At 70.7% G+C, this 56,528-nt stretch carries 49 protein-coding genes and 1 pseudogene (1 of these 50 running past the window's edge); 29 read left to right on the forward strand and 21 right to left on the reverse strand.

The features are described 5' to 3' along the window. Nucleotides 1–93 precede the first annotated feature (93 nt). The 4 genes from ACFUPX_RS29575 to ACFUPX_RS29590 form a co-directional block, all read right to left on the reverse strand. Nucleotides 94–1,572 (reverse strand): FG-GAP repeat protein, encoded by a 1,479-nt coding sequence (locus tag ACFUPX_RS29575; protein WP_383329264.1) that lies wholly within the window; start codon nt 1,570–1,572, stop codon nt 94–96. Nucleotides 1,573–1,630: 58 nt separating this feature from the next. Continuing rightward, on the reverse strand, nt 1,631–3,004 hold the full coding sequence (locus tag ACFUPX_RS29580) for a hypothetical protein (RefSeq protein ID WP_383329267.1): 1,374 nt from the start codon (nt 3,002–3,004) through the stop codon (nt 1,631–1,633). Nucleotides 3,005–3,132: 128 nt separating this feature from the next. Then, nucleotides 3,133–4,458 (reverse strand): FG-GAP repeat domain-containing protein, encoded by a 1,326-nt coding sequence (locus ACFUPX_RS29585; RefSeq protein ID WP_383329270.1) that lies wholly within the window; start codon nt 4,456–4,458, stop codon nt 3,133–3,135. Between the two features lie 221 nt (nt 4,459–4,679). Further along, nucleotides 4,680–6,947 carry a (Fe-S)-binding protein gene (locus ACFUPX_RS29590; RefSeq protein WP_383329273.1) on the reverse strand — a complete coding sequence of 756 codons (2,268 nt, stop codon included), beginning with the start codon at nt 6,945–6,947 and terminating at the stop codon, nt 4,680–4,682. A gap of 285 nt (nt 6,948–7,232) precedes the next feature. On the opposite strand from ACFUPX_RS29590, the gene dnaK reads away from it, so the two are divergent. The 5 genes from dnaK to ACFUPX_RS29615 all read left to right on the forward strand — a co-directional run bounded on the left by dnaK (nt 7,233) and on the right by ACFUPX_RS29615 (nt 12,131). Then, a complete protein-coding gene (gene dnaK / locus ACFUPX_RS29595; RefSeq protein ID WP_383329276.1) occupies nt 7,233–9,107 on the forward strand; it encodes a molecular chaperone DnaK in 1,875 nt (624 codons plus the stop codon). Further along, the gene (grpE, locus tag ACFUPX_RS29600; RefSeq protein ID WP_383329279.1) at nt 9,104–9,829 is read left to right on the forward strand and encodes a nucleotide exchange factor GrpE; all 726 of its coding nucleotides are present in this window, start codon (nt 9,104–9,106) and stop codon (nt 9,827–9,829) included. The genes dnaK and grpE overlap by 4 nt, the downstream gene beginning before the upstream one ends. A 41-nt stretch (nt 9,830–9,870) precedes the next feature. Then, a complete protein-coding gene (gene dnaJ / locus ACFUPX_RS29605; protein ID WP_383329282.1) occupies nt 9,871–11,085 on the forward strand; it encodes a molecular chaperone DnaJ in 1,215 nt (404 codons plus the stop codon). Between the two features lies 1 nt (nt 11,086). Beyond that, a complete protein-coding gene (locus tag ACFUPX_RS29610) occupies nt 11,087–11,536 on the forward strand; it encodes a heat shock protein transcriptional repressor HspR (RefSeq protein WP_383329285.1) in 450 nt (149 codons plus the stop codon). An 82-nt stretch (nt 11,537–11,618) separates the two neighbouring features. Next, complete coding sequence (locus ACFUPX_RS29615) at nt 11,619–12,131, forward strand: hypothetical protein (RefSeq protein WP_383329288.1); 513 nt, start codon at nt 11,619–11,621, stop codon at nt 12,129–12,131. 57 nt (nt 12,132–12,188) lie between these two features. Here the strand turns inward: ACFUPX_RS29615 and ACFUPX_RS29620 are convergent, their stop codons facing one another. Beyond that, complete coding sequence (locus tag ACFUPX_RS29620) at nt 12,189–12,893, reverse strand: LuxR C-terminal-related transcriptional regulator (RefSeq protein ID WP_383329290.1); 705 nt, start codon at nt 12,891–12,893, stop codon at nt 12,189–12,191. A gap of 27 nt (nt 12,894–12,920) precedes the next feature. Then, a complete protein-coding gene (locus tag ACFUPX_RS29625; protein WP_383329293.1) occupies nt 12,921–13,904 on the reverse strand; it encodes a helix-turn-helix transcriptional regulator in 984 nt (327 codons plus the stop codon). Nucleotides 13,905–14,265: 361 nt separating this feature from the next. Between ACFUPX_RS29625 and ACFUPX_RS29630 the strand changes: the two genes are divergently transcribed. Beyond that, the gene (locus ACFUPX_RS29630) at nt 14,266–14,646 is read left to right on the forward strand and encodes a hypothetical protein (protein WP_383329296.1); all 381 of its coding nucleotides are present in this window, start codon (nt 14,266–14,268) and stop codon (nt 14,644–14,646) included. Between the two features lie 138 nt (nt 14,647–14,784). On the opposite strand, the gene ACFUPX_RS29635 is transcribed toward ACFUPX_RS29630, so the two are convergent. Beyond that, a complete protein-coding gene (locus ACFUPX_RS29635) occupies nt 14,785–15,216 on the reverse strand; it encodes a pyridoxamine 5'-phosphate oxidase family protein (RefSeq protein ID WP_383329299.1) in 432 nt (143 codons plus the stop codon). Between the two features lie 177 nt (nt 15,217–15,393). On the opposite strand from ACFUPX_RS29635, the gene clpB reads away from it, so the two are divergent. Beyond that, nucleotides 15,394–17,991, forward strand: a complete 2,598-nt coding sequence (clpB, locus tag ACFUPX_RS29640) for an ATP-dependent chaperone ClpB (protein WP_383329302.1) — start codon at nt 15,394–15,396, stop codon at nt 17,989–17,991. Between the two features lie 83 nt (nt 17,992–18,074). Then, nucleotides 18,075–18,614 (forward strand): YbjN domain-containing protein, encoded by a 540-nt coding sequence (locus ACFUPX_RS29645; protein ID WP_383329305.1) that lies wholly within the window; start codon nt 18,075–18,077, stop codon nt 18,612–18,614. Between the two features lie 70 nt (nt 18,615–18,684). Here ACFUPX_RS29645 and ACFUPX_RS29650 read toward each other — a convergent pair whose 3' ends face one another. Further along, nucleotides 18,685–19,893, reverse strand: a complete 1,209-nt coding sequence (locus ACFUPX_RS29650) for a pyridoxal phosphate-dependent aminotransferase (protein WP_383329307.1) — start codon at nt 19,891–19,893, stop codon at nt 18,685–18,687. A 708-nt stretch (nt 19,894–20,601) separates the two neighbouring features. On the opposite strand from ACFUPX_RS29650, the gene ACFUPX_RS29655 reads away from it, so the two are divergent. From ACFUPX_RS29655 to ACFUPX_RS29700, 10 genes are all read left to right on the forward strand, one after another. Continuing rightward, nucleotides 20,602–21,120: a DUF2617 family protein gene (locus ACFUPX_RS29655; protein ID WP_383329310.1), complete on the forward strand. Its 519-nt coding sequence runs from the start codon at nt 20,602–20,604 to the stop codon at nt 21,118–21,120. A gap of 152 nt (nt 21,121–21,272) precedes the next feature. Continuing rightward, on the forward strand, nt 21,273–22,841 hold the full coding sequence (locus ACFUPX_RS29660; RefSeq protein WP_383329313.1) for a polyamine aminopropyltransferase: 1,569 nt from the start codon (nt 21,273–21,275) through the stop codon (nt 22,839–22,841). A gap of 46 nt (nt 22,842–22,887) precedes the next feature. Beyond that, nucleotides 22,888–23,679 (forward strand): SRPBCC domain-containing protein, encoded by a 792-nt coding sequence (locus ACFUPX_RS29665; protein ID WP_383329316.1) that lies wholly within the window; start codon nt 22,888–22,890, stop codon nt 23,677–23,679. 177 nt (nt 23,680–23,856) lie between these two features. Beyond that, nucleotides 23,857–24,660: an aldose 1-epimerase gene (locus tag ACFUPX_RS29670; protein ID WP_383329319.1), complete on the forward strand. Its 804-nt coding sequence runs from the start codon at nt 23,857–23,859 to the stop codon at nt 24,658–24,660. Between the two features lie 10 nt (nt 24,661–24,670). Further along, nucleotides 24,671–25,222 (forward strand): orotate phosphoribosyltransferase, encoded by a 552-nt coding sequence (gene pyrE, locus ACFUPX_RS29675; RefSeq protein WP_383329322.1) that lies wholly within the window; start codon nt 24,671–24,673, stop codon nt 25,220–25,222. 155 nt (nt 25,223–25,377) lie between these two features. Beyond that, on the forward strand, nt 25,378–26,409 hold the full coding sequence (fbaA, locus tag ACFUPX_RS29680) for a class II fructose-bisphosphate aldolase (RefSeq protein WP_383329325.1): 1,032 nt from the start codon (nt 25,378–25,380) through the stop codon (nt 26,407–26,409). Between the two features lie 92 nt (nt 26,410–26,501). After that, nucleotides 26,502–26,915, forward strand: coding sequence for a DUF3151 domain-containing protein (locus tag ACFUPX_RS29685; protein WP_383329328.1), 414 nt, complete (start codon nt 26,502–26,504; stop codon nt 26,913–26,915). A gap of 157 nt (nt 26,916–27,072) precedes the next feature. Then, a complete protein-coding gene (locus tag ACFUPX_RS29690; protein ID WP_383329331.1) occupies nt 27,073–27,894 on the forward strand; it encodes a tryptophan 2,3-dioxygenase family protein in 822 nt (273 codons plus the stop codon). After that, a complete protein-coding gene (gene kynU / locus ACFUPX_RS29695; RefSeq protein ID WP_383329334.1) occupies nt 27,887–29,101 on the forward strand; it encodes a kynureninase in 1,215 nt (404 codons plus the stop codon). Before ACFUPX_RS29690 ends, kynU begins: the two co-directional genes overlap by 8 nt. 144 nt (nt 29,102–29,245) lie before the next feature. Next, entirely contained in the window at nt 29,246–30,124 is an 879-nt protein-coding gene (locus tag ACFUPX_RS29700; protein ID WP_383329337.1) for an alpha/beta hydrolase, read from the forward strand. Nucleotides 30,125–30,161: 37 nt separating this feature from the next. On the opposite strand, the gene ACFUPX_RS29705 is transcribed toward ACFUPX_RS29700, so the two are convergent. The 5 genes from ACFUPX_RS29705 to ACFUPX_RS29725 form a co-directional block, all read right to left on the reverse strand. Further along, a complete protein-coding gene (locus ACFUPX_RS29705) occupies nt 30,162–31,376 on the reverse strand; it encodes a cytochrome P450 (protein WP_383329340.1) in 1,215 nt (404 codons plus the stop codon). A 215-nt stretch (nt 31,377–31,591) separates the two neighbouring features. Further along, a complete protein-coding gene (locus ACFUPX_RS29710; protein ID WP_383329343.1) occupies nt 31,592–32,260 on the reverse strand; it encodes a response regulator in 669 nt (222 codons plus the stop codon). After that, nucleotides 32,257–33,582, reverse strand: coding sequence for a sensor histidine kinase (locus tag ACFUPX_RS29715; protein ID WP_383329346.1), 1,326 nt, complete (start codon nt 33,580–33,582; stop codon nt 32,257–32,259). The genes ACFUPX_RS29710 and ACFUPX_RS29715 overlap by 4 nt, the downstream gene beginning before the upstream one ends. A gap of 146 nt (nt 33,583–33,728) precedes the next feature. Then, nucleotides 33,729–35,345: an ABC transporter permease gene (locus ACFUPX_RS29720; protein WP_383329349.1), complete on the reverse strand. Its 1,617-nt coding sequence runs from the start codon at nt 35,343–35,345 to the stop codon at nt 33,729–33,731. Continuing rightward, nucleotides 35,342–36,250, reverse strand: a complete 909-nt coding sequence (locus ACFUPX_RS29725) for an ATP-binding cassette domain-containing protein (protein ID WP_383329352.1) — start codon at nt 36,248–36,250, stop codon at nt 35,342–35,344. Before ACFUPX_RS29725 ends, ACFUPX_RS29720 begins: the two co-directional genes overlap by 4 nt. A 92-nt stretch (nt 36,251–36,342) precedes the next feature. Between ACFUPX_RS29725 and ACFUPX_RS29730 the strand changes: the two genes are divergently transcribed. Beyond that, complete coding sequence (locus tag ACFUPX_RS29730) at nt 36,343–36,846, forward strand: GbsR/MarR family transcriptional regulator (protein ID WP_383329355.1); 504 nt, start codon at nt 36,343–36,345, stop codon at nt 36,844–36,846. A gap of 48 nt (nt 36,847–36,894) precedes the next feature. Here ACFUPX_RS29730 and ACFUPX_RS29735 read toward each other — a convergent pair whose 3' ends face one another. After that, a complete protein-coding gene (locus ACFUPX_RS29735; protein ID WP_383329358.1) occupies nt 36,895–37,743 on the reverse strand; it encodes a diacylglycerol kinase family protein in 849 nt (282 codons plus the stop codon). Nucleotides 37,744–37,906: 163 nt separating this feature from the next. On the opposite strand from ACFUPX_RS29735, the gene ACFUPX_RS29740 reads away from it, so the two are divergent. Next, on the forward strand, nt 37,907–39,190 hold the full coding sequence (locus ACFUPX_RS29740) for an adenylosuccinate synthase (protein WP_383329361.1): 1,284 nt from the start codon (nt 37,907–37,909) through the stop codon (nt 39,188–39,190). A gap of 68 nt (nt 39,191–39,258) precedes the next feature. Here the strand turns inward: ACFUPX_RS29740 and ACFUPX_RS29745 are convergent, their stop codons facing one another. The 4 genes from ACFUPX_RS29745 to ACFUPX_RS29760 form a co-directional block, all read right to left on the reverse strand. Continuing rightward, nucleotides 39,259–40,815: a substrate-binding domain-containing protein gene (locus tag ACFUPX_RS29745; RefSeq protein ID WP_383329364.1), complete on the reverse strand. Its 1,557-nt coding sequence runs from the start codon at nt 40,813–40,815 to the stop codon at nt 39,259–39,261. Nucleotides 40,816–40,949: 134 nt separating this feature from the next. Further along, nucleotides 40,950–42,899 carry a serine/threonine-protein kinase gene (locus ACFUPX_RS29750; RefSeq protein WP_383329368.1) on the reverse strand — a complete coding sequence of 650 codons (1,950 nt, stop codon included), beginning with the start codon at nt 42,897–42,899 and terminating at the stop codon, nt 40,950–40,952. Nucleotides 42,900–42,978: 79 nt separating this feature from the next. Continuing rightward, on the reverse strand, nt 42,979–43,473 hold the full coding sequence (locus ACFUPX_RS29755) for a MarR family winged helix-turn-helix transcriptional regulator (protein WP_383329371.1): 495 nt from the start codon (nt 43,471–43,473) through the stop codon (nt 42,979–42,981). Next, nucleotides 43,470–44,078 carry a DJ-1/PfpI family protein gene (locus tag ACFUPX_RS29760; RefSeq protein WP_383329373.1) on the reverse strand — a complete coding sequence of 203 codons (609 nt, stop codon included), beginning with the start codon at nt 44,076–44,078 and terminating at the stop codon, nt 43,470–43,472. The genes ACFUPX_RS29755 and ACFUPX_RS29760 overlap by 4 nt, the downstream gene beginning before the upstream one ends. A 147-nt stretch (nt 44,079–44,225) precedes the next feature. On the opposite strand from ACFUPX_RS29760, the gene ACFUPX_RS29765 reads away from it, so the two are divergent. Then, nucleotides 44,226–44,891, forward strand: coding sequence for a DUF4956 domain-containing protein (locus ACFUPX_RS29765; protein ID WP_383329376.1), 666 nt, complete (start codon nt 44,226–44,228; stop codon nt 44,889–44,891). Further along, complete coding sequence (locus ACFUPX_RS29770; protein ID WP_383329379.1) at nt 44,888–45,700, forward strand: VTC domain-containing protein; 813 nt, start codon at nt 44,888–44,890, stop codon at nt 45,698–45,700. The genes ACFUPX_RS29765 and ACFUPX_RS29770 overlap by 4 nt, the downstream gene beginning before the upstream one ends. Here ACFUPX_RS29770 and ACFUPX_RS29775 read toward each other — a convergent pair. Together ACFUPX_RS29775 and ACFUPX_RS29780 are read right to left on the reverse strand one after the other, a co-directional pair. After that, nucleotides 45,633–47,033, reverse strand: a complete 1,401-nt coding sequence (locus ACFUPX_RS29775; RefSeq protein WP_383329382.1) for a sensor histidine kinase — start codon at nt 47,031–47,033, stop codon at nt 45,633–45,635. The genes ACFUPX_RS29770 and ACFUPX_RS29775 overlap by 68 nt on opposite strands. 229 nt (nt 47,034–47,262) lie before the next feature. Further along, nucleotides 47,263–47,941, reverse strand: a pseudogene (locus ACFUPX_RS29780) (response regulator transcription factor); the annotation flags it as partial. 72 nt (nt 47,942–48,013) lie between these two features. Here ACFUPX_RS29780 and ACFUPX_RS29785 point away from each other — a divergent pair. The 5 genes from ACFUPX_RS29785 to ACFUPX_RS29805 all read left to right on the forward strand — a co-directional run bounded on the left by ACFUPX_RS29785 (nt 48,014) and on the right by ACFUPX_RS29805 (nt 54,350). Further along, nucleotides 48,014–48,517: a hypothetical protein gene (locus tag ACFUPX_RS29785; protein ID WP_383329385.1), complete on the forward strand. Its 504-nt coding sequence runs from the start codon at nt 48,014–48,016 to the stop codon at nt 48,515–48,517. A 300-nt stretch (nt 48,518–48,817) separates the two neighbouring features. Continuing rightward, complete coding sequence (locus tag ACFUPX_RS29790; protein ID WP_383329388.1) at nt 48,818–50,179, forward strand: aspartate aminotransferase family protein; 1,362 nt, start codon at nt 48,818–48,820, stop codon at nt 50,177–50,179. A gap of 253 nt (nt 50,180–50,432) precedes the next feature. Continuing rightward, on the forward strand, nt 50,433–51,155 hold the full coding sequence (locus tag ACFUPX_RS29795; protein ID WP_383329391.1) for a GntR family transcriptional regulator: 723 nt from the start codon (nt 50,433–50,435) through the stop codon (nt 51,153–51,155). After that, a complete protein-coding gene (locus ACFUPX_RS29800; RefSeq protein ID WP_383329394.1) occupies nt 51,152–53,599 on the forward strand; it encodes a glycosyltransferase in 2,448 nt (815 codons plus the stop codon). The genes ACFUPX_RS29795 and ACFUPX_RS29800 overlap by 4 nt, the downstream gene beginning before the upstream one ends. 100 nt (nt 53,600–53,699) lie before the next feature. Next, nucleotides 53,700–54,350 carry a hypothetical protein gene (locus tag ACFUPX_RS29805; protein WP_383329397.1) on the forward strand — a complete coding sequence of 217 codons (651 nt, stop codon included), beginning with the start codon at nt 53,700–53,702 and terminating at the stop codon, nt 54,348–54,350. A 71-nt stretch (nt 54,351–54,421) separates the two neighbouring features. Here ACFUPX_RS29805 and ACFUPX_RS29810 read toward each other — a convergent pair whose 3' ends face one another. Beyond that, complete coding sequence (locus ACFUPX_RS29810) at nt 54,422–55,216, reverse strand: SLATT domain-containing protein (RefSeq protein ID WP_383329400.1); 795 nt, start codon at nt 55,214–55,216, stop codon at nt 54,422–54,424. A 328-nt stretch (nt 55,217–55,544) separates the two neighbouring features. Between ACFUPX_RS29810 and ACFUPX_RS29815 the strand changes: the two genes are divergently transcribed. After that, complete coding sequence (locus ACFUPX_RS29815; protein WP_383329403.1) at nt 55,545–55,886, forward strand: YbaB/EbfC family nucleoid-associated protein; 342 nt, start codon at nt 55,545–55,547, stop codon at nt 55,884–55,886. Between the two features lie 72 nt (nt 55,887–55,958). Then, nucleotides 55,959–56,528: the 5' portion of a recombination mediator RecR gene (recR, locus tag ACFUPX_RS29820; protein ID WP_383329406.1), read on the forward strand. 30 nt of this gene lie beyond the right edge of the window; only the first 570 of its 600 coding nucleotides appear in the window; its start codon is at nt 55,959–55,961; the stop codon falls past the right edge of the window.

The following is a 56,528-nucleotide window of genomic DNA, read 5'->3' on the forward strand; positions in this document are numbered from 1 at the left end:
GGGCCCCCCCCGGGGGGGGGGGGGGGGACGCCCACCCCCCCCCCCCCCGCCCGGGAAAAATCGGTCAGCCGACTCAACGCTGACGGCGTGCCGCTAGCGGCTCAGCACCGACCCGTATCCACTGGCACCCGAAAGCCCCAGCTTCCCGGGAGTCACCGACGTCACCGCCGGGCTCGGGCCGTCCGTGGGCGTACGGGCGTACCAGACGCCGCCCGACTTCGCGTCCTCGCCGGGCGCGCCCACGGCGACGTCCGGGAGGCCGTCGCCGTTGTAGTCGCCGAGGGTGACCGCCGCTCCGAAGCGGTCGCCCGCCTCCGCCGTGCCGGCCACTCCCGCGGAGTTCTGGCTGATGGCGGGGCCCGTGAGGCCCGTGCCCGTGCCGGTCGCGGTGAGGAACCAGTACGAGCCCGCGTTCTTGGCGCTGCCGACCGCCTCCGCCTCGGCGCCCGCGATCAGCTCGTCGCGGCCGTCCTGGTCGGTGTCGACGGCCGTGAGACTCGACCCGAAGTCGTCCCCGGCCTCCGGGCTGCCGCCGACCTGCTCGCCGCTCTGCGTGGTGCAGGAGGCCGGGCCGCCCAGCGTGGTGCCCTTCTTGCCGTACAGGGTGAGGATCGCGCCGCCGAGGCGGTCCTCGCAGTGCGTGCTCTCCGACTCCGGGTTGGCCTGGACGTTGCCGATCGCCAGGTCCGTCGTGTCGTCCCCGTCGAAGTCACCCGCGGCGAGCGCGGTGGCGGTGCTGTCGCCCGTGGACCACGTCTCGTTCCACTCGCCCGTGGCGGCGTCGCGGCTCTTCACCGTCGTACCGCTGACCTCCGTGCCGTCGTACGAGAACGCGAGATCGTCCCCGCCGTCCCCGTCGAAGTCACCGGCGGCGAGGGCGACCGGTCCGGCGAAGTGCCAGCCCTCGACGCGGGACAGCTTGGCGGGGGAGCCCGCCTTGAAGGGGCCAGGACGCATCTCGACCGCGCTGGTCTCGTCGAAGTGGGAGTTGAGGGCGATGTCCTTGTCGCCGTCCTCGTCGAAGTCGCCGGTCGCCAGGAGCGCGCCGTAACTTCCGTCGCTGTAAGCGCCGTTGGCCGCGGTGAAGCCGCCCTTGAAGCCGCTCTTCGCGCCCCACACGACGGCGACGGTGCCCGCGGAGAGGCCCGCGTCGTTGTCCTCGTCGGGTGCGCCGACGACCAGGTCGCTGTAGCCGTCGCCGTTCATGTCGTCCGAGGCGACGGCCGTGCCGAAGCCGTCCCCGGCCTCCACCGTGCCGGGCACGCCCGCGGTGGCCTGGCTGACGGTGGTCGAGCCGTGCTTGCCCAGGCCCGACGTGCCGCCCCAGACGACGTTGACGTAACCGGCCTTGGCCTTGCCGCCGACCGTCGCGCCGGGCACGCCGACCGCGAGGTCCGCGTAGCCGTCGCCGTTGTAGTCGGCGGTCGGCTGCGCGGGCTGCGAGGGCTGGGCCGCGGAGGCGCTGCCCGCGGTCAGGCCCGCGACGCCGAGGACGGTGGCGGCGCAGAGCGCGGTGGCCGAGAGGATCTTGTTCCGGGCGGGTTTCCGCGTGGGCCGGGGCAGTGCGTGCACGAGGTGTCTCCAAATCGCTGAATCACTTGCAAGTGGCGGGAGTTGCTGGGGCGGGCGGTCAGCGCAACGTGGTGCCGAAGCTCGATCCGCCGAGCCCGAAGTCGGTCCCGTTGAAGGAGGCGGCGTACGACGACGTCAGACCCGTGGACGTGCCGCGCAGCACCCACACGGCGCCGACGTCCACCTTCGCGGCGATGTCCTCGCCGGCCGCGCCCGCGGCCAGGTCCGCCTTGCCGTTCTTGTTGATGTCCTTGAGGCGCACGGACGTACCGAAGCTGTCGCCCGCCTCGGCGACGCCGGGCACACCCGCGGTGTCCTGGTGCCAGGCCTTGCCCGAAGTGAACCTGCCCGCACTGGACTTGAGGAGCGTCACGCTGCCCGCGCCGTCCACCGCGGCGACCTCCTCGCCGGGCGCGCCCACCGCGAGGTCCGCGAGGCCGTCGCCGGTGACGTCGCCCGCGGCCACGGACGCGCCGAAGCCGTCGTACGCCTCGTCGGCGCCGGGGATGCCGGTGCTGGCCTGGTCGTACGTCACGGGGGCGCCGAACTTCCGGTCGCCGCCCTTCCGCACGGTGACCGAACCGCCCTTGGTGGCGCCCGAGTTACCGGTGATCAGGTCGTCGTAGCCGTCGCCGTCGACATCACCGGCGGTGGCCGCGTCGCGCGTGGCCGTCCGGTCGCCGCCCTCGGCGAGGACCTCGGCCTGGTAGCCGTAGTCGCCGGCGCCGCCGCTCATGTACGCGGTGTAGGCGCCGCCGTCCGCGCGCTCGCCGTACAGGACGTAGCCGAAGACGTCCTTGTACTTGAAGTTGCCCGCGACCATGCCGTCCAGGTGGGCGCCCTCGGGGATGAAGTCGACCTCGAGGCCGTACGCCCGGCCTTCCGCCCCGGAGTAGTACCACCAGTTGTCGCCGCTGATCACCGCGAGCTGGGGCGCTCCGTCGGTGTCCAGGTCGTTCCAGGTGGTGGCCTCGCCGAAGCGGCCCGCGGTGTCCTCGGGGGCGTTCAGGACGTGGGCGCCGGACGTGAAGCCGTTCTTGCCGCCCTTGATGACGGTGACGGAGCCGGAGGGCTTGCCCTCGACCTGCTCGCCGGGTGCTCCGACGATCAGGTCGGCGTAGCCGTCGCCGTTCGTGTCGCCGCTGGTGATGTTCTCGCCGAACTCGTCCTCGGCCTCGGTGACTCCGGGCACCCCGGCCGTGTTCTGGGTGACGGTGACGGAGCGGCCCTCGGAGACCCCGGAGGCCGAACCGAACGTCACCGTGACGGAGTTGGACTTGGGCGTGCCGATCGCCAGGTCGCGGTAGCCGTCACCGTTGTAGTCGTCCTTGAGTGTTGACGCGGCGCTCGCCGTGCCCGCGAGGGGAAGCGTCAGACCGGCGGCCGCGAGGGCGGCGACGCTCGCGGCGATGGCCAGATTTCGTACGCGCACGTGGGACTCCCGAAAGTGGGGCGATGCTTCCGGGGGTGTGACTGGTGGGGCGTACGAATGGTTGTGCGAGGGGAGAGGTGAGGTGTCAGGCGGGTGAACGAGGAGTCCGTCCGCACGCCGGGCCGCGCCTAGTCCACGTCCCCCAGAGCCGCGAACTCCGCCGTGGAGAACGTGACGAGCGGCTTGTGTGCGACCAGGTCGAGCTTCACCCCCGGGTACACCCCCACCGTGTCCTGCCCGTCTCCCTTGTACGTACGAAGGACCAGATCGGCCCGCTTGTCGCCGTTGAAGTCCGCGACGGCGAGGACCTGGGTGGTGCCCTTGGCCGAGGGGATCACGTTCGACGACGCGTTCATGTCGAGCTTGCCGGTACCTCCCCTGAAGACCCGCACCTCACCGGTGCCGCCCCCGTTCCCGCTGCTGCCGCCGCTCAGGATCAGCTCGCTGCGGCCGTCGCCGTCGAGGTCGCCGGTGTCCACGGCCACGTTCTTCGACTCCATGGTGGCGCGCAGGGTGCCGGGCACGTCGTAGCGCAGGGCGACTCCGGAGGGGCCCGCGATCGCCGCGTCCATGGCCTTGCCCGCGCCGAAGCGGCCGAACGCGATGTCCGTGCCCGCGGGGAAGAGCACGCCGGTCTCGGCGGGGCCCTTCGGGCCGCCCAGGACGAGGGCGCCCGCCGCCGCGCCGGACGCGTTCGCGGCCTTGCGGACCAAGAGGTCGTCGTAGCCGTCGCGGTCGACGTCCGTGGCCCTGCCGGTGACGAGGTCGTTGCCGGGGGCGGCAAGGGGCTTGCCCGCGGCGCGCGGGGCGCCGGTGCGCTTGAACGGGCCGCGCAGGAAGGTGAGCCGGGCGCCGCTCGCGTGCAGGACGAGGTCGGCCGCGCCGTCCCCGTCGAAGTCCCCGCACACCGGCTGGTCGGACCAGTCGTTGCCGAAGCGGGACTGCGCGGGCACCTGCACCTTCACGGCCTTGCCGGTCAGGCCCTTGGGCGAGCCGAAGAGGATCTGCAGCGGCACGGGCGGCCGGCCGATGCCGTCGTAGGGCGGGTCGGTGGAGACCAGCAGATCGGTGAAGCCGTCCTTGTCGAGGTCGCAGGACGCCTCCGACTCGAAGGACGCGGGCAACTCGCCCTTGGTGCGCGCCCCGTTGGTCCGCGCGCTCAGCAACTGCCGTGCCCCGGGCCGCAGCCCGGCCTTGCTGCCGTAGACGACGCCGATGCCCGGGTCGTCGCCGTGGCCGCTGTGCACGAGGTCGTCGAGTACGAGGTCGGGGGCGCCGTCACCGTTGAAGTCGTCGTCGACCTTGCTGCCCTTGCCCTGGGGCACGGGCAGCTGGGCCGCCCCCTTGCCCGCCATGCTGACGGGCCGGTGCCGGGCGTCGGGCTTGTCCGCGTCGTCGTTGCCGCCGCAGCCCGCGAGCAGCAGGGCGCAGCTGACGACGGCTGCCGTGCCCATGACACCCCCGCGTCTCGCGGCACCCCCGCGTCTGACGCCACGTATGCCATGTGTCCCGGCACTCCGCATGCCCATCACCCACCCACCCCGACAGCCCCAACCGACAACAACCAGCACATGATGCCCCCCGCACGCACGACAAGAAAGGCCGGTCCCGCCCCGGAGGGCGGAACCGGCCTCAACCACGTCGAGCGCCGTTACTTCACCGGCTACTTCACCGGCTACTTCACGGGCTCGGGCTCCGGCTCGTCCGCGGTCTCTGACTCACCGGCGGGATCCACCGGGGTCTTCACGGAGTCGAGCAGCAGCTGCGCGACGTCCACGACCGTCAGGGACTCCTTCGCGGCGCCATCGTTCTTCTTGCCGTTGACGGAGTCGGTGAGCATCACCAGACAGAACGGGCAGGCGGTCGACACGATGTCGGGGTTGAGGCTGAGCGCCTCGTCGACCCGCTCCGTGTTGATGCGCTTGCCGATCCGCTCCTCCATCCACATCCGCGCGCCACCGGCACCGCAGCAGAAGCCGCGCTCCTTGTGGCGGTGCATCTCCTGCTGGCGCAGGCCCGGGACGGCGGACATGATCTCGCGCGGCGGCGTGTAGATCTTGTTGTGCCGACCCAGGTAGCACGGGTCGTGGTAGGTGATGAGGCCCTCGACGGGCGTCACCGGGATGAGCTTGCCCTCGTCGATGAGGTGCTGGAGCAGCTGCGTGTGGTGGATGACCTCGTAGTCACCGCCGAGCTGCGGGTACTCGTTGCCGAGCGTGTTGAGGCAGTGCGGGCAGGTCGCGACGATCTTCTTGGCGGACTTCGGCTTCTTGGTCGCCGGGTCCTCGTCGTCCTCGCCGTACGCCATGTTCAGCATGGCCACGTTCTCCTGGCCGAGCTGCTGGAACAGCGGCTCGTTGCCCAGGCGGCGTGCGGAGTCACCGGTGCACTTCTCGTCGCCGCCCATGATCGCGAACTTGACGCCCGCCATGTTGAGCAGCTCCGCGAAGGCCTTGGTGGTCTTCTTCGCCCGGTCTTCCAGGGAGCCCGCGCAGCCGACCCAGTAGAGGTACTCGACCTCGGTGAGGTCCTCGATGTCCTTGCCGACGACCGGCACCTCGAAGTCGAGCTCCTTGAGCCACTCAAGGCGCTGCTTCTTCGCCAGGCCCCAGGGGTTGCCCTTCTTCTCCAGGTTCTTGAGCATCGTCCCGGCCTCGGAGGGGAACGCGCTCTCGATCATCACCTGGTAGCGGCGCATGTCGACGATGTGGTCGATGTGCTCGATGTCCACCGGGCACTGCTCGACGCAGGCACCGCAGCTGGTGCAGGACCACAGGACGTCGGGGTCGATGACGCCGTTCTCCTCGGCGGTGCCGATGAGGGGGCGCTCGGCCTCGGCGAGAGCCGCCGCGGGAACGTCCTTGAGCTGCTCCTCCGTCGCCTTCTCGTTGCCCTCCATGTCCTTGCCGCCACCGGCGAGCAGGTAGGGGGCCTTGGCGTGCGCGTGGTCGCGCAGCGACATGATCAGGAGCTTGGGGGAGAGCGGCTTTCCGGTGTTCCAGGCGGGGCACTGCGACTGGCAGCGGCCGCACTCGGTGCACGTACTGAAGTCGAGGAGGCCCTTCCAGGAGAACTGCTCGACCTGGCTGACGCCGAAGACGTCGTCCTCGCCCGGGTCCTCCCAGTCGATCGGCTTGCCGCCGGACGTCATGGGCTGGAGCTCGCCGAGGGTCGTGGAGCCGTCCGCGTCGCGCTTGAACCAGATGTTCGGGAAGGCGAGGAAGCGGTGCCAGGCGACGCCCATGTTGGTGTTGAGCGCGACGGTGATCATCCAGATGAAGGACGTCGCGATCTTGACCATGGCGAAGAAGTACGTGAGGTTCTGCAGCGTGGAGAGGTCCATGCCGCCGAACCACGAGACGAACGGGTACGAGATGAAGAACGACGCCTCGTAGCTGTCCACGTGGTGCTGGGCACCCTCAAGGGCGTGCAGCGTGAAGATGCAGACGCCGACGATGAGGATGACGGCCTCGACGAAGTACGCCTGGCCCTTCTTGGAGCCCGCGAAGCGGGACTTGCGGCCCGGCTTGTCGGGGTTGCTCAGCTGGCGGATGACGATCAGCGTCAGGATGCCGACGACGGTCATCGTGCCGATGAACTCGACGAACATGTTGTACGGCGCCCACTCGCCGATGATCGGCAGCATCCAGTCGGCCTTGAAGAGCTGGCCGATGGCGTTGACGATGGTCAGGAGCAGCGAGAAGAAGCCCACCGCCACGAACCAGTGCGCGACGCCGACGACGCCCCAGCGGTTCATGCGGGTATGGCCGAGGAACTCCTTGGCCACGGTGACGGTGCGCTGCACGGGCTGATCGGTGCGGGTGCCTGCCGGGACGGACTGGCCGAGCCGCATGTACTGGACGATCTGCACGATGGCACGGCCGAACAGCGCGACGCCGACCGCGATTAGGACCAGCGACACGATGATCGCGGCGAGTTGCATTTAGGGGCTCCTCGGGCCTGCGAGGCGAACTATTACTAAGCGGTAACTTATGCAGTCCGTCTGAGACTACCCACTTACTCAGCCGCACTGTAGCCAGCGCGGCGGTGATCTGCGTCGCTCAGGCAACCCTTGCCGCGCGGCGGCCGTCGAAGCCCAGCTCAGGCCCTGGTTGCGCGTAAGGGCGGGATAAGAGTTGAGTGCCCCCGACTCAGCTCTGTTGACGCCGGCGAAGCGCTCATGCATCCTTGAGTCAGATCCACTCAAGAAACATCTGGAGGAATCGAAATGGCACGTGCGGTCGGCATCGACCTGGGCACGACTAACTCTGTCGTCAGCGTTCTTGAAGGCGGCGAGCCCACCGTCATCACCAACGCCGAGGGCGCCAGGACCACGCCGTCCGTCGTCGCCTTCGCGAAGAACGGCGAGGTGCTGGTCGGCGAGGTGGCCAAGCGCCAGGCGGTCACGAACGTCGACAGGACCATCCGTTCGGTCAAGCGCCACATGGGCACTGACTGGAAGGTGGACATCGACGACAAGGGGTTCAACCCCCAGCAGATCTCGGCGTTCATCCTGCAGAAGCTGAAGCGCGACGCGGAGTCCTACCTGGGCGAGAAGGTGGCCGACGCGGTCATCACCGTCCCGGCGTACTTCAACGACTCGGAGCGCCAGGCGACGAAGGAGGCCGGCGAGATCGCGGGCCTGAACGTCCTGCGCATCGTCAACGAGCCGACGGCCGCCGCCCTGGCGTACGGCCTCGACAAGGACGACCAGACGATCCTCGTCTTCGACCTCGGTGGCGGCACCTTCGACGTGTCCCTCCTGGAGATCGGCGACGGCGTCGTCGAGGTGAAGGCCACGAACGGCGACAACCACCTCGGTGGTGACGACTGGGACCAGCGCGTCGTCGACTACCTGGTCAAGCAGTTCAACAACGGCCACGGCGTGGACCTCTCCAAGGACAAGATGGCGCTCCAGCGCCTGCGCGAGGCGGCCGAGAAGGCCAAGATCGAGCTGTCCTCCTCCACGGAGACCTCGATCAACCTGCCGTACATCACGGCGTCCGCCGAGGGCCCGCTGCACCTGGACGAGAAGCTCACGCGCGCCCAGTTCCAGCAGCTCACGTCCGACCTGCTTGAGCGGTGCAAGAACCCGTTCAACAACGTCATCAAGGACGCGGGCATCCAGCTCTCCGAGATCGACCACGTCGTTCTCGTCGGTGGCTCCACCCGTATGCCCGCCGTCGCGGAGCTCGTCAAGGAGCTGACCGGCGGCCAGGACGCGAACAAGGGCGTGAACCCGGACGAGGTCGTCGCCATCGGCGCCGCGCTCCAGGCCGGTGTCCTCAAGGGTGAGGTCAAGGATGTCCTCCTCCTCGACGTGACCCCGCTGTCCCTCGGCATCGAGACCAAGGGAGGGATCATGACCAAGCTCATCGAGCGCAACACCACGATCCCGACCAAGCGCTCCGAGATCTTCACGACGGCCGAGGACAACCAGCCGTCCGTCCAGATCCAGGTCTACCAGGGCGAGCGAGAGATCGCGGCGTACAACAAGAAGCTCGGAATGTTCGAGCTCACCGGTCTGCCGCCCGCCCCGCGCGGTGTCCCGCAGATCGAGGTCGCCTTCGACATCGACGCCAACGGCATCATGCACGTGACGGCCAAGGACCTCGGCACCGGCAAGGAGCAGAAGATGACCGTCACCGGCGGCTCTTCGCTGCCGAAGGACGAGGTCGACCGCATGCGCCAGGAGGCCGAGCAGTACGCGGACGAGGACCACAAGCGCCGCGAGGCCGCCGAGTCCCGCAACCAGGGCGAGCAGCTCGTCTACCAGACGGAGAAGTTCCTCACCGACAACGCGGACAAGGTCCCCGGTGACGTGAAGACCGAGGTCGAGTCCGCCGTCGAAGAGCTGAAGGAAAAGCTCAAGGGCGAGGACACGGCGGAGATCCGCACGGCCACCGAGAAGGTCGCGGCCGTCTCCCAGAAGCTGGGCCAGGCCATGTACGCGGACGCGCAGGCCGCAGGTGCCGAGGGCGCTGCCCCCGGTGCCGAGGGCGGCGAGGCCCCGAACATGTCCAAGGACAAGGACGACGACGTGGTCGACGCCGAGATCGTCGACGACGAGAAGCCCGGTGACGCGAAGGGCGGCGCCGCATGACCGAGGAGACCCCGGGTTTCGGCGACAGCGCCGAGAAGCCCGACGTCCCCTCCGGCGCCACCCCTGATGACGCGGCGCCGCAGGCCGCCGAGCCCTCCACCGAGGAGGGCCCGGCGGCCCCGGCCGGGGACGCAGCAGACAATTCATCGGCTCAGGCCCAGGCCCAGCAGTCGCAGTCGGCCCAGGACGTGGGTCTGATCGCGCAGCTGGACCAGGTGCGTACGGCGCTCGGCGAGCGCACGGCGGACCTCCAGCGGCTCCAGGCGGAGTACCAGAACTACCGCCGTCGTGTGGAGCGGGACAAGGTGACGGTCAAGGAGATCGCCGCGGCGAACCTCCTGTCCGAGCTCCTGCCGAGCCTCGACGACATCGGCCGCGCGCGTGAGCACGGCGAGCTGGTGGGCGGGTTCAAGTCCGTGGCGGAGGCCCTTGAGACGGTCGTCGCCAAGATGGGCCTGCAGCAGTTCGGCAAGGAGGGCGAGCCCTTCGACCCGACGATCCACGAGGCCCTGATGCACTCGTACGCACCCGACGTCACCGAGACGACGTGCGTCGCGATCCTCCAGCCGGGGTATCGCATCGGCGAGCGCACCATCCGCCCCGCGCGGGTGGCCGTGGCCGAGCCGCAGCCGGGCGCGCAGACGGTCAAGGGCGAGGAATCGGCCGAGGACTCCGCCGAAGCGGCGGGGGACAAGGAGACCGGTGGCCCGGACGAGGGCTGACGTAACGGAGCAGTTGTGAAGCGAGAGGAGGGACGTCGGGGATGAGCACCAAGGACTTCATCGAGAAGGACTACTACAAGGTTCTCGGCGTCCCCAAGGACGCCACCGAGGCCGAGATCAAGAAGGCGTACCGGAAGCTCGCCCGCGAGAACCACCCGGACGCCAACAAGGGCAACGCGAAGGCGGAAGAGCGCTTCAAGGAGATCTCCGAGGCGAACGACGTCCTCGGGGACCCCAAGAAGCGCAAGGAGTACGACGAAGCGCGTGCTCTCTTCGGCAACGGCGGCTTCCGGGCAGGTCCCGGAGGCGGCGGCGCACCCGGCTCCTTCAACTTCGACCTGGGCGACCTCTTCGGAGGCGGCGCCCCGGGCGGTGGAGGAGCGGGCGGCGCAGGCGGTGCCGGCGGCTTCGGCGGCGGTCTGGGTGACGTCTTCGGGGGCCTGTTCAACCGAGGCGGCACGGGGGCGGGCGGCGCGGGCACGCGTACGCAGCCCCGGCGCGGCCAGGACATCGAGTCCGAGGTCACGCTGAGCTTCACGGAGGCGGTGGACGGGGCCACGGTCCCGCTCCGGATGTCCTCCCAGGCGGCCTGCAAGGCCTGTTCCGGCACCGGCGACAAGAACGGCACACCGCGCGTCTGCCCGACCTGCGTCGGCACGGGCCAGGTCACGCGCGGAGGCGGCGGCGGATTCTCGCTGACCGACCCCTGCGTGGACTGCAAGGGCCGCGGGCTCATCGCCCAGGACCCCTGCGAGGTCTGCAAGGGCTCGGGCAGGGCGAAGTCGTCCCGCACGATGCAGGTGCGGATTCCGGCGGGCGTCAGCGACGGCCAGCGCATCCGCCTGCGAGGCAAGGGCGGCCCCGGTGAACGGGGCGGTCCGGCAGGCGACTTGTACGTGGTCGTGCACGTCGACACCCACCCGGTCTTCGGCCGCAAGGGCGACAACCTGACGGTGACGGTGCCGGTGACGTTCACGGAGGCGGCACTGGGCGGCGAGGTGAAGGTCCCCACTCTGGGCGGCCCGCCGGTCACCCTGAAGCTCCCTCCGGGCACGCCCAACGGCCGTACGATGCGGGCGCGGGGCAAGGGCGCGGTCCGCAAGGACGGTTCACGGGGCGACCTGCTCGTGACGGTGGAGGTGGCGGTTCCGACCGACCTCTCCGACACGGCGAAGGAAGCCCTGGAGGCTTACCGCAAGGCGACTGCGGACGACGATCCGCGGGCAGAACTGTTCCAGGCCGCGAAGGGAGCATGAGATGGACGGCCGTCGTCGAAATCCGTACCAACTGACCGACGAGACGCCGGTCTACGTCATCTCGGTGGCCGCCCAGCTGAGCGGCCTCCACCCGCAGACCCTGCGCCAGTACGACCGCCTCGGCCTGGTCTCCCCGGACCGCACGCCGGGCCGTGGCCGCCGCTATTCGGCCCGCGACATCGACCTGCTCCGTACGGTGCAGCAGCTGTCGCAGGAAGAAGGCATCAACCTCGCCGGCATCAAGCGCATCATCGAGCTGGAGAACCAGGTCGCGGCGCTGCAGGCGAGGGTGGCCGAACTGTCCTCCGCGGTGGAGGGCGCGGCCACGGCGATGCAGCAGCGCGAGGCGGCGGTACATGCCTCGTACCGCCGCGACCTGGTCCCGTACCAGGACGTGCAGCAGGCGAGCGCGCTGGTGGTGTGGCGCCCCAAGAGGTCGTCGGAGCAGTAGCTCTTAGTAATGTGACGCGTAGGGGCCGGGAGGTGGCAACCTCCCGGCCCCTACGTTCTGTTGGGGAGAGTGGGGGGCTGCCATGGCCATGGTGGGACTGTTCTGGATCGCCGAGGGCGACGTGTACGTGGGCGCGAAGCCGTCGGGCCTAGCGGCAGGGGTCCGCCTGACCCCGGAAGGCATCGTGGCCCTGGGCGACAGGCAGTCGGCGTTCTACCCTTGGGACGAGATCCACGCCCTGACGGTCGAGGACGCCCCCGTGAAGACGCTGAAGCGGCAGATGGGCGTCCTGGTCGACATGGCCCTGACGGTGGGCCTGGGCGGCTCGGACGACGCCCCGGCGATGACGGTCCGCGTAACGGATGCGAACGCCGAGGAGCGGGAACTGACGGCGTACGTGGCAGCGGCCACGGGCTACTCCCAACCGGAGCACGACCTGTCGCTGGCCCTCCTGGCCCGCATGACGGAGGGCGAGGCGACCTTGCGTACGACGCTGGCGGCGATGGCGCAGTGGGGCCGCGCGCGGGAGGGCGGGTCGCCTCGGGGGGCGGAGCGGGAGGCGTTGTTGCGGGAGTGGGGGGACGCCGGTTTCTGAACCGGCCGCCCCCCGGCGGACGCGTTCTGCCCCCCGGGGGTAATCGCCGCTGCAAATTTACGGCTGGTCGTTGAGGATGCCTGATCCGCCGATGAGGTAGCCGAGTTGGGCCCGGCTCTTGCTGCCGAGCGTGGTGGCGAGTTTGGCGATGTGGACCCGGGCGGTGCGGACGTTCATGCCCAGGCGCGCGGCGATCTCCGCATCGGTCAGCCCTTCGATCAGCAGGCCCGCAACGGCCCGCTGCCGGGTGGTGATGCCGTTGTCCGGCGGTTGCGGGGCGGCCAGCGGGAACATGGGCGTGGCCAGGTGCCATTGGCGCTCGAAGGTCGTCACGAGGTACTCGATCAGGGCGGGGTGACGGACTTCGAGGGCCTGGGTGTTGCCCCGGTGCGCGGGGATGAACGCCACGGTGCGGTCGAAGACGACCAGGCGGTCGGTGATCTCGTCGAGGGTGCGGACCTCGACGTCGCCGGTCAGTTGCTCGAAATGGGCGAGGACGGGCAGCGAGTGACGCGATGTGTGCTGGTAGAGGGTGCGCATCCGGCAGCCTCGGGACAGCATGCCCTGCTCGCGGGGCAGGGCGTCGGCCAGGATCTCGGGGGGCCGGCTCCCGCCGGGCTGCACCGTCAGAAGTTCCTCGGTGGCGCCCGTCGCGGCAAGGGCGATGGCCTCGTTGATGCGGACGAGACCGTCGAGCAGGGTGATCGCCGGATGCGCGGCCGCGGGTGTATCGGCTTCGTTCGCATGGGGCAGATCTGTCATCACATTCCGCTCGCTCTCCGACCGAGGTCAGTGATCCTTGTCCAGGATCCCGGACTGGGCGATCAAGAAGCCGAGTTGCGCGCGGCTTCCGCTGCCCAGTGCGGCGGCGATCTTAGCGATGTGGGCGCGGCAGGTGCGGACGTTCATGCCGAGGCGCCGGGCGATGGCCTCGTCGACGTGGCCCTCGATGAGGAGCCTGGCGATGGTGCGTTGGACGCCGGTGATGCCGTCCGTGGAGGGCGCGTAGGGGACCTCGTCCAGGAGGGGTATCGCTCGTGTCCACTGCTGCTCGAAGACCTTGGCCAGATACTCGACGAGGCCGGGGTGGCGCAGTTCCAGGGCGACCTGGCGATCGGCGCGGGCAGGTATGAGTGCGACCGTGCGATCGAAGATCATCATTCGATCGATCACCTCTTCCAGCGTCCGGACCTCCACGTTGCCCTGAGCCATGCGTGCCGCGTAGGCGAGCGTCCCCTGGCTGTGCCTTGCGGTGTGCTGGTAGAGGGTGCGCATCCTGATGCCGCGGTCGAGGACGGCCTGCCCGCGTTGCATCGCCACCGTGAGGGAGTTCTCGCTGCGGCCGCCCCCCGGCTGGACGGTGAGGATCTCGAAACGGCAGTCCGATGTCGCTCGCTCGATCGCCGCGTCGATGCGGGCGCCGCCCTCCAGCACCGTGATGGCGTGGGTCGTGGGCTCCACGCGGGCGGTTATCGCCATGAACGGCTCAAAAATGTCGGTTAGTTGAAGAGCGAGCCTTCGCCGGTCCTGGATCTCCCGCTCGATCGGCGTGAGGCGCTGCGCGAGCGCGGCGAACGGCGGGATCGGGCGCAGCCAGTCCGCGTCGTCCGGGTCCGGGTGCAGGAGAGCGGACTCGAGCAGACACGGAGTGGCCTCGACTTCGGTTCTTGCCAATCGGCCACTGCTCAATGCGCTGGCGTACAGCCTTGAGCCCTCATCACAAAGTGGGGTCGAGGGGTGCGGATGTGTCGGTTTGGTGCTGTCTGTAAGCAAATCTCCACCCCCCAGGGTCCTGTACGTGCAGGAACATGATGCATCCACCCTGTGGCTTTGACGTGCTCAATTGAGACATCGTCTTGTGGAGCCGGGGGAGAAGAATCTACCAAGTGAGGACGAAGCCGACCATGTTTAAGAGCATGCTTCGCTCGGTGCTTGTCGCCACCTTCTCCGCAGGGCTGGTTCTGGGCACTGTGAGCACACTTGATCTCTCCTGGAACACGGCTCCTGGAGGCAAGGGTGCCGTGTCCGCATTGCCCCCGGACCTTTCTTGGAATACGGCTCCCGGAGGCAAGGACGCTGCTGCGGCCGTGCCGCCGGATCTTTCCTGGCACGTCGCCCCGGCGGGAGCAGGCGCATGAGTACTCCCCCCGACGACCGCACCTTCCGCCGAGAAATGGCCACCGCCTACCGCTCCGGTTGGCACTTCATCGATCTCGCCACCGCGATACCCCACGCAGGCGACTCGCTGATGGTCACGCTTCTCGGTGAGCCGGTGGTCGTCACCCGTGACGACGAGGAGGAGATCCGGGCCTACCGGTGCCTCCGCAAGCCGCGCGGCGCCCCGCAGCCGGTGCGGTGTGCCATTCGGTACGGGATGGTCTTCGTCAATCTCGACCGGCGTGACCACCAGCTGGTCGGTGACGCGGGCCGGCCCGGCGAGCAGCAGGACCAGCAGAGCCCGAGCACCACAGCCGGCACTACAAGAGCCATCACAGCCACCCCCCGCAGCGCCTGACGCGATCCCCCGTCGTTGTACATCGCGCAGGTGCTTCCCCCAGCAGCGGCGCCACCGTGGACCTGAACACGGTGGCGCCGCTGTGGTGTGTGCCGCTGTGGTGTTTCCGGGCGGCCCGCGAGGCGGTGCGAGCCGCAGTCACGCCTCGTTCAGCACCCGCGCGCCCATCGCCCGTGTCAGCCTGATCTCGATCACCACGCGGTGCGGATTCAGCCTCGGAGCCCGCTCGTACCGCTCCTCGTAGCGCCGCTCGCCCTCCGCGATCTCCGCGTCCTCCGTGCGCACGCACGCGTACCCCTCCAGCGTCGCCCAGCGCCGCCCGTCGACCTGGCACACCGCCACCCGCGCTCCGGGCCCCTCGGTGCCCCCCGCCGCCGCCAGGACGTGGCGGACCTTCGCGCTCGACCTGCTGGCCAGCACGCGGGCCACGCCCGCCTCCGGGTCGTACGTCACGCCGACCGGGACGACGTGCGGGGTGCCGTTCGCGCGCAGCGTCGTCAGCGTGCAGAGATGCCGTTCACGCCAGAAGCTGAGGTAGGCGGGGGTCGGGTGGTGCGGGTCCATGGCCATGGGGTGAACCTAACCGTCGGCCCACGGCAGCTGCCTCCGCCTCCCTTGAGTGGAATAGACTCAACTTTATGTACGCTGTTTAAGTCAGGTGGGTACGGGTGACCCGCCAGGACACATGACGTACGGCGCACGACTTCGTGGCGCAGGCATGCAGGACGCAAGGAGGAGACGACTCACGTGGACGCCGAGCTGACCAACAGGAGCAGGGACGCGATCAACGCGGCCAGCAACCTGGCCGTGAAGGACGGGCACGCCGACCTGACCCCCGGCCATCTGCTGCTCGCGCTGCTCGAGGGGCAGGACAACGAGAACATCACCGACCTGCTCGCCGCGGTCGACGCCGACCAGGCGGCCGTCCGCGCCGACGCCGAGCGCGCGCTGAGCGGCCTGCCCAGCGTCACGGGGTCCACCGTCGCGCCCCCGCAGCCCAACCGCGACCTGCTCGCGGTCATCGCCGACGCCTCGCAGCGGGCGAAGGAGCTGGGCGATGATTACCTCTCCACCGAGCATCTGCTGATCGGCATCGCCGCCAAGGGCGGCCCCGCCTCAGAGGTCCTGAGCAAGCACGGGGCCACCGCCAAGAAGCTGCTCGACGCGTTCGAGAAGGCAAGGGGAGGACGCCGGGTGACCACTCAGGACCCGGAGGGCCAGTACAAGGCCCTGGAGAAGTTCGGCACCGACTTCACCGCCGCCGCCAGGGAGGGAAAGCTCGACCCCGTCATCGGCCGTGATCAGGAGATCCGCCGCGTGGTGCAGGTCCTGTCCCGGCGCACCAAGAACAACCCCGTCCTCATCGGCGAACCCGGCGTCGGTAAGACCGCCGTCGTCGAGGGCCTCGCCCAACGCATCGTGAAGGGCGATGTCCCGGAGTCCCTGAAGAACAAGCGGCTCGTCTCGCTCGACCTGGGGGCCATGGTCGCGGGCGCGAAGTACCGCGGTGAGTTCGAGGAGCGCCTCAAGACCGTCCTCTCCGAGATCAAGGAGAGCGACGGGCAGATCATCACGTTCATCGACGAGCTGCACACCGTCGTCGGGGCCGGGGCGGGCGGCGACTCCGCCATGGACGCCGGCAACATGCTCAAGCCCATGCTCGCCCGCGGCGAGCTGCGGATGGTCGGCGCGACCACCCTCGACGAGTACCGCGAGCGGATCGAGAAGGACCCGGCCCTGGAGCGCCGCTTCCAGCAGGTCCTCGTGGACGAGCCCAGCGTCGAGGACTCCATCGCGATCCTCCGCGGGCTCAAGGGGCGCTACGAAGCCCACCACAAGGTCCAGATCGCCGACTCCGCGCTCGTCGCGGCCGCCGCGCTCTCCGACCGGTACATCACCTCGCGCTTCCTGCCCGACAAGGCCATCGACCTCGTCGACGAGGCCGCGTCCCGGCTGCGCATGGAGATCGACTCCTCTCCCCTGGAGATCGACGAGCTCCAGCGCTCCGTCGACCGCCTGAAGATGGAGGAGCTCGCCCTCAGCAAGGAGACCGACCCCGCGAGCAAGGAGCGCCTCGAACGGCTGCGGCGCGACCTCGCCGACAAGGAGGAGGAGCTGCGGGGGCTCAACGCCCGCTGGGAGAAGGAGAAGCAGTCCCTCAACCGCGTCGGTGAGCTGAAGGAGAAGCTCGACGAGCTGCGCGGAACGGCCGAACGCGCCCAGCGCGACGGCGACTTCGACACCGCGAGCAAGCTGCTCTACGGCGAGATCCCCGCCCTCGAACACGACCTGGAGGTCGCTTCCGAGGCCGAGGAGGAGGTCTCCAAGGACACCATGGTCAAGGAGGAGGTCGGCCCCGACGACATCGCCGATGTGGTCGGAGCCTGGACCGGCATTCCCGCCGGGCGCCTCCTGGAGGGCGAGACGCAGAAGCTCCTGCGCATGGAGGACGAGCTCGGCAAGCGGCTGATCGGCCAGACCGAGGCCGTGCGCGCGGTGTCCGACGCCGTGCGCCGCACGCGCGCCGGGATCGCCGACCCCGACCGCCCCACCGGCTCCTTCCTCTTCCTCGGGCCGACCGGCGTCGGCAAGACCGAGCTGGCGAAGGCCCTCGCGGACTTCCTCTTCGACGACGAGCGCGCCATGGTCCGCATCGACATGAGCGAGTACGGCGAGAAGCACAGCGTGGCCAGGCTGGTCGGCGCCCCGCCCGGGTACGTCGGCTACGAGGAGGGCGGCCAGCTCACCGAGGCCGTACGCAGGCGCCCGTACAGCGTCGTGCTGCTCGACGAGGTCGAGAAGGCGCACCCGGAGGTCTTCGACGTACTGCTCCAGGTCCTCGACGACGGACGCCTCACCGACGGCCAGGGGCGGACGGTGGACTTCCGCAACACCATCCTCGTCCTGACCTCGAACCTCGGCAGTCAGTACCTGGTCGAGCCGCTGACCTCCGAGGAGGAGAAGAAGCAGCAGGTCCTGGAAGTCGTACGCACCTCTTTCAAGCCGGAGTTCCTGAACCGGCTCGACGACCTCGTGGTCTTCTCCGCCCTGAGCAAGGACGAGCTCGCGCACATCGCGGAGCTGCAGATCGGCCGCCTCGCGAAGCGGCTCGCCGAGCGGCGGCTCACGCTGGAGGTCTCCGCGGACGCGCTGGCCTGGCTCGCGGACAAGGGCAACGATCCGGCGTACGGCGCCCGGCCGCTGCGGCGCCTCATCCAGACGTCCATCGGCGACCGGCTCGCCAAGGAGATCCTCTCGGGCGAGGTGAAGGACGGCGACACGGTGCGCGTGGACACCTTCGAGGACGGCCTGATCGTCGGTCCGGCGGCAGCGGAGAAGGCATAAGCCGGTCACATCTGGGGCGGGGGTTGCGGGCCCCCGCCCGACATGGGGCAGGATGGCGGAATCCGTACGAAGGGACTAAGCACGTGAGCATCGACCCGTCCTCGATTCCGAATTTCGGGGGACAGCCCGAACCGCAGCAGGGCGATGGACCGGCGGGCCCCGTTGTCCCCGACCAGGACCTGGTCAAGCAGCTCCTGGACCAGATGGAGCTCAAGCACGTCGTCGACGACGAGGGTGACCTCGCGGCGCCGTGGGAGGAGTTCCGCACGTACTTCATGTTCCGTGGCGAGGGTGACCAGCAGGTCTTCTCGGTGCGGACGTTCTACGACCGCGCGCACGGCATCGAAGAGAAGTCCCAGCTTCTCGAGGCGATCGACGACTGGAACCGCCGCACCCTGTGGCCGAAGGTCTACACGCACACCCACGACGACGGCACCGTCCGCCTCATCGGCGAGGCGCAGATGCTGATCGGCACCGGAGTCTCGCTGGAGCACTTCGTGTCGTCGACGGTCAGCTGGGTGCGGGCAGCGATCGAGTTCGACAAGTGGCTCGTCGAGCAGCTCGGCCTGGAGGCCGAGGTCGACGGCACCGAGGGTGAAGAGAAGCCCGAGGGCGAGGCCTAGGCCACGTCGACACGAAAGCCCGGCAGGGACGCCCACCACCAGGTGGACGCCTCCCTGCCGGGCTTTCGTGTCACAGCGACTTGAGCCGCGAGACAGCCTCCGCCAGGACCTCGTCCTTCTTGCAGAACGCGAACCGCACGAACGGCGCGCCCGCCTCCCGGTGGTCGTAGAAGACCGCGTTCGGTACGGCGACGACGCCGACGCGCTCGGGCAGGGCCCGGCAGAAGGCGAAGCCGTCGGACTCCCCCAGGGGGCGGATGTCGGTCGTGACGAAGTAGGTGCCCGCCGGCCGGTAGACGTCGAAGCCCGCCGCGGTGAGGCCCTCGCTCAGGAGGTCCCGCTTGGCCCGCATGCTCTCGCGGAAGGACGCGAAGTACGCGTCGGGCAGGGCAAGCGCCTCGGCGATCGCGTACTGGAACGGGCCCGAGGACACATAGGTGAGGAACTGCTTCGCCGAGCGGACCGCCGTCACCAGCTCGGGCGTGGACGTGATCCAGCCGACCTTCCAGCCGGTGTACGAGAACGTCTTGCCCGCGGAGCCGATCGTCACCGTGCGCTCGCGCATGCCGGGGAAGGAGGCGAGGGGGATGTGCGTCGTGCCGTCCCCGTCGTCGAAGACGAGGTGCTCGTAGACCTCGTCCGTGACCACGAGGAGATCGCGCTCGACCGCGAGCTTCGCGATCTCGGTGAGCTCCGCGCGGGTCAGGACCGTGCCGGTCGGGTTGTGCGGGGTGTTGAGGAGCAGCAGCCGGGTGTGCGGCGTGATCGCGTCGCGCAGCTCGTCCAGGTCGAGGCGGAAGCGTCCCGCGGCGGCGTCCGGCCGCAGCGTCACGGGGACGCGCTTGCCGCCCGCCAGGGCGATCGAGGCCGCGTACGAGTCGTAGTACGGCTCCAGGGCGATGACCTCGTCACCGGGCTCCACCAGGGCGAGCAGCGACGCCGCGATCGCCTCGGTCGCGCCCGCGGTGACCAGGACCTCGCGGTCGGGGTCGTACGAGAGCCCGTAGTGATGGCGCTGGTGCCCGGCGACGGCGGCGCGCAGCTCGGGGACGCCCGGACCCGGCGGGTACTGGTTGCCGCGCCCGTCACGCAGGGCACGCACCGCGGCCTCGCGGATCTCCTCGGGACCATCCGTGTCGGGAAAGCCCTGACCGAGGTTGATGGCCCCCGTTTTCACCGCCAAGGCAGACATCTCGGCGAAAATCGTGGTACCGAACTCGGCAAGGCGGCGATTGAGCAGCGGGCGCCCGCTCCCGGATGTGGAGGTCATGGCCGCCATCCTGCGCCGAACCTCTGGAGTTCCTCAACTCTGCTTTGGGTCGGCATGCGCGGGGGCATTCCCCTTTCACACGAGCACAACGTGCGAAAAGAACGCGGACCCACGGGGGGCCTGCTTCGGGGGAACGGAAGGAGCGTCAAGGTCATGATCTTGGTCTTCGTGTTGGTTGCGGTGGTTCTGGTCGTCGGACTCGCGGTGTACGCCGGCAGGGGAAGCAGTCATGGGACGCACTCGGGAGCGGCCGGTGCGTCGGGTGCTTCCGGTGGCTGGTGGGTGGGTGGCGGGGACGGTGGCGGCCATCACCATGGCGGCGGCTCCTGTGGTGGGGGTTCGTCCTGTGGCGGCAGCTCTTCCTGTGGCGGCGGCGGTGGCGGTTGTGGCGGTGGCGGAGGCAGCTGACACGGGGCAGCTGGTCCGTCCATCTGTTGAAGTGCCCGCCGGGAGGCAACTCCTGGCGGGCACTTTGTCGTTGAGGCATTGAACAGTTGAACTGTGCAGCCCCCGCGGGGGTGGAAACCCTCCGAAGTTGGGTAAAAGCGCAGTGGCAGTGCAGCAGTCCATGATTCCCTCTAAACCGTCAGCACCGCCCTCGGACAGACGACTTGGACACCAAGAGCGTCCTCGTGGGCACGAGCCGGCATACCGACCTCCCGGTCTCCGACCGGGTGCGCCGGCACCACCTCCATTGCGTGTTAGCGGAGCCGACCCATGCTCACGACCCTGAAGACTGTCTACACCGACACGTGCGCCGCGGACCTTGCCTGGACCCTCGGGCGCGAGCCGCTGCCCGCGCTCGCCACGCTCGAAGTCGAACTCGCCGACGCGAGATTGGAGTTGAGACTCCTGGGGGCATCGCACCAGGTCCTCCTCGAAGAGGAGCAGGGCACCTGCTCCGAGACCGTCGCCTGCATCCCCGGCAGCAGTACGCCCCTTCCGCTCGGCGTGTCCAAGCGCCTGGGCGAGTGGGAGTACGAATTCGCGGCGCGCGTCGAGACCCTCTCGCGCGGCCAGTTCGCGGGCCGCGCCCAGGAGCTGCTCGCCCTGGTGGCCGAGCATCCGCACGGCCTCGCCGGGGTCTTCCCCGGCAGCCCGCACGCGTTCACGGCGATGCTGGCGCAGCGGCACGAGGGCTCGGTGCAGTGGCGCACCTGGCACGCCTACCCGCAGGACGGTCAACTCGTCGCGACGCGCACCCGCGTGGGAGTCCGGATGCCGGCGATCATCTGACCGGTGGTTCCCGGCCGCTCCCGGCACTCCGGCCAAGGGCCGGACCGCGCGTCCCCAAGTGCCCCTTGCCACGCCCCGTCTACACCTCTGACGTCGAGATGCACCCTTGTGGGTGACGGGACGTGAGAGTTCGGTGACGTAGCGTTCCCAAGGTGATCGAGCCGTCAACGCAGTTACCCGTGTCGCCCAGGACGGGGCGGTTCCTCGTCCTGGCGGGCGTCTTCATCTGCGCGGCCTGCGGTCTGGTGTACGAACTCGAACTCGTCGCCCTCGCGACGTACTTGATCGGCGACTCGGTCACGCAGGCCTCGGTGGTCCTCTCGGTGATGGTCTTCGCCATGGGCATCGGCTCCCTGCTCGCCAAGCGCCTGCGCTGCCGGGCCGCCGCCGGGTTCGGCCTCGTCGAGTCGGCGCTCGCGCTGGTCGGCGGGCTGAGCGCCATGGCGTTGTACGCGGCGTTCGCCTGGACCGGCGACCGGGGCGAGGTCTGGGCGGGCGGCTCGCGGTATCTGCTGGTCGCCTTCTCGCTCGCCATCGGTCTGCTCATCGGCGCCGAGGTGCCGCTCCTGATGGTGCTCATCCAGCGGGTGCGGCGGCAGGACCCCAGCGGCGCGGTGTCCGACCTGTTCGCCGCCGACTACGTGGGCGCGCTGGTGGGCGGCCTCGCCTTCCCCTTCCTGCTGCTCCCGCTGCTCGGCCAGCTGTCCGGGGCGCTGATCACCGGCGCGGTCAACGCGCTCGCGGGCGGCGCCCTCGTCTTCGGCCTGTTCCGGCACGACTTGAGCGCGCGCGGCCGCTGGGCGCTGGTCGTCGCCAACGTCACCGTCCTCGGTCTGCTCGCGGCCGCCGCCGTGCTCGTCGGCGACTTCGAGGCGGCGGCGCGGCGGGCGGTCTACGGCAAGGACGTCCGGGTCGCCGTCCAGACCGACGTCCAGGAAGTGGTCCTCACCGGCGGCCGGCACGATTCGCTCGACCTCTACCTGGACGGGCGCCTGCGGGTCAGCGGCCGTGACGAGCACCGCTACCACCGGGCGCTGGTCGGCCCCGCGATGAACGGCAGCCGGGCGCGCGTGCTGATCCTGGGCGGCGGCGACGGGCTCGCGGCGCGCGAGGTGCTGCGGCACACGGGGGTGCGGCGGGTGGACGTCGTCGAACTCGACCCGGAGGTCGTGCGGCTGGCCCGCCGCGACCCGGCGCTGAGCGAGCTGAACGAGCAGGTGTACCGCGATCCCCGGGTGCGGGTGGTGCAGGCCGACGCGTTCCGCTGGCTGCGCTCGCCCCCTCGTACGTACGACGTGGTGATCTCCGATCTGCCCGACCCCGGCATCACCGCGAGCACCAAGCTCTACTCCCAGGAGTTCTACGGCCTCGCGCGGCGGGCGCTGGCCGACGGCGGCCGCCTCTCCGTGCACGCGGGCCCCTTCGCCGCGCGGCCCCGCGTCTTCTGGACCGTGGAGGCGACGCTGCGGGCCGCGGGGCTGCGGACCGAGCCGTACCGCGTGGGCGGCAGGGTCTCCGGGTTCGCCGCCGGCCCCGACCGGACGGTGGACGGCGCGTCGGCTCCGCGCGACTGGGGCTTCGTCCTCGCGGCCGGATCCCGCCCCGCCCTCGGGCCGCCCCGGACGGCCGGACTGCTGCGGGTGGGGGTGGCATCCGCCGAACGGACGCGGATGCGGGGGTTGACCCCCTCCACTCTGGTGCACCCGCGGTACGCGAACTGACGAACTGACGTACATGGTGTCGGCCACGTGGGTAGGCTCGGCTGCCATGGAGCATGAGGTGTTCGTTCCGGTTCCCGCCGACCGTCTTCAGCAGGTGCTGGGCGATCCCGAGCAGGTCGCTGGGGCGGTGCCCGGACTTCAGCGCGACGCGGACGAGTCCGCCTCGCCGCTCTCCGGCCGCCTCAAGGTGCGGGTCGGCGGCCACACGATCACGTACCGCGGCGCGGCGCGTGTCGCTCCGCGGGGTGACGGGTCCTTCGCGATCGAGGGCGAGGGCGTGGAGGTGCGAGGCGGCGGCTCCGTGAAGCTTTCGCTGCTGGTGCGGCTGGATTCCGCCGACGACGGGACGAAGGTGATCTTCTCCGGCACGGGGGCGGGGGAGGGGCGCGTCGCCGAAAGTTCTCCACAGGCTGTGGAGGGCGCGGTGCGGCGGCTGCTTGATCGCTTTGCGGAGGGGCTGGGGCGGGGGGCGGAGCCTGAGTCTGAGCCTGTTGTGGTCGAGCCCGTCGAGCCCGTCGAGCCGGTCGAGGAGGTCACCGTCTTCGAGACGGACGTGCCGCCGTCGTCGCTCGACGAGGACGCCGACGCCGATGTCGATGTGGACGTGGATGTGGAGGACATTCTGGTGCCGCCCGCGGAAGCGGCTCATGCCCGGCGGACGATGATCGGCCGTAGCGCGGAGGAGGTCGACCACGCACCGCCCCGGGGGCGGTACGCACCCGCGCCCGCCGCCGATTCGATGTCCACCAGCGCGACGCTGCGGTGGGCCGCGCCCGCTGCCGCGGTGGTGCTGGCCTCGGCGATCGTCGTGGGGCGGGCGTTGCGTCGTAGGCAGTGAACAGAACAGAACAGTCCCCGACCCCGCCCCTTCCCGAAAACCCGCTGCGCGGGGGCGTCCTCAAGCGCCGGACGGCTGAAAGATTCAGCCCCTCCGGCGTTCGAGGAGCGGGGTCTGGGGCGGAGCCCCAGGTAGGTCCGGGGTAGGGGAGAAGTCCTTGCCCGTAGGCTCGGCCCCGTGAGTAGCGACGATGACGTGACACTGACCGCGGGCGACGCGGAAGTTACCGTGCAGGCGGGGAACGGCTGCCGGGTGGGGAGTTTCAGGCTCGGCGGCGTGGAGCTGCTGCGGCAGGGCGAACGCTACGGCTGCTTCCCCATGGCCCCCTGGGTCGGCCGCATCCGCGACGGCAGGTTCCGCAACGGCGGCACGCCCCACCAGATGCCCCTGAACTCCCCGCCCCACGCCATCCACGGCTTCGCCAGGGACGCAGCCTGGCGCACCGCCCGCGCGGGCAAGGCGGAGGCCGCGTTCACGTACGACCTCACCGACCCCTGGCCCTACGAAGGCCGCGTCACCCAGATCGTCTCGCTCACCGAGGACGCCCTCACCCTCACGCTCGGCATCGAGACGTACGGCGACTCCTTCCCGGCCCAGGCGGGCTGGCACCCGTGGTTCAACCGGAACCTGGGGACCGGAGAAGACGTACGGGTCGACTTCGCGCCCGCCTGGCAGGAGGAGCGCGGCGACGACCACCTCCCCACCGGCCACCGCATCGCCCCCGCCCCCGGCCCCTGGGACGACTGCTTCGGCATGCCCGACGGCGTCGACGTCACCCTGACCTGGCCCGAGCAGATCGAGCTCAAGGTGAAGAGCCGCGAGCAGTGGGTCGTCGTCTACGACGAGCAGGAAGCCGCCGTGTGCGTCGAGCCGCAGACCGGCCCGCCCAACGGGCTCAACACCCTGCCCCGCCTCGTCACCCCCATCGAGCCCCTTGAGGCGTCGACGACCTGGACCTGGTCGCGGCTCCAGCGGCTTTAAGCTGACAGGCATGACTGACGACGTACGTGGCGCCCTGCTGCAGCAGATCAAGGACAAGGCCGTGGTGCACGGCAAGGTGACCCTCTCCTCGGGTCTCGAAGCCGATTACTACATCGACCTGCGCCGCATCACCCTCGACGGCGAGGCCGCCCCCCTGGTCGGCCAGGTGCTGCTCGACCTCACCGCCGATCTCGACTTCGACGCCGTGGGCGGCCTCACCATGGGCGCCGATCCCGTCGCCGGCGCGATGCTGCACGCCTCCGCGGCCCGCGGCAAGCGGCTGGACGCCTTCGTCGTACGCAAGGCCGCCAAGGCGCACGGCATGCAGCGCCGCGTGGAGGGCCCGGAGATCAAGGGGCGCCGCGTTCTCGTCGTCGAGGACACCTCCACCACCGGTGGCTCCCCGCTCACCGCCGTCGAGGCCGTGCGCGAGGCCGGCGGCGAAGTGGTCGGCGTCGCGACCATCGTCGACCGCGCCACGGGCGCGGGCGAGAAGATCACCGAGGGCGCCGGGGTGCCGTACCTCTTCGCGTACTCCAAGGACGACCTCGGCCTGGACTAGGCCCGCACCGGCCCGGTGGACCGGAGCCGGGTCCGCTCCAGTATGTGGCGGTCGGCCTGAGCCGCCCGGCAAGTCTGGAAAGATGGGGGCGACGATGACGTCGCCCCCTTAGGTCAGGGCCAAGCACACACCCGCACATCACAAGGAGCGGACACATGCCCATCGCAACTCCCGAGGTCTACGCCGAGATGCTCGACCGGGCGAAGGCAGGCAAGTTCGCCTACCCGGCCATCAACGTGACCTCCTCGCAGACGCTGCACGCCGCACTGCGCGGCTTCGCGGAGGCCGAGAGCGACGGCATCATCCAGATCTCCACCGGTGGTGCGGAGTTCCTGGGCGGCCAGCACAACAAGGACATGGTGACGGGCGCCGTGGCCCTCGCCGAGTTCGCGCACATCGTCGCCGCGAAGTACGACATCACCGTCGCGCTGCACACCGACCACTGCCCCAAGGACAAGCTGGACACCTACGTCCGCCCGCTGATCGACGTCTCCGCCGAGCGCGTCAAGGCCGGTCGTAACCCGCTCTTCCAGTCGCACATGTGGGACGGCTCCGCCGAGACCCTCGCCGACAACCTGGCCATCGGCCAGGAGCTGCTCGCGAAGGCCGCCGCCGCGAAGATCATCCTCGAGGTCGAGATCACCCCGACCGGTGGCGAGGAGGACGGCGTCACGCACGAGATCAACGACGAGCTGTACACGACCGTCGACGACGCGCTGCGTACGGCCGAGGCCCTGGGCCTGGGCGAGAAGGGCCGCTACCTCCTGGCCGCGTCCTTCGGCAACGTCCACGGCGTCTACAAGCCGGGCAACGTCGTCCTGCGCCCCGAGCTCCTCAAGGACCTCCAGGAGGGCGTCGCCGCCAAGCACGGCAAGGCCGCCGGCGCGCAGCCCTTCGACTTCGTCTTCCACGGCGGCTCCGGCTCCACCGCGCAGGAGATCGCGACCGCCCTGGAGAACGGCGTCGTGAAGATGAACCTCGACACGGACACGCAGTACGCCTTCACGCGTCCCGTCGCGGACCACATGTTCAAGAACTACGACGGCGTCCTGAAGGTCGACGGCGAGGTCGGCTCGAAGAAGACGTACGACCCCCGCACCTGGGGCAAGGCCGCCGAGGCGGGCATGGCCAAGCGCATCACCGAGGCGTGCGCGAACCTGCGCTCCACGGGCACGAAGCTGAAGTAAGGCCGGTTGTTCCGGTCGAAGGGCCCGGTATCCCGTTCCAGGACGGGGTACCGGGCCCTTCGCATGCCGCGCCATGGCGCAGACTGGAACCCATGGCCATTCACAAGGATCTGCTCGGGGGACCGCCCCCGACCCACCTGCCCGACGACCCGGAGCCGCGCGAGCTGCTCGCCAACGGCGCGGCGCCCGCCGACGTCGCCGCGAAGTACCCCACCTCCTCGCTCGCCTGGGCGCAGCTCGCCGACGAGGCGTTCGAGCGCGGCAGCGTCGTCGAGTCGTACGCGTACGCCCGTACCGGCTACCACCGCGGCCTCGACTCGCTGCGCCGCGCGGGCTGGAAGGGCCACGGCCCGGTGCCGTGGGAGCACGAGCCCAACCGCGGCTTCCTGCGCGCCCTGCACGGCCTCGCCCGCGCCGCGCAGTCGATCGGTGAGCAGGAGGAGTACGAGCGCTGCGCCGGCTTCCTGCGGGACTCCTCGGAGACGGCCGCCGAGACCCTGGGCTAGCACCCGACACGTACGTGACCTGCCTGGACGCCGCTGTGACCAGGCAGGTCTTGCCGTTTTGTGGGATGTTGCGGAGGATGCCGGTGGGGACCGGGGCCCCCGTGTCGGTAACGGCAGGGGCGGACCGCTACCCGTAGTACGTATCAAGGAGATCGCGATGTCCCAAGAGGCGGACACCCCGAACCTCGACTTCGCAGGAACCACCCCTTACGAGGACTACGTCCAGGCGGACGTCCTCACGCACCTCCAGCACCTGCGCTCGGACGACCCCGGAGAGATGGTCTTCCTGGTCACCACCCAGGTGATGGAGCTGTGGTTCACGGTCATCGTGCACGAGTGGGAGACCGCGTCGCACGCCCTGCGCCGCGACGACATCCCCACCGCCGTGGCCGCGCTCAAGCGAAGCCTGCGCGAGCTGGAGGCGCTGAACGCCTCCTGGCGCCCGCTCGCCCAGCTGACCCCCGGGCAGTTCAACTCCTACCGCTCCGCGCTCGGCGAGGGATCCGGATTCCAGTCCGCGATGTACCGCCGCATGGAGTTCCTGCTCGGCGACAAGTCCGCGTCCATGCTGGTGCCGCACAAGGGCGCCCCGCGCGTCCACGCGGAGCTGGAGAAGGCCCTCCACGAGCCGAGCCTGTACGACGAGGTCCTCGCGCTGCTCGCCCGCCGCGGCCACGCCGTGCCGACCGCCGTGCTCCAGCGTGACCTGACGCAGAGGTACGAGCCCTCGCCCGAGGTCGAGAAGGTGTGGACCGACCTCTACTCCGGCGACGAGAGCGCCGAACTCGCCCGCTTGGGCGAGGTGTTGACGGACGTCGGCGAGCTGGTGTGGCGCTGGCGCAACGACCACCTGGTGGCGACCCGCCGCGCGATGGGCTCCAAGACGGGTACGGGCGGCTCGGCGGGCGTGGCCTGGCTGGAGAAGCGCGCGACGAAGAACGTGTTCCCCGAGCTGTGGACTGCGAGGAGCCATGTCTGACGCCGATCTCCAGGCGCAAGCGGCGAAGAAGGATGCCGAGGATGAACTCGCTGGAAAGAGGGGCGAGTTCGTCCTGGACGACACGGTCTACCTGGACGGGAACTCGCTGGGCGCGCTCCCCGCAGTCGTCCAGGCCCGCGTCGCGGACGTCATCACCCGCCAGTGGGGCCGGCTCCGCATCCGCTCCTGGGAGGAAAGCGGCTGGTGGACCGCCCCCGAGCGCATCGGCGACCGCATAGCCCCCCTCGTGGGCGCCGCCCCCGGCCAGATCGTCGTCGGCGACTCGACGAGCGTGAACGTCTTCAAGGCCTTGGTCGCGGCCGTACGCATGGCCCGTGACTCGGCCGAGGGGCGCGACGAGATCGTCGTTGACGCCACGACGTTCCCCACGGACGGGTACATCGCCGAGTCCGCCGCGCGGCTGACCGGCTGCCGTCTGGTGCCGGTCGCACCGGGCGAGGTGCGCGACGTGCTCGGCCCGCGCACGGCGGTCGTCCTGCTCAACCACGCCGACTACCGCACCGGGCGCCTGCACGATCTGCCGGGACTGACGGCGGCCGTGCACGACGCGGGCGCGCTCGTGGTGTGGGACCTGTGCCACACCGCGGGAGCGCTGCCGGTCGGGCTCGACGAGCACGGCGTGGACCTCGCCGTCGGGTGCACCTACAAGTACCTGAACGGGGGGCCCGGCTCACCCGCCTACCTCTACGTACGGGCGGATCTGCAGCCCCGTTTCGACTCCCCGCTGCCCGGCTGGAACTCGCACGCGGAGCCCTTCGGGATGCGGCCGGAGTTCGAGGCCGCGGAAGGCGCCGTGCGGGGCCGGGTCGGTACGCCCGACATCCTCTCGATGCTGGCGCTCGACGCGGCGCTGGACGTCTGGGACGGGGTGTCCATCGAGGCGGTACGGGCCAAGTCCCTCGCCCTGACGGACTTCTTCGTCGAGTGCGTACGGGCCTACGTCCCCGAGGGCAGGGTCGAGGTGATCACCCCGGCGGCGCACGGCGAGCGGGGCAGTCAGGTCGCTCTGCGGTGTGCCGACGCGGGCGACGTCATGCGGCGTCTCGTCGAGCGGGGCGTGGTGGGCGACTTCAGGGCGCCGGACGTGCTGCGGTTCGGCTTCACGCCGCTGTACGTGGGCTTCGCCGACGTGGAGCGGGCCGCGGGTGTGCTCGCGCGGACGCTCGGTGACGCCACCGGCCGGTAGCCTCGACCGGGTTCCGTCCCCGGACCCCGCCCCTTCATGGAGCGGGGTTCGGGGCGGATCCCCGGTATCGGTGACGGGCGGGGTAGGGGAAGATCAAAAGAACAGCACTCCCGCACCCCCGCACCCCCGCAGAGAGGTTGTCGCATGCCGGACGACGCCGCAGCCGTATCCCGCGATGCCGCCGAGGCCGACGCCGCTTTCTCGCACCCCGCGGTGACGCCCGACGCCACCGCCGCGTACGGCGAACACCCCGACCAGGTGGTCGACTTCTACGAACCCCGGATCGTCACGGAGACCCCCGCCCCCCTCGTCGTCATCCTGCACGGCGGCGCCTGGCGGGCCCCGTACGACCGGCAGCACCTCACCCCCTTCGCGGACTTCCTGGCCAGAAGGGGCTTCGCCGTGGCCAACGTCGAGTACCGGCGCGGGAGTTCGATCCCCGTCCAGGGCGGCGGCCCCGCCGCGGGCCGCTGGCCGGAGACGTTCGACGACGTCGCCGCGGCCTTCGACGCGCTGCCCGCTCTGGTGGCCGAAGTCCTGCCGTCGGCCGACGTCCGCCGCATCGTCGTCACCGGCCACTCCGCAGGCGGCCACCTCGCGCTCTGGGTCGCCTCCCGTCATGTGCTGCCCACCGGCTCCCCCTGGCGCACCGGCCGCCCGCCCGCCTTCCGTGGCGTCGTCGCGCTCGCGCCCATCGCCGACTTCCGCGCGGCGCGGGAGCTGGGCGTCTGCTCGGACGCCCCGCTCCAACTCCTGGGTGGAGAAGCCAAGTTCGACGAACGCCTCCCGCACGCGGACCCGGCGGCCCTGCTGCCGACCGGCATCGCCACGACGGTCGTCCAGGGCCGCACGGACATCGTCGTGCCGCAGGCGGTCGCCGAGGCGTACGCGGACGCGGCGGCCAAGGCGGGCGAGGTCGTCGGCGTCACGCTCCTCGAAGAGGTCGGCCACTTCCCGCTGATCGACCCGGCGGCCGACGCGTGCGCGGTGGTGGCGGAGGAGATCGCACAGCTGGCGTTCTGAGCGCGCGGCTGCGGGGATCGGCGTGCGGCCACGGGCCTCAGACCTCCACGATCAGCTCCCGCAGCCCCCGGATCACGAAGTTCGGCTTCCGTTCCGGCTCCGCGGCGAGCGTCAGGCCGGGGGCCCGGCGGAGCAGCGCTCCGAGTGACGCGGCGAGCTCGATGCGGGCCAGGGGTGCGCCGATGCAGTAGTGGATGCCCGCGCTGAAGGAGATGTGCGGGTTCTCGGTGCGGGTCAGGTCCAGTTCGGCGGGGGCGGTGAACACCGCGGGGTCGTGGTTCGCCGAGCCGAAGAGGAGGGCGACCTCGCTGCCGCGCGGGATCACGGTGCCGGCGACCTCGATGTCGTCAAGGACCCACCGCTCGAAGAGCTGGAGCGGCGTGTCGTACCGCATCAACTCCTCCACGGCGGTGGGGATAAGACTCCCGGGATCCGCGCGCAGGGCGGCCAGCTGCCCGGGGTTGCGGAAGAGCGCGTACCAGCCGTTGACGGTGGCGTTGACCGTCGCCTCGTGCCCCGCGTTGAGCAGCAGCACGCAGGTGGAGATCATCTCCTGCTCGCTGAGGGACTCCCCGTCCTCGTACGCGGCGATGAGCCCCGAGATCAGATCGTCGCCGGGCTTCTCGCGTCGTACGGCGATGAGTTCGCGAAGGTAGGCGGAGAATTCGAGCGAGGCGCCCACGGCCCGCCCCGCGGTCTCCTCGGACGGGTTCAGCTCGTACATCCCGCAGATGTCGGCCGACCAGGGCCGCAGCTGCTCCCGGTCGGACTCCGGGATGCCGAGCATCTGCGCGATGACGGCGACCGGCAGCGGTTCGGCGACGCGAGCGGCGAGGTCACCGCCCCCGTCGGCCACCAGCTCCCGCACGAGCCGGTCCGCCAACTCCTCCACGTACGGCCTGAGTTGCTCCACCGTACGCGGGGTGAACGCCTTCGCCACCAGGCGCCGGATGCGGGTGTGGGTCGGCGCCTCCAGGTCGAGCATGCCGTGGTCGTTCAGGACGTGGAACGGCTCGTGCTCGGGCGGCGGCGCCTGCCGCCCGAACTCCTCGTGGGTGAACCGATGCAGATAGGTCCGCCCGAGCCGCCGGTCCCGCAGCAGGGCCGACACGTCGCCATGGTGCGGGATCAGCCACTGATCGGTCCCCCCGAAGTAGTGCACCCGCCCGGCGTCCCGCAGCTGCGCGTAGGCCGGGTAGGGATCGGCGATGAACTCCGGTGACCAGGGGGCGAAGGGAGGGGGGAAGTCCATGGAGGGGACGTTATGCGTTGTCGGCTCGGCCGGAAAGGGCAGCCCACTGCTCGGCGGATGGAGTCCGGCGCAGCATCCCGCGGCCGGGGAGGCGCGCCGGCGCCGAGTCGTGCGAGGGGTGCGAGGGGTGCGTCGAGAGTTGAGCCCGGGGGGTGAAGGGAGGGGGAGGTTCATGGAGGGGACGCTGGCCTTCGACCCGTTCGGACAGGAAGGTGTCAGCCGGGGGTGACCAGCTTGGCCTCGTAGGCGAAGACCGCCGCCTGGGTGCGGTCCCGCAGGCCCAGTTTCACCAGGATGCGGCTCACGTGGGTCTTGATCGTGGACTCGGCGACGACCAGGCGCGAGGCGATCTCCGAGTTGGACAGGCCCTGGGCGATCAGGACGAGCACCTCCGTCTCGCGCTCGGTGAGCTCGCCGTACTGCTGTGCCTGGACCGTCGCCGAGAGCCGCGGTGTCTCGCCCAGTTTGGAGAACTCCGTGATGAGGCGGCGCGTCACGGAGGGGGCGAGGAGCGCCTCGCCCGCGGCCACCACCCGTACGCCGTCGGCCAGTTGACGGGCCGAGGCGTCCTTGAGGAGGAAGCCCGACGCTCCCGCCCGCAGCGCCTGGTAGACGTACTCGTCGAGGTCGAAGGTGGTCAGGACGAGGACCTTCGACGCCACGTCGGCCGCGACGATCTCGCGGGTCGCCTCGATGCCGTTCATGACGGGCATGCGGATGTCCATCAGGACGACGTCCGGAGCGAGTTCGCGGACGCGGTCGACCGCCTCGCGCCCGTTGAGCGCCTCCCCGACGACCTCGATGTCCGGCATCGCGTTGAGCAGCACGGAGAAGCCCTCGCGGACCATCATCTGGTCGTCGGCGATCAGTACGCGGATCGTCATTCCTGGCCTCCGGTGGGTTCCGACGCGGACGCGACCGGCAGGAAGACGGTGACTTCGTAGCCGCCGTCGGCGGTCTCCTCGGTCGTCATCTCGCCGTCCAGCATCGTGACACGCTCCCGCATGCCGGTGAGCCCGTGGCCCGCCCCGGGGGAGGGCTTGACCAGGCCGGTCGCGGGTCCGTTGACGATGCGCAGCCCCAGGCCGCCCAGGACGTAGCCGACCTCGACGCGGGCCGTGGCGCCGGGCGCGTGCCGCAGGGTGTTGCTCAGCGCCTCCTGGACGATGCGGTACGCGGAGAGCTCGACGCCCTGCGGCAGTTCGCGGACCGCGCCGGTGACGACCTTCTCGACGCCTAGGCCGGTCTCGCCGACATTGGCGATCAGCCGGTCCAGGTCGCCGAGGGTGGGCTGCGGGGCGTCCGGCGCCTCGTAGTCCTCCGCGCGTACGACACCGAGGACGCGGCGCAGCTCCGTCAGCGCGGCCACGGCGTTCTCGCGGATCGTGACGAACGCCTGCTCCAGCTCCGGCGGCGGGTTCTCGACGCGGTAGGGCGCGGCCTCGGCCTGGATGGCGACCACGGACATGTGGTGCGCGACGACGTCGTGCAGCTCGCGCGCGATCGTCGTCCGCTCCTCCAGGAGCGTGCGCTTGTCGCGCTCGATCGCGGTGACCGTCCGCTGGACGCTGACCTCGTGCTTGGCCTCCCGGCGGATGTGCAGGAGGGAGACGGTGACGAGGGTGAGCGCGGAGAAGAAGAGCATCTGCGGCATGTCGCTGCCGTACGCGCCCGCGCCCATGAAGACCTCGGCGAAGACGCCGTAGCCGGCCGTGAGGGCCCACATCCACGCGGCGGCACGCGGGCGGGTCCGCACGGCGACCACCGTCATGACGACGATGTGCGAGACGAACGAGCTGTCCGTCCACGGCCAGCCGTCCGACGACATGGCGATGACGGCGATGAACGGGGTGGTCGCCAGCGAGAACCACCAGGCGCCGACAGGCCTCATCAGGGTCATGAGGACGGCGACGGCCGGCAGGATGCCGGTGAGTATCGCCCCCATCCCGCTGCCGTTGACGGGGGCGGTCGAGTACACGAACAGGGCGGCCAGCGCGACCACGGCATGCGGGGTCCAGGCGGCGTACGGGCGTATACGGGCCGGAAGCCGCCGGCTCAGCGGCCCGTCCGTACGCATGGCGGGCAGCGGGCGGTAGGCGAAGGCGTCACGGAACAGGTCCTGCCGAAGCCCTGCGAGCGCGCCCACGGTCAGGCGGTACTCCGGGCTGCGGGTATTGCCGGGGGCGGTCTTGGTCGCATCAGTCACGCTTACGAAGGTACGGGTGCCGGGGGTGGGGGTCGTCCCGCCAGGGAGGGGTTCTCGGGGGTCCGTCGCAGGTACTACGCGGGGGTACGAGGCGGCGCCCCGGGGTCGGCCACCGGCCGGGGGCGCCGCACGTTCAGGAGCCCGCGTCAGCTGGTCATGTCCCTGCGCCGCAGCCCCGCGAGACCGGCGGCCACCAAGACCACCGCGACGGCCAGAAGCACCGCCACCGGCCCCCACGCCATCGCGGATCCCGGCAGCTTCGGCAGGTGACCGAAGGGCGAGAGATCCATCACCGGCTGCGGAAGATTCAGCGCGGGGCCGATCCACCCGATCGCCAGGCTGACCCCGGCCACCCCCCAGGCAGCGACCGCCGCCCGCGGGAACGCCCCCACCAGCAGCACCGCGAGCCCGCCGAGCGCCCAGATCGCGGCCACCTGCACCAGGCACGCCCCCAGGATCGGCCCGAGGTCCTGCCCGTACCCGAGGGCGAGAGCGAACCCGCCCACCAGCATCAGCAGCAGCCCACCGCCGAACGCGACGGCCAGATGGCCCGAGGCCCACCGCAGCCGCCCCACCGCGTTGGCGAGGACCGGCTCCGCCCGCTGCGAGGTCTCCTCGCCGTGCACCCGCAGCACCGAAGCGACGACGTACAACGAAGCGATCATGCCGAGCATGCCGACCATCGTGGCGAGGAAGGCCTCCGTGATGCCGGTCCTGCCGCCCATCCGCTCGATGATGTCCCGGGTGCTCTCGTTGTCCCCGACGATGTCCGCCGCGCCCTCCACCATCCCGCCGAAGACGACGCCGCAGACCAGGAAGCCGAGCACCCAGCCGAGCACGCTGCCCCGCTGCAGCCGCCACGCGAGCCCGCCCGCGGTGGCGAGCGTGCCCCTCGCGGGTCCCGGCCGGGTCGGCAGGAAGCCCATGCCGACGTCGCGCCGCCCGGCCAGGCCGTACGCGCCCGCGCCCTGCACCACGATCGCGCCGGCGGTCAGGAGCAGCACCCACCACCGCTCACCGGCGTAGGCGCGGATGTTCTCCACCCACCCGAGCGGGGAGAGCCACGTCAGCACGGACTCGCCGTCCCCGGCCCCGGCGTCACCGGCGGCCTTGAGCACGTACGCCGCGCCGAGCACCCCGGCGGTGAGCCCCTTGGCGAGCCGCGCGCTCTGGGTGAGCTGGGCAATGATCGCCGCCATGGTGGCGAAGAGCATGCCGGTGCCCGCGACGCCGAGCCCGAGCGCGAGCGCCCCGGCCGAGCCGCGCCCGGCCATGCCGCCGACGATCAGCACCCCCGCCGCCGCGTCGGCCACGAACGCGGCGAGCAGCGCGGCGGTCAGCGGTGCGCGCCGCCCGACCATCGCGGCGGAGAGCATCTCCTGGCGCCCCGTCTCCTCCTCGTCGCGCGTGTGCCGTACGACGACGATCAGGCTCATCACGGCGGCGAGGATCGCGGCCCAGACGCCGATGCGCCAGGTGGAGAGCGCGCCGATGGAGTCCCCGAACACCGGCGAGTACAGCGCCCGCATCGAGGAGTTGGCGTTCATGGACCGCATGGCCTCGGCCCGCTCGGCGGCCGTGCCGTACGTCTGCTCCAGAGCGCCCGGCATCGCGAGGACCACACCGGCGACGATGAGGACCCAGACGGGCAGCATGACGCGGTCGCGGCGCAGGGCGAGCCTCAGCAGAGCGCCCGTACCGGCGAGTTGACGCGTCCCTCCGGAGCGCCGCACGAACCCGGACGTCTGGGCCACGGCGGTCATCGCGCGACCGCCCCTTGGCCGACGTCGTCCTGGTAGTGCCGCAGGAAGAGCTCCTCGAGGGTGGGCGGCGTGGAGAGGAGCGAGCGGACCCCGGACTCGGTGAGCGCGCGCAGCACCGCGTCCAGCTTGTCGGTGTCGACCTGGAGCTTGACGCGCTTGCCGGATACGTCGACGTCGTGGACGCCGGGCAGCCGCCCGAGCCCGTTGGGCGGCGCCGCGAGCTCGGCGGTGACGCTGGTCCGCGTCAGATGGCGCAGGTCGGCGAGGGACCCGGTCTCGACGGTCCGCCCCTGCCTGATGATGCTGACGCGGTCGCAGAGCGACTCCACCTCGCTGAGGATGTGCGAGGAGAGCAGGATGGTGCGGCCCCGGTCGCGCTCCTCCTCGACGCAGGCCTGGAAGACCTCCTCCATGAGCGGGTCGAGCCCGGAGGTCGGCTCGTCGAGGATCAGCACGTCGACGTCGGAGGCGAAGGCGGCGACGAGGGCGACCTTCTGCCGGTTGCCCTTGGAGTACGTACGCCCCTTCTTGGTCGGGTCGAGTTCGTACCGCTCGATGAGGTCGGCCCTGCGCCCCTGGTCGAGGCCGCCCCGCAGCTTCCCGTAGAGATCGATGACCTCGCCGCCGGAGAGGTTGCGCCACAGGGTGACGTCACCCGGTACGTACGCCACCCGCCGGTGCAGGGCGACCGCGTCGTGCCACGGGTCCTTGCCCAGGAGCTGGGACGCGCCGGAGTCGGCGCGCAGCAGGCCGAGCAGGACCCGGATGGTCGTGGACTTCCCGGCGCCGTTCGGGCCGAGGAAGCCGTGGACCTCGCCGCTCTCCACGTCGAGGTCGAGGCCGTCGAGCGCGTGCGTCCGTCCGAACGACTTGTGCAGTCCGGAGACGGTGATTGCCTTCGTCATGTTTCAGAACGTACGCTCTTTTCACAAACTTGTGAAGTTAAGGAATCGCATAAACTTGACCACGGCCACCACTCACGGGAGATGATCGGCAGATGCTCAAGGGGTCCGACGAAGAGGCGGTACGTGACGACGAGGTCGTCTCACGTTTCGTGGAGCAGTTCGCCGCGCAGCTGGTGGACGCGGGCATGACGCGGATGCCGGCGAGGATCTTCGCGGCGCTCCTCACGTCGGACTCGGGAGCGCTGACCTCGGCGGAGATCGGGAAGCAGCTTCAGGTCAGCCCGGCGGCGGTGTCGGGCGCCGTCCGCTACCTCACGCAGCAGCACATGGTGATCCGCGAGCGCGAGCCCGGCTCCCGGCGGGACATCTTCCGGGTGCACAGCAACCAGTGGTACGAGGCGCTGGCCAGCCGCGACGGGGTGCTCAAGCGCTGGGAGTCGGCCCTGCGCGACGGCGTCACCAGCCTCGGCCACGACACCCCGGCGGGCGAACGCCTGGCCGAGACCCTCGCCTTCTTCGAGTTCCTGCAGCTGGAGTTCGCGGGGGTGCTGGAGCGGTGGCGGGTGCACAAGGAGACTTTGTACGGCGGCAAGTAGGACGGCAGGGTGCGTCGGCCGCCTGCCTCCCCCAGGGGCTCCGGTCCCTCACCGGGGCAGTATCAAGCCCCACGCATGGGCCCGCACCGACCACGTCCGTGTCCGCACGGGCCCGCCGACCACCGCGTCCGCCCGGTAGCGGAAGTCCGCCCCGGACACCGTGATCGTCCGCGCCCGCACCCGCAGTGCCTCGGCCGCCGCGCCCACCGAGGTGGGCCGGACCTCGACCTCCGCGAAGCCGTCGGCCCCCGGACGCACCGAGACCCCCTCCACCGGCTGGTCCAGGTCCACCACGAGCACGCCGTCCGCCTCCACCCGCAGCCGCGCGGGCGCGGGACCGGGCGCCGACGCCACGCGCGAAGGGCGCGCGAGGGTGCGTACGAAGGACTGGCACGTCCGCAGCCAGGGGTGGCCGTCCATCGCCGTGCTCCCCGATGCGGACGGGGCGGCGGAGGCGGACGCGGAAGCGGTGACGGGCGGGATCCGCAGGTTCCCCAGGACCACCCCGTCGCTGTCGTCGACGAGCAGATCCAGCCGCCGCTCGGCCCCTTCGAGCACCGCGCGGGCCGCCGCGACGGGTCCCGCGGGCACTCCCAGCGACCGGGAAAGAACCTGGACCGCCCCGACCGGAACGACCGAGACCGCGCACGAACCGAGCTCGCGCTCGCGGTGCAGAGCGGCGACGGCACGCAGCAGAGCCCGGTCGTCGCCGATCACCACAGGACGTCGCGCACCCCTTCTGGCCAGGGCTTTCGCGAATTCCTCGGGTCCTTCGGGCAGACATACCCGGACGGCGGCGCCCGCGCCGAGCACGTCCTTCGCGATCCGTACCGACTCACCGTCCGTGCGCCGGGCGACCGAATCGATGACGACTAGCAGCTGGTCGCGAGCCGACACGTGCGCCCCTTCTCGAGGTCCTCGGGTAGCATCTTTGTGCAAGAGCCCCTTGCGCTATTGCGCCAGGGGCTTCGTCTATTCCGGGGCAGCATCCAAGGCACACCCATATGGCGGCTACGGCCCCTGACCTTGGACATGCCCCGCCCGGAAGGGGTGTACGCCTGTGCCCGCACTTGTGCTGCTCGGTGCTCAGTGGGGTGACGAAGGCAAGGGAAAGGCCACTGACCTGCTCGGTGGCTCCGTGGACTATGTAGTGCGTTACCAGGGCGGCAACAATGCCGGCCACACGGTCGTCGTAGGCGACCAGAAGTACGCGCTGCATCTCCTCCCTTCCGGGATTCTCTCCCCGGACTGCGTGCCCGTCATCGGTAACGGAGTCGTCGTCGACCCGTCGGTCCTGCTCTCCGAGCTGAGCGGTCTGAACGAGCGCGGCGTCGACACGTCGAAGCTGCTGATCAGCGGTAACGCGCACATCATCACGCCGTACAACGTGACCGTCGACAAGGTGACGGAACGCTTCCTCGGCAAGCGCAAGATCGGCACGACCGGCCGTGGCATCGGCCCGACGTACGCCGACAAGATCAACCGCACCGGCATCCGCGTCCAGGACCTCTACGACCAGTCGATCCTGGAGCAGAAGGTCGAGGCGGCCCTGGAGGTCAAGAACCAGCTCCTCACCAAGCTGTACAACCGCCGCGCGATCGAGACCGGCCAGATCGTCGAGCAGCTCCTTGAGCACGGCGAGAACATCAAGCGGTACGTCGCCGACACGACCCTGATCCTCAACAACGCGCTCGACGAGGACAAGGTCGTCCTGTTCGAGGGCGGCCAGGGCACGCTCCTGGACGTGGACCACGGCACGTACCCTTTCGTCACCTCGTCGAACCCGACCGCGGGCGGCGCCTGCACGGGTACGGGCGTGGGCCCGACGAAGATCAGCCGCGTCATCGGCATCCTGAAGGCGTACACCACGCGTGTCGGCGCGGGCCCGTTCCCGACCGAGCTCTTCGACCAGGACGGCGAGGACCTGCGCCGCATCGGCGGCGAGCGCGGTGTCACCACCGGCCGCGACCGGCGCTGCGGCTGGTTCGACGCGCCGATCGCGCGCTACGCGACCCGGGTGAACGGCCTGACGGACTTCTTCCTCACGAAGCTGGACGTCCTGACGGGCTGGGAGCAGATCCCGGTCTGCGTCGCGTACGAGATCGACGGCAAGCGCGTCGAGGAACTCCCGTACAACCAGACCGACTTCCACCACGCGAAGCCGGTCTACGAGATGCTGCCCGGCTGGTCCGAGGACATCACCAAGGCGCAGACCTTCTCCGACCTGCCGAAGAACGCGCAGGCTTACGTGAAGGCGCTGGAGGAGATGTCCGGCGCGCCGATCTCCGCGATCGGCGTGGGTCCGGGCCGTACCGAGACGATCGAGATCAACTCGTTCATCTAGGTACCTCGGATACCTCCAGTACTTCCAGTACCTCTGGAGGTATCCGGCGGTACGTCTCGTGCGGCGGCTCAGTCCTTCCCGCACATCCGCAGTCCCACGGGCGTCTGGCACGGCAGGTGCCCGTGGGTGCGGACGACGTCCTGTCCGTTCCCGCGGATCGCGTACGCCAGGAAGCTCGACGCCAGGGAGTCGGCGGGCGGGCGGCCGTAGGTGTAGGCGTACTCGATCTCGCGGTAGGGATAGCCGCTGGACTGGATGTGGTCGATGGACGGGGCATGGCCGTCCAGGTTCAGGCGGTGCGTCCTCTTGAGCGTGGTCGTGTTGCGCAGCTCGCTGTAGCCGATCGCGCCCGGAGTGGCGGCGACGGTGTCCAGGACCTGGTCCGTGTCGTCGAGTTCGCAGCGGATGACGGGGGCCGACGGGCTGATGTCCTTGGTCAGGCAGTCGCTGGACGACTCCTGGATCTCCGGGGCGCCCTTGAGGACCCGCTTCTGGAGGGTGACCCGTGTGCCGGAGCTGGAACCCCGGCTCACCAGGACGACCGGGCGGTCCGGGCCGCCGGGCAGCTGGTTCCAGTTGCGGATCTCGCCCGTGAAGATGCGGCCGACGTCGCGCGTCGAGAGGTTCTTGAGCGGTACGCCGTCGTTCAGGACGAGGGCGAAGAGGGAGACCGCCACTCTCGTCTCGGTCAACTGCCGGTAGCTGGCGGGGCGCGGCCCGTCGGAGAAGGCGATCACGGGCGGCGACCCACTCGCGCTGTCGCTCTTTCCTCCGCCGGGACCGGCATCCATGGCCGCCAACTCCCTTATGCCGCCCCGGCTGCCGTGCGCGCTCACCTTGATCGTCGATCCGTCGCAGGCCTCCATGTACTTCTCCGCCAGCTCGGCCGCGACCTCCTCGAACGCCGTCGACCCCGTCAGCGTCAGCGTGCCCCGCTCGCAGTACGACGGTGGCGGCTCGGCGTCGGGCCGCAGGATGAGGCCCGCGAGGCCGAGGATGACCAGGCTCAGCGCGATGGCCACCCGCTGCGAGAGCCTGCTGAACACCGGCGGCTTCTCGTCGGGGGCCGCGCTGTGGTTCTCGTGCGTCTCGCCGCCCTGGATGCCGCCGATGACGGTGTAGCCGGTGTCCACGGGGCCGCCGGTCAGCAGGACGAGGAGCTTGTAGTACTCGCCCCGGTTGAGCGGCACGCGCGGGATGTGCAGCCTGTTGTCCTCGTAGCCGAGACCCGTGCCGGGCGCGAAGTGCTCCATCAGGTGGTCGGCCTCGGGCGGCAGCGTCACCGCCACCGCGCGGATCGTGCGGGTCTCGAAGACCGCGGTCAGGCCGTGCGGCGAGCGGCCCGTGTAGTCGGCGACGTCGACCGGCAGCGAGCCGTCGTTCTCGACGCGCAGGAGCACCAGCGTGGCGTCCGACATCTCCGGGGCCTCGTCGAAGAGGCCGAGGCGCGCGTTCGCGTCGCCCGTACGGACGTTGTCGCCTATCGCCGTGTCCATCTGCTTGCGGTAGCCGATGCGCTTGCGGCGCGGTACGCGGCGTTCGAGCAGTACGGGGACGAACGCACCGGCGATACCGACCAGGATGGCGAGCACGGCGATGGTGTTTTCGGTGCCCAACCAGTTCATGGGCGGCACGGTAGGCGGCGGGGTGAACCGCCGGGCGGCGCTTGGCCGCCCGGACGGCTGATGTTCGCCCGTGGTTCAACTACTGCTCGCCGGACGGCAGTTGGGGAGCCGAGCGCGACCGGTTCGGAGCCGCCTCAGCCCTCCTTGTCGTAGGTGAGCCCCTTGTCCGTGCCGGTGTTCTCCCGGTGCAGCCTGCCGTTGGCGAGGAGGGTGACCGTGCTCGGCTGGCCCGGTCTGCAGGAGCTCGCGGGCTGCCCGACGATCACGTCCGTCGGCCCTATGCGCAGGGTGTTGCCGCTCGCCGACTCCAACTTGCCCTGGAACACGCAGTGGTACGTGCCGCCCGTGTCGGTCGGGCCGTCCGCCGTGATCGACACGACGGTGTCGCCGACCTCGCCCTGCTGGAGCACGAGCCGGCGCGAGTTGTGCCCCAGGTCGTTCTCGATGGAGCCGCTCCAGGTGCCGACGAAGCCGTCCGGGACAGTGCCCTCCTTGTCCTTGTCCCCGTCCTTGGACGCGGGGGAGGTGGGCGGGGTCTCGGGATCCGGCCCGTTGTTGTCGTCGGAGGGTGTGCCCGGCGTGGAAGGGGCACTGTCGGAGGGCGACTTGGAGTTCGCGCCGCCCGCCTTGGTGCTGCCCTCGCCCTTCATCACCGCGTACACCGTGCCGCCCGCTCCTATGGCCACTATGACGGCCACCGCGATGAGCGCGGCGGTGGACCGACCGCTGCGGCGCGGGGGCTCGCCCTGGGGGTGGACGAGGGGGCCGTACGGGGGTGTGGGTCCGTAGGGGCCTTGTTGCTGGGGATATCCGTAGCCGGGCGGCGGCGGTGGCAGCTGCTGTTGAGGGTGTTGCTGCTGGGGGTAGCCGTAGGCCGGGCCCGGCGGGGGAGTCGGCGGTGCCGATGTCTGGCCGGTGATCATCGTGGGGAGGTGGTCGAAGGGGGCGTTGCCCGGTCTGCCCGGCGGTGGCGGGGTGTCGCCGTCGACGGCTTCGGACTTGGCGGCTGCGGCTGCGGCTGCGGCTCCAGCCCCGGCGGCGGCAGCGACCCCGCCCCCGACTCCTGCGCCCGCGCTCCCGGCCGTCAGCTCCTTGGGCGGCGCGAGGGAGACCGGCGCAACCGCGCCCTTCGCGGACGGAGCCGCCGCGCCGCCACCCTCGTCCGGATCCTCCGTGTCCAGCAACTGCACGGCATGGCGCCCCAGTTGGGCGACGAGCGCACCCGGCAGCCAGGGATCCCGCGTCCGGCCGCCGTCGCCGAGCGTGTCCTCCGCGCCCGTACGCTCCAGAAGCTGCTCCAGCGTAGGCCGGTCCGCGGGGTTCTTGCGCAGGCAGTCGCCGACCAGCTCGGCCAGCTCCTCCGGCAGCCCCTCCAGATCCGGCTCCTCCTGCGCGATGCGGAACATCAGGGCGTGCACACCGCTGTTGGACGTGCCGAACGGCAGCGCGCCCGAAGCCGCGTACGCGAGGACCGAGCCCAGGCAGAACACGTCGCACGCCGGGGTGATCCGGTCGCCCCGCACCTGCTCGGGCGCCATGAAACCGGGCGAGCCCACGAGGGCGCCGGTGCGGGTCAGACCGCCGTCCGTCACCGTTTCGAGCGCGCGGGCGATGCCGAAGTCGATGACGCGGGGCCCGTCGATCGTGACGAGCACGTTCGACGGCTTGAGGTCGCGGTGGATGAGCCCCGCCGCGTGAATGTCCTTGAGGGCGTTGGCGAGCCCGGCCGCCAGTATCTTCACGGACCGCTCGGGCAACGGCCCGTGGTCGTGCGAGACGACGCTCTGGAGGGAGGGCCCCGCGACATACCCCGTGGCGAGCCAGGGGATCGTCGCATCGGTGTCCGCGTCGAGCACCGGCGCCGTCCACGCGCCACCCACCCGCCGCGCCGCCTGCACTTCCTGCCGGAAGCGGTTCCTGAACTCCTCCTGCTCGGCCAGCTCTTCACGCACCAGCTTCACCGCGACCGTACGTCCCCGGTCGGATCGCGCGAGATAGACATGTCCCATACCGCCCGCGCCAAGACGCGCGAGCAGCCGATAGACGCCTATTCGCTGCGGATCCCCGGGCCCCAGCTTCTCCATCGCCGCGCCGACCTCCCCCGTTGGTGTGCAACAGATCGAGGATAGTGGGGCGACAGGACATCGGGGCACGGACTGCCTGCTACGGCTCCGTAACGGGTTGTTCCGTATCCAGGTCGGACAGGACGCCGGAGAGCCGCTCCAACACTCGTACGGTTTCCGCGAACTCTTCCTCTCCGAGTGCGTTCGCGAGGCGCGCGGCGATATGCGCGTGGCCGGGGTCGATCCTCTGGACGGCGGACAGGCCCTCTTCCGTGGGGCGCAGGAGCTTGGCGCGGCGGTGGGCCGGGTTCGGTGCGTACTCGGCGAGGCCGCGTTGTACGAGGAGGTCGGCGATGCGTTGCACGCTCTGCCGGGTGATGCCCATCGCGCGGGCGATCCCGGCGACGGGCAGGGGCTCGCGCAGGACGGCCCCGAGCACCTGCCACCAGGCGGCGGTGAGGCCGCCCGGCTTGGCCAACTCCTCTGCCAGGGAGAGGAGTTGGCCGTTCAGCCGGAATGTGGTGAGGGCGGTGCGGGAGAAGAGGTCCTGCTGTTCCCGGTCCGGGTTCCGGACCCGTTCGTTGTCGGTGCTCATGACTCCAGCACCTCGTACGCCGACGCGTCCGAGTCGTGGAACAGCCGGTACCACGCGTCCAGCTTCGCGCCCTCGAAGGCGCCGAGCCGCCCGAGGATCTCGCGGGCGAAGGCCACGGGCTCGGTCGGGCCCGCCGTGGTCAGCCTGCCGTCCGTGACGGCGTCGACGTCCACGTACCGCTCGGCGCCCTTGTATCCGGTGGCCGCGAGGTAGAACGACACCGCGCTGGTGTGCGTGCGCTCGTCGAGCAGCCCCTCGCGGGCGAGCCCGGCGGTGGCCCCGCAGATCGCGGCGACCGGCACGTCCGCGTCGAGGAACGCGCGGGCCGCGCGGCCGAAGGGGGCGAGGTCGTCGCCCGCGTCCCACAGGTCGGCGCCCGGCAGGATCAGCAGCGCGCTGTCCTCGGGCCGCAGGTCGGCGAGGGTCAGGTCGGGCTGGATGCGGACGCCGCCCGCAGTCGTGACGGGGTCGAGCGAGTCGGCGGCCACGGTGCGGATCTCATACCCGGCGCGGGCGAGGAACGCGGTGGCGTAGCCGGTCTCCCAGTCGGCGAGCGTGTCGTAGACGGCGAGGTGCACGGGCGCGAACTCACTGTTTGAGGTCATGACTGCATCCTGTCAAAATGGCAGCATGCTGTCAATAGGGGAGGCGGGGGAGGCGTGGGGAATGGGGAAAGGGCGTGTTGGAGCGGGTCCGGTTCGTTAACTCGCACGGAGGGCGGCCTTAACCCGCCCTTCCCTAGCGTCCTGGTCATGGACAGCGCAGAGAACCTCGGACAGATGGCCGCCCACCTCGGCCTCGACCTGGTGGCCGTGACCCTCCTGACCTTCGGGGTCTTCTATCCACGGCACCGCAGAAGGGAGCTGGTCCCGGCCTACCTCGCCCTGAACGTCGCCCTCTTCGCCGTCGTCTCCGCCCTCGCGAGCGCCGGGGGCAACGGCGGTCTCGCGCTCGGGTTCGGGCTCTTCGGGGTGCTCTCGATCGTCCGTCTCCGCTCGGACGCCGTACAGCACCAGGAGGTCGCGTACTACTTCATCACCCTCGTTCTGGGCCTCCTCTGCGGCCTCCCCGGCCTCGATCTGCCGGTCGCCGCCGGGCTCGCGGCCGTGCTGCTCCTGGTGATGTACGGCGCCGACCACCCCCGTCTCTTCGCCGGCGACCGGCGCGCGGTCATCACCCTGGACGCCGTGTACCGCGAGGAGACCGCGCTCCGCGCCGAGCTGTCCCGGCGTCTCGGCGAGCCGCTCGGCTGGACCGTCCAGGAGGTCGACTACGTACGTGACCTGATGGTTCTGGAAGTCCGATTCCGGCAACCGGAACCTTCCGAACGGGCCGGGGAGTTGATGAGTACGGCACCACGACGCCGCACGACCCGGTCCCGCACGCCTGCCGTCCCCCACCAGAAGGAGACCGTGTGAACCCCGCCGTACGCGCCATCGGACGAGCCGCGCTCGCCGCACACCCCATCTCGCTCGACGAGGTCAACGCACGGGCTCAGCTGCTCGCCCGCTACGACAACAGCTATCTCGTGCCGGTCGAGATCTTCGACGACCTGGCCGCGCTGCTCACGGACCCGCGCCGCGCGTCGGGCCCCTTCCGGGCCCTGAGCATCGGCGGAAAGCGCTGGTTCAGCTACCACTCCACGTACTACGACACCCCCGAGCTCCTGACCTACCACCACCACCGGCAGGGCAGGCGGCTGCGCTACCGCATCCGGGAGCGGGTGTACCAGGACAGCGGTGAGCGGCAGTTCGAGATCAAGCTCAAGAGCGGGCGGGGCGAGACGGTCAAGCACCGCCAGCGCCTGGAGGGCGACGACTACGCCCTCGACGCGGTGCGGCAGGGATTCCTCACGGGCGTCCTGAAGGGTTCGTACGGGATCGACGCGCCGGACGGGCTGACCAAGGCCCTGGTCACGGAGTACCAGCGGGCGACGTTCGTGGCCGACGGGCAGCGGATCACGTGCGATGCCGGTCTCGTGGTGCGGGACCTGGCCACGGGGCGTTCGGTGGCGGCGGACTCCGGGCTCGTCCTGGTGGAGACCAAGACGCAGGGGCATCTGACGGAGGCGGACCGGGTCCTTCACCGGTACGGGGTGCGGGCTGCCGACTTCACGAAGTACTGCGGTGGGTTCGCCGCACTGCGGCCGGAGTTGGGGGTCAATCGGTGGGCTCGGGCGGTGCGGGTCGCGTTCCCGAGGGCGTCGGCGGCCCCGGAGGAAAGGTGAGCGTCACCCGGGTGCCGCTGGCCGCGTCCGACGCTATGGCGAAGGTGCCGCCCGCGTCTTCTGCCGTCCGGCGCGCGATGTCCAGGCCGAGGCCCGTGGAGCCGCCGCCGCTGGTGCCGCGTTCCGCCGCGTAGGTGGGCGGGAGCCCGGGGCCCTCGTCGGCGACCGTGAGCTCGGCGGTTCCCTCCGGGGTGGTGCGGACGGCTATGCGGAACGGGGTGCCTTGGGGGGTGTGGTCGAGGACGTTGCCGATGAGGGCGTCGATGGCGGCGGTGAGGTCGTCTTCGGGGACGGGCACGGGTACGGGGACAGGGGCGGTGGCGGGCGTGGGGCCGGGATCTGGCTGCGGATGGGTCGATGTCTCCGTAGTGGTCTCCGTCGTACGACCCTGGTCCTCCGCCAACGGCAGCCAGAACTCGGCGCGTTCGCGGGCCACGGCCGCCAGGTCCGCGTAAGGGGCGTCCCGGAGCGGGCGGCGGGCCTTGCGGATCACGTCGTCGACGCTGCGTTCCAGGGCGGCGACGTCCGCGGCGATGCGGTGCGCCTCCTCCGTGTCGCGCAGGGTCTCGGCGTCGAGGCGGAGGGCGGCGACGGGGGTGCGGAGGCGGTGGGCGAGGTCGGCGGCGTTCTCGCGTTCGGCGGTGAGGAGTTCGTCGATGCGGGTGGCGAGGTGGTTCAGCTGGCCCGCGACCAGGCGCAGTTCGGGCGGGCCCTCGGGCGTCGCGCGCGCAGTGAGGTCACCCGCGGCGAGACGGTCCGCGGTACGGGCGAGGCGACGGGTCGCGCCGACCAGACGGGCACCCAGGCGGTCGGCGAGGAGCAGCCCGATGAGTACGAGACCGACCCCGATCCCGGCGAGCACGAGCCAGGAGGTCATGGTGCCCGCGTACAACTGCCGCTCGGTGAGCGTCACTTGCACGACTGCCGTGCCGCCGGCCGCGCCCTGGACGGGGACGAGGACCTGGCGGCCTCCGGTGGAGGGTTCGTAGGTGAAGGCGCGTCCGGTGCGGGCCAGGCGGATGGCGTCCGTGGCGCGGGCCCGGGAGCTGTGCCCGGGGTTCGGACCGATGACGGTGCCGTTGGCGAGAAGCAGTGAAGTGGTCGGCAGATCCTGGGTGTTGACGCTCTCGACGGTCTGCTCGGCGGTCTCACGCTCGTCCGCCGTGGCAAGAGCGGGCCCGAGGGCGTGCGCCACCCACTGGGCTCGGGCGGTGGCCTCCGCGGTGGTGCGGTCGGCGGCGTGGGTGCGGGTGAGGAGGGTGAGGGGGACGAGGAGGGCGGTCAGTACGAGGGCGGTGGTGGCTGCGGTGAGAAGAAGAAGGCTGCGACGCATTAGCTGGCCCCTGGGCCTTGGGGGGTGGGGTCTTCCTGGGCGGGGGTGGGCTGGGGCAACGCGCTCGACTGGTGCGTCCCGCTGTTCTGGGGCGGGGCCGTGCCGGTATGGCCGTCCTCGCTATCGTCCGGTGGCCGCGGGGTCGCTTCGGCGGGGGAGTGGCGGGAGCCGTGCTCCGGGCGGACATACCGGCCCGTCCCCTCGCGTGCGTCGCGCGGCTGCGGGTCTTCGGGGGGTGTCAGTTTGACGCCCACCGTGCGGACGGTGTGGAGATAGCGAGGCGCCTGGGCCGTCTCGCCCAGCTTTCTGCGGAGCCAGGAGAGATGGACGTCCACGGTTTTGTCGGCGCCGCCCAGGGGCTGTTGCCACACCTCGGCGAGGAGTTCGCGGCGGGAGACGACTTGGCCGGGGCGCTGGGCGAGGTAGACGAGCAGGTCGAACTCACGGGGGGTGAGGTCGAGGGGCCCGTCGTCCAGGGTGACTTCGCGGGAGGCCGGGGCGATGGTCAGGCCCCCCACCTGCAGGGGCTCCTCCGCCACATCGGCCGCGCCGAGCCGCCGCATGACCGCCTTGATGCGGGCGTCCAGCTGAGCGGCGCCGAACGGCTTGACGATGTAGTCGTCGGCTCCGTCCTCGAGGATCGCCACCATCTCGGGCTCGTCGTCGCGCGCGGTCGCGACGATGACGGGTATGTCGCTGACGGCACGGAGCATCCGCAGGATCTGGGCGCCGTCGACGTCCGGCAGCCCCAGGTCGAGCACGACGAGGTCGGGGTGGGTCGTCACCGCGGCGTCCAGGCCTGCCATGCCGTTCGGGGCGGTGGCGACGGCGTGCCCTTTGTCGCGCAGCGCCCGCACGAGGGCACCGCGAAGCTGGGGATCGTCCTCCACGACGAGAAGATGGGCCATACATCCACCGTAGTCAGGTGCTTTGGGCAGCCCTTAACCGGGCGTTAGGAAACTGTGCGGCACAGTGGCCGGATGAGGAAGTGGCGGAACGCGGTGGTGACCGCGGCATGGGTGGGCGTGGGAACGGCCGCGGGAGCGCTGGGCGCTTGGCAGTTGGCCACGGCGGACAGCGGCGGCGCGGCACACAGCCGCCCCTTGGACGAGGGGGCGGTGGAGCGGGCACTGGCGGCGACATCGGCATCGGCATCACCCCCCAAGTCGCCTTCCGCGTCGCCGTCCCCCACGAAGAGCGCGCCCTCGAAGGCACCGTCCGACCGGTCGACGCTGCGGTTCACGGGTGGATCGGCGACGGTCGAGTGCCGGGCGGACGGGACGGTGTATCTCGTCTCGTGGAGCCCGGCGGACGGCTTCCACATCGACGACGACGTGGAGCGTGGCCCGGGTGCGGTGGCCCGCCTGGAGGCCGAGCCGAGCGACGACGACGATGACGAACAGGACGATCTGCCGTACGAGATCCGCTGCGGGGATGGGGGAAAGCCGCGGGCGGCGGTGGTGGCGGACGCGGATGACGACTAGCCCGTCCGGGGATTCCCCCAGCCCGTCCGGCGTTTGAGGACGAACTCGGCGGAGCCGGTGATGACGGCAACCAAGGCCCCCGCGCCGGAGCGGGTTTTCGGGAAGGGGCGGGGTCGGGGACAAATCCACGCCCCGATGCCGAGCACCGGTGGATGGGTGGGTGGGTAGGTAGGTAGATGGACGAGGCCCCCGCCCGCGGGGGACGCGGAGCCGCCCCCGACACACTGTCCAGTGCCCCCCACCCCCGCGAAACAGACCGCCCATGTCGAGTCCACACCGTGGACATTTACCCTCGCCCACATGACCCCTCAGCCGAACCCCCAGGTCGGCGCCGCCGTCAAGGCGGCGGACCGCGCACACGTATTCCACTCCTGGTCCGCACAGGACCTGATCGACCCCCTCGCCGTAGCCGGCGCCGAGGGCTCGTACTTCTGGGACTACGAAGGCAACCGCTACCTCGACTTCACCAGCGGCCTCGTCTTCACGAACATCGGATACCAGCACCCGAAGGTCGTCGCCGCGATCCAGGAGCAGGCGGCGACGATGACGACCTTCGCCCCCGCCTTCGCCGTGGAAGCCCGCTCCGAGGCCGCACGCCTCATCGCCGAGCGGACCCCCGGCGACCTCGACAAGATCTTCTTCACCAACGGCGGCGCCGAGGCCGTGGAGAACGCGACCCGCATGGCGCGTCTGCACACCGGCCGCCCTAAGATCCTCTCCGCCTACCGCTCGTACCACGGCGCCACCTCCGCCGCGATCAACCTCACCGGCGACCCCCGCCGCTGGCCCTCCGACAACGGCTCGGCGGGCGTCGTCCACTTCTGGGCGCCGTTCCTCTACCGCAGCGCCTTCTACGCCGAGAACGAGCAGCAGGAGTGCGAGCGCGCCCTCCAGCACCTCGAGGACACGATCGCCTTCGAGGGGCCCGCGACCATCGCGGCGATCATCCTCGAATCCGTCCCCGGCACGGCCGGCATCATGCTCCCGCCGCCGGGCTACCTCGCCGGCGTACGCGAGATCTGCGACCGGCACGGCATCGTCTTCATCCTGGACGAGGTCATGGCGGGCTTCGGGCGTACGGGCAAGTGGTTCGCGGCGGACAACTTCGACGGCGGCATCGTGCCCGACCTGCTGACCTTCGCGAAGGGCGTGAACTCGGGCTACGTCCCGCTGGGCGGTGTGGCGATCTCCTCCGCCATCGCCGAGACGTTCGCCCGCAGGCCCTACCCCGGCGGTCTCACGTACTCCGGCCACCCGCTGGCCTGCGCGGCGGCCGTGGCGACGATCAACGCCATGGAGGACGAGGGCATCGTCGAGAACGCGGCCCGCGTCGGCAGGGAGATCATCGCCCCCGCCCTGGCGGAGCTGGCCGACCGGCACCCGAGCGTCGGCGAGGTCCGTGGCCTCGGCATGTTCTGGGCGCTGGAACTGGTCAAGGACAAGGAGACCCGCGAGCCCCTCGTCCCGTACAACGCCACGGGCGAGGCGAACGCCCCGATGGCGGCGTTCGGCGCCGCCGCGAAGAAGCAGGGCCTGTGGCCCTTCATCAACATGAACCGCACCCACGTGGTGCCGCCGTGCAACATCACGGACACGGAGGCGAAGGAGGGCCTGGCGGCGCTGGACGCGGCGCTGACGGTGGCGGACGAACACACCGCGTAACCCGGGCCCCGCCTTGCCGACCGCTTCGCGGCGAATCTCTCCCTCCCACCCATGACCCCGGGCAATCGGGTGGGTGGGCGGGAAAGATCCGCCGCGAAGCGGCGGCACGGACGCAAACGGCCCCGCACCCGAGAACGGCCCCACCCCCGGCCTCCGGAATCGGCCCCGGCCCCCGGGAACCCCGACCGCGTAGTCTGACGTGCTCGTAAGCAAACGACGACCACCAAGACGACGACTCCCCGAGGGAACCTAGATGCCCGGCACCGACGGCCCCGCCGGCCCCGCCGTCATCCGCAGCACTCTGCGCCAGCAGATCGCCGACGCGCTGCGCGACGAGATCCTCGGCGGCCGTCTGGAGCCGGGCCAGGAGTTCACGGTCAAGGAGATCGCCGAGCAGTACGGCGTCTCCGCGACCCCGGTCCGCGAGGCCCTGGTGAACCTCGCCGCGCAAGGCCTCCTCGACGCCGACCAGCACCGCGGCTACCGCGTCCACGAGCACTCCCTCGCGGACTACCGCAGCATGCTCCAGGCCCGCGGCCTCATCTCCGACGGAATCTTCCGCGACCTCGCGAAGAACGGCACCCCGCTGGGACCCAAGCCCCACAAGGAAGCCACCGCCGCGCTCCTCTCCGTACGCCGCCGGGGCGAGGAAGCCGCACGCGCCGCCTGCGCGGGCGACCTGAACGTCCTCATCGGCTACGACCTCCGCTTCTGGCGCGAGCTCAGCGCCCTCTTCGGCAACCCCTACCTCTCGGACTTCCTGCACCGCATCCGCGTCCAGTCCTGGGTCTGCGCCGTCACCTACCTCCGCCGCGCCGTCGAGGACGGCGACGGCGACCTGCGCGGCACCCTCTGGGCCCGGCACACCGAGCTCGTCGACGCCCTCGCGCACCGCGACCCCAAGGCCGCGCACGCGATCGTCGCCGAGTACAACGCCCACTCACTGGAACTCATCGAGCGGCTGGCCGCTGCATGAGCGTGGATCTGACCGTCGTCGTCCCCGCCTACAACGAGGAGCGGCGCCTGGCCCCCACGCTCGCCGCGATCCGGGCGTACCTGGAAGAAGGCGACGAGGACGGGTACGCGCCCGGCGGCCGGACCCGGTGGGAGCTGATCGTCGTGGACGACGGCTCCACCGACGCCACCCTGGACATCGCCGCCGACGCCGAGGCCGCCGACCCCCGCGTCCAGCTCATCCACTCCGACCGCAACCTCGGCAAGGGCCACGCCCTGCGCCTCGGCGTCCTCGCCTCGCGCGGCGACCGCGTACTGATCACCGACGCCGATCTGGCCACCCCCATCGAGGAACTGGAGTGCCTAGACAAGGCGCTCGCCGACGGCCACGCGGCGGCGATCGGCTCCCGCGCCCGCCCCGGCGCGACGATCGAGAGCCACCAGCACCGCCTGCGCCAGCTCCTGGGCCGTACCGGCAACTTCCTGATACGAACGGTCGCCGTCCCCGGAGTCCGCGACACCCAGTGCGGCTTCAAGCTCTTCGACGGCGACCGTGCCCGTGAAGCCTTCGCCGCCTCGCGCCTGCGCGGCTGGGGCATAGACGTCGAGATACTGCAGTACTTCCGCCGCTCCGGCTGGCCCGTCGCCGAGGTGCCGGTGCGCTGGGCGCACCAGGAGGGCTCGAAGGTCCGCCCGTTCGACTACGTGCGGGTCCTCGCCGAGCTGACCTCGCTGAAGGCGCGTACCGTCCGCCCGGCGGATCTGCTCGCCGCGGCGCTCTTCCTGGCCATGGCGGTCACCCTCTACTCGGGCCGCTGGATCGCACCGGGCGACCGCTATCTGCCGGACTCCCTCCAGGACCAGAACCAGTGGGAGTGGTTCTTCGCGGTGACGGCGGACAACGTCCGCCACCTCCAGAACCCCCTCTTCACGACCCTCCAGAACTTCCCCGACGGCGTGAACCTCATGGCCAACACGGTCATGCTCGGCCTCTCCGTCCCCTTCGCCCCCGTGACCTGGCTCTTCGGCCCCGCGGTCGCCCTGAACGCGGCGATGACGCTGGGCCTGGCCGCGACCGCCCTCGCCTGGTACTGGCTGATCGTCCGACGCCTCGTACGGCACCGGGGCGCGGCAGCCGTCGGCGCGGCGCTCGCGGCCTTCGCGCCACCGATGATCAGCCACGCCCACGCCCACCCGAACTTCATGGTCCTGTTCATGATCCCGCTGATCATCGACAGGGCCCTGCGGCTCTGCGAGGGCACGAACGGGGGCACGAGAGTCGTACGGGACGGGGTCGTCCTCGGCCTCTTCACCACCTACCAGATCTTCCTCGGCGAAGAGCCGCTGCTGCTCGCGGCGGTGGGCATGGTGCTGTTCGCGGCGGCCTACGGGCTGGTGCGCAGAGACGTGGCGAGGGCCGCGTTCCGCCCCCTGGCGCGCGGCCTCGGCGTAGCCGTGGCGGTCACCGTGCCGCTGGTCGCCTTCCCGCTGTACTGGCAGTTCTTCGGGCCGCAGAGCTACACGAGCGTGCTGCACGGCGACGACGCGGGCAACAGCCCGCTCGCGCTGCTCTCCTTCGCGGAACGCTCGCTCGCGGGCAACGAGAAGACCGCGGGCGCCCTCGCCCAGAACCCCACCGAACAGAACGCGTTCTACGGCTGGCCCCTGGTCGCCCTCGCCTTCGCGATCGTCGTACGTTTCTGGGAGCGGGCGGTGGTGAAGGCGCTGGCGTTCACGGCCGTCGCCGCGGCGCTGCTCTCCCTGGGCCCGAAGTTCCGCATCCCGCTGACGGACGTCGTGCTGCCGGGCCCGTGGAAGGTCCTCGCGCACGCGCCCCTCTTCGAGTCGGTCATCGAGTCGCGGGTGGCGATGGTGTGCGCTCCGGCGCTCGGCATGCTGGTGGCGCTGACGCTGGCCCGGCTGCTGGCCCCCCTCCGGATGACGGCCGCACGGTACGCGGGCGTGGCCGCGGTCGCCCTCGCGCTGCTGCCGATCGTGCCGGCGCCGCTGCGGGCGGTGGAGCGGGCAGAGGTTCCCGATTTCGTCGCCGACGGGACCTGGCGGCAGTACGTGGGGGAGGGCGAGTCCCTCGTACCGGTACCGCTCCCGGACCCGTCCGGCGCGGAGGCGCTGCACTGGCAGACCACCGCTGACCTGGGCTTCCGCCTCCCCGGCGGCTACTTCAACGGCCCGTGGGGTCCGGACCGCGTGGGTATCTACGGAGCCTCGCCCCGCAACACGTCGAACCTGCTGCGGGACGTCCGCGCGGCGGGGCGCGCACCGCAGATCACGGACGCGTGGCGCAGGGCGGCCCGCGAGGACCTGGCGTACTGGAACGCGGGAGTGCTGGTCCTGGTCCCCCAGCCGCACGACGCCGCACTGCGGGTGACGGTGGAGGAACTCCTTGACCGCCCCGGAAAGTGGGTAGACGGGGTGTGGATCTGGGATCTGCACGGGGGCAGCTAGGGGGCACCCGCCCGGACTACGCTGCCTGAACGCGAGGAACGTCCGATGTCCGACATGAGCCCGGCATCATCCTGACCTGAGCCCGACCTGAGGAGCACCCTTGGCCTGTGACCTGTGGCTGGTCCCGCTAGTCGACGTGCTGTGCCACAGCCCCGACAATCCCTTCGCGGAGGAGATCGCGACGTACGACAAGGCGCTGCACGAGGCCGGGATGCCCCCCGTCCCCGTCTTCGCCTACATGCCGGGCCTGTCCGGCGACGTGGCCCCGGTGGCGGGCTTCGACTACGACGCGCTGCATTTCCTGCGCCGGGCGTATCTGCTCCAGGTCTGCGGCCTGGAGGTCACGCCGGTGGACGAACTGGGCGGGGACTACGAGCAGTTGCTCGAAATGTTCGACACGACGGCCCAGCAGTCGCATCTGGTCTGGCACTACGACCACGCGGGTGCGTACGTCCCGGTGGATTTCCCGTCCCCCCTCTCCAACGACGAACTGCTGGCGGGCGGCGGCCCCTTGGGCTCGGCGCAGGCGCTGCTGAGGGAGCTGGAGTTCGTGGCGCCGTCCATCGGCATCGACGCGGCGAACCCTCCGCGCCCCCCGACTCCACCCGATGCCCCCACGTCCCTGGAGGAACCGGCGGCCCCGGCCCCTCCGGACGACAGCCCCTTCGCAAGGGAACGCCACGTATGGCTGGGCCTGCACGCGGCAACGACCAGGAGCTTGGCGCAGGGCTCAATGATCATCTACAGCTGATCCCGATCTCCGGCCCGTCCGGCGTTCGAGGACCGGGGTCTGGGGCGAAGCTCCAGGCCCCCCGGGGCTCCTCACCGGGCCTCAGGCGGCCGCTGGCGAGGCATATTGGGCCGGGCCCCGGGCGGCAGCGCGGCCCGCAGCGGGACGACCCCGGCCTCCCCCCGGGAGGCCGGAACCACCGCCTGCATGGCCAACGGCGCGGGCCCCGACCGGAACTCCACCATCCAGTCCGCGGTCTCGGACCGCACGAGCTCGGTCACGTCCTCCGAGAACCGCCGCAGCACCCCCAGGCACCGCTCGGCGGCCTCACTGGCAGTCCCCTCGGTGGGCCCGAGCACCTCCCGGACGCTCTCCGACGCCCAGTCGAACTGGAGCACCTGCAGCCGCCGCTGCACGGCCTGCGCGGTGGCCACGTCCCGCATCCACCCGGAGGTCAGGCCGAAGAACCGGTCGCAGGCGAGACACGCGACGCCCGCGAGCAGCGAGACGAACCCCCAGGTGGCGACGCCCTCCACCGCCCCCGCCAGATCGAGCAGCGGAAACACCCCCGCGCCCACGGCCCCCACCGCCGCCCCGGCCCGCGCGAACCGCGCCCCGCACCGCTTCCACGCCCGGTCGGACAGGTACCACTCCGCGGTGTTGAGCGCGCCCCGCTCCACCCACCGGTACAACTCGTCGAGCCGGTCCGCGGGCTCCCCCCAGTCGCCGAGGGGGAAGGTCCGCCCGGTCAGATCCCCGAGCCGCGCACGGTCCGCGCCACCGGAAGCGCTCTGCCGCGCATCGGCGCCCGCTCCGGCACCCGCCCCGGCACCCTGCCCCTCATGTGGCTGGGGCACCCCCTCGGGCTGCATCTCCGGCTGGCTCACCCGGCACTCCCTCTACCTCTACGAGATCCCTGACTGTCCCTGCGGCGGTTCCGTACAGTGCGCGCGCCGTGACACCTGGTGCTGATGCGGCTGATGTCATCTGCTCATGCGCAGCCCCAGTCCTACCGCCCAATGGGTGGCCCTGAGCCCGTTTTCGCGGTATTTCCGCCCGGAAGAGGTGCTTGATCAGGTATAGGAGTACGGCTGATCTCACTCGAAAGAGTGCTGGGGCGAGGGCACCCCCGACCACGTAGGCTCATTCCAGGTGGAAAACCCACCGTAAATACCTGCACAAACAACCTCAGAAGACCTGAGACAGGAGCTGATCGTGATCCCCGGTGGTGGCCAGCCCGACATGCAGCAGCTGCTCCAGCAGGCCCAGAAGATGCAGCAGGACCTCGCGACCGCGCAGGAGGAGCTCGCGCGCACCGAGGTCGAAGGCCAGGCGGGCGGCGGTCTCGTCAAGGCGACGGTCACCGGCTCCGGTGAGCTGCGCGGCCTCGTGATCGACCCCAAGGCGGTCGACCCTGAGGACACCGAGACCCTCGCGGACCTGGTCGTCGCGGCGGTCCAGGCGGCGAACGAGAACGCGCAGACGCTCCAGCAGCAGAAGCTGGGCCCGCTCGCGCAGGGCCTGGGCGGCGGAGGCATCCCGGGCCTTCCCTTCTAAGAGGGCCGCAGGCCAACTACCGTACGTACCGAAGTGTGATACTCGGCAAAAGAAAAGCAGGAAAGGCCCCCCGTGTACGAAGGCGTGGTTCAGGACCTCATCGACGAGTTGGGCAGGCTGCCCGGCGTCGGTCCCAAGAGCGCGCAGCGGATCGCCTTCCACATCCTGCAGACGGAGCCGACGGACGTACGGCGCCTCGCGCACGCCCTCCTTGAGGTGAAGGACAAGGTCCGCTTCTGCGCGACCTGTGGCAACGTCGCGCAGGAAGAGCTCTGCAACATCTGCCGCGACCCGCGCCGCGACCTCAGCGTCATCTGTGTGGTCGAGGAGCCGAAGGACGTCGTGGCGATCGAGCGTACGCGCGAGTTCCGCGGGAAGTACCACGTACTGGGTGGGGCGATCAGCCCCATCGAAGGGGTCGGCCCGGACGATCTGCGTATACGAGAGCTGCTGGCGCGGCTCGCGGACGGCGCGGTCACCGAGCTGATCCTCGCCACGGACCCGAACCTGGAGGGCGAGGCCACGGCGACGTACCTCGCACGCATGATCAAGCCCATGGGCCTGAAGGTCACCCGCCTGGCCAGCGGGCTCCCTGTCGGGGGAGATCTGGAATACGCGGACGAGGTCACCCTGGGCCGCGCC

This window comes from Streptomyces sp. NPDC057302 (assembly GCF_042667685.1).
In the GTDB taxonomy this organism is placed as follows: Bacteria; Actinomycetota; Actinomycetes; order Streptomycetales; family Streptomycetaceae; genus Streptomyces.

What these genes read in the sequence shown, in the direction of transcription:
- ACFUPX_RS29700 (WP_383329337.1), top strand. Translation starts at nt 29,246, where the DNA reads ATGCCGGACGACGCCGCAGCCGTATCCCGCGATGCCGCCGAGGCCGAC.
- ACFUPX_RS29725 (WP_383329352.1), bottom strand. Translation starts at nt 36,250, where the DNA reads ATGACGAAGGCAATCACCGTCTCCGGACTGCACAAGTCGTTCGGACGG.
- ACFUPX_RS29685 (WP_383329328.1), top strand. Translation starts at nt 26,502, where the DNA reads ATGGCCATTCACAAGGATCTGCTCGGGGGACCGCCCCCGACCCACCTG.
- ACFUPX_RS29800 (WP_383329394.1), top strand. Translation starts at nt 51,152, where the DNA reads ATGAGCGTGGATCTGACCGTCGTCGTCCCCGCCTACAACGAGGAGCGG.
- ACFUPX_RS29765 (WP_383329376.1), top strand. Translation starts at nt 44,226, where the DNA reads ATGGACAGCGCAGAGAACCTCGGACAGATGGCCGCCCACCTCGGCCTC.
- ACFUPX_RS29785 (WP_383329385.1), top strand. Translation starts at nt 48,014, where the DNA reads ATGAGGAAGTGGCGGAACGCGGTGGTGACCGCGGCATGGGTGGGCGTG.
- ACFUPX_RS29795 (WP_383329391.1), top strand. Translation starts at nt 50,433, where the DNA reads ATGCCCGGCACCGACGGCCCCGCCGGCCCCGCCGTCATCCGCAGCACT.
- ACFUPX_RS29615 (WP_383329288.1), top strand. Translation starts at nt 11,619, where the DNA reads ATGGCCATGGTGGGACTGTTCTGGATCGCCGAGGGCGACGTGTACGTG.
- ACFUPX_RS29760 (WP_383329373.1), bottom strand. Translation starts at nt 44,078, where the DNA reads ATGACCTCAAACAGTGAGTTCGCGCCCGTGCACCTCGCCGTCTACGAC.
- ACFUPX_RS29650 (WP_383329307.1), bottom strand. Translation starts at nt 19,893, where the DNA reads ATGGCGGCCATGACCTCCACATCCGGGAGCGGGCGCCCGCTGCTCAAT.
- ACFUPX_RS29610 (WP_383329285.1), top strand. Translation starts at nt 11,087, where the DNA reads ATGGACGGCCGTCGTCGAAATCCGTACCAACTGACCGACGAGACGCCG.
- ACFUPX_RS29585 (WP_383329270.1), bottom strand. Translation starts at nt 4,458, where the DNA reads ATGGGCACGGCAGCCGTCGTCAGCTGCGCCCTGCTGCTCGCGGGCTGC.
- ACFUPX_RS29665 (WP_383329316.1), top strand. Translation starts at nt 22,888, where the DNA reads ATGGAGCATGAGGTGTTCGTTCCGGTTCCCGCCGACCGTCTTCAGCAG.
- kynU (WP_383329334.1), top strand. Translation starts at nt 27,887, where the DNA reads ATGTCTGACGCCGATCTCCAGGCGCAAGCGGCGAAGAAGGATGCCGAG.
- dnaJ (WP_383329282.1), top strand. Translation starts at nt 9,871, where the DNA reads ATGAGCACCAAGGACTTCATCGAGAAGGACTACTACAAGGTTCTCGGC.
- fbaA (WP_383329325.1), top strand. Translation starts at nt 25,378, where the DNA reads ATGCCCATCGCAACTCCCGAGGTCTACGCCGAGATGCTCGACCGGGCG.
- pyrE (WP_383329322.1), top strand. Translation starts at nt 24,671, where the DNA reads ATGACTGACGACGTACGTGGCGCCCTGCTGCAGCAGATCAAGGACAAG.
- grpE (WP_383329279.1), top strand. Translation starts at nt 9,104, where the DNA reads ATGACCGAGGAGACCCCGGGTTTCGGCGACAGCGCCGAGAAGCCCGAC.
- ACFUPX_RS29710 (WP_383329343.1), bottom strand. Translation starts at nt 32,260, where the DNA reads ATGACGATCCGCGTACTGATCGCCGACGACCAGATGATGGTCCGCGAG.
- ACFUPX_RS29635 (WP_383329299.1), bottom strand. Translation starts at nt 15,216, where the DNA reads ATGGCCATGGACCCGCACCACCCGACCCCCGCCTACCTCAGCTTCTGG.
- ACFUPX_RS29705 (WP_383329340.1), bottom strand. Translation starts at nt 31,376, where the DNA reads ATGGACTTCCCCCCTCCCTTCGCCCCCTGGTCACCGGAGTTCATCGCC.
- dnaK (WP_383329276.1), top strand. Translation starts at nt 7,233, where the DNA reads ATGGCACGTGCGGTCGGCATCGACCTGGGCACGACTAACTCTGTCGTC.
- ACFUPX_RS29730 (WP_383329355.1), top strand. Translation starts at nt 36,343, where the DNA reads ATGCTCAAGGGGTCCGACGAAGAGGCGGTACGTGACGACGAGGTCGTC.
- ACFUPX_RS29745 (WP_383329364.1), bottom strand. Translation starts at nt 40,815, where the DNA reads ATGAACTGGTTGGGCACCGAAAACACCATCGCCGTGCTCGCCATCCTG.
- ACFUPX_RS29590 (WP_383329273.1), bottom strand. Translation starts at nt 6,947, where the DNA reads ATGCAACTCGCCGCGATCATCGTGTCGCTGGTCCTAATCGCGGTCGGC.
- ACFUPX_RS29655 (WP_383329310.1), top strand. Translation starts at nt 20,602, where the DNA reads ATGCTCACGACCCTGAAGACTGTCTACACCGACACGTGCGCCGCGGAC.
- ACFUPX_RS29630 (WP_383329296.1), top strand. Translation starts at nt 14,266, where the DNA reads ATGAGTACTCCCCCCGACGACCGCACCTTCCGCCGAGAAATGGCCACC.
- ACFUPX_RS29720 (WP_383329349.1), bottom strand. Translation starts at nt 35,345, where the DNA reads ATGACCGCCGTGGCCCAGACGTCCGGGTTCGTGCGGCGCTCCGGAGGG.
- ACFUPX_RS29755 (WP_383329371.1), bottom strand. Translation starts at nt 43,473, where the DNA reads ATGAGCACCGACAACGAACGGGTCCGGAACCCGGACCGGGAACAGCAG.
- ACFUPX_RS29620 (WP_383329290.1), bottom strand. Translation starts at nt 12,893, where the DNA reads ATGACAGATCTGCCCCATGCGAACGAAGCCGATACACCCGCGGCCGCG.
- ACFUPX_RS29690 (WP_383329331.1), top strand. Translation starts at nt 27,073, where the DNA reads ATGTCCCAAGAGGCGGACACCCCGAACCTCGACTTCGCAGGAACCACC.
- ACFUPX_RS29775 (WP_383329382.1), bottom strand. Translation starts at nt 47,033, where the DNA reads ATGCGTCGCAGCCTTCTTCTTCTCACCGCAGCCACCACCGCCCTCGTA.
- ACFUPX_RS29750 (WP_383329368.1), bottom strand. Translation starts at nt 42,899, where the DNA reads ATGGAGAAGCTGGGGCCCGGGGATCCGCAGCGAATAGGCGTCTATCGG.
- ACFUPX_RS29790 (WP_383329388.1), top strand. Translation starts at nt 48,818, where the DNA reads ATGACCCCTCAGCCGAACCCCCAGGTCGGCGCCGCCGTCAAGGCGGCG.